Origin of the sequence: Listeria sp. SHR_NRA_18, assembly GCF_003856515.1 — a bacterium.
GTDB lineage: Bacteria > Bacillota > Bacilli > Lactobacillales > Listeriaceae > Listeria_A > Listeria_A newyorkensis.
In genome coordinates this window covers 115,343-173,013 of record NZ_QPKR01000007.1, presented here as the reverse complement: position 1 = coordinate 173,013, position 57,671 = coordinate 115,343, and the positions used below count along the sequence as shown (strand labels likewise).

50 protein-coding genes and 1 pseudogene (2 of these 51 running past the window's edge) are annotated in these 57,671 nt (G+C 42.8%); 44 read left to right on the top strand and 7 right to left on the bottom strand.

Annotated elements, in window-relative coordinates:
* A protein-coding gene (locus DUK53_RS11875; RefSeq protein WP_036090841.1) for a threonine/serine exporter family protein crosses the window boundary here: on the bottom strand, positions 1–370 show its start. It extends 383 nt beyond the left edge of the window; 370 of the gene's 753 nt are visible here — the first part of the coding sequence; its start codon is at positions 368–370; its stop codon lies beyond the left edge, outside the window.
* Positions 371–541: 171 nt separating this feature from the next.
* Here DUK53_RS11875 and DUK53_RS11870 point away from each other — a divergent pair, with 171 nt between their 5' ends.
* The 4 genes from DUK53_RS11870 to DUK53_RS11855 all read left to right on the top strand — a co-directional run bounded on the left by DUK53_RS11870 (position 542) and on the right by DUK53_RS11855 (position 2,926).
* Positions 542–751, top strand: a complete 210-nt coding sequence (locus DUK53_RS11870) for a YdbC family protein (protein WP_036060774.1) — start codon at positions 542–544, stop codon at positions 749–751.
* 15 nt (positions 752–766) lie between these two features.
* Positions 767–1,432, top strand: coding sequence for an alpha/beta hydrolase (locus tag DUK53_RS11865; RefSeq protein ID WP_036090843.1), 666 nt, complete (start codon positions 767–769; stop codon positions 1,430–1,432).
* A 22-nt stretch (positions 1,433–1,454) separates the two neighbouring features.
* Positions 1,455–2,381 carry an NADP-dependent oxidoreductase gene (locus DUK53_RS11860; protein ID WP_036133107.1) on the top strand — a complete coding sequence of 309 codons (927 nt, stop codon included), beginning with the start codon at positions 1,455–1,457 and terminating at the stop codon, positions 2,379–2,381.
* Positions 2,382–2,614: 233 nt separating this feature from the next.
* The gene (locus DUK53_RS11855; protein ID WP_036090846.1) at positions 2,615–2,926 is read left to right on the top strand and encodes a hypothetical protein; all 312 of its coding nucleotides are present in this window, start codon (positions 2,615–2,617) and stop codon (positions 2,924–2,926) included.
* 57 nt (positions 2,927–2,983) lie between these two features.
* On the opposite strand, the gene DUK53_RS11850 is transcribed toward DUK53_RS11855, so the two are convergent.
* Complete coding sequence (locus DUK53_RS11850) at positions 2,984–4,234, bottom strand: hypothetical protein (RefSeq protein WP_036133106.1); 1,251 nt, start codon at positions 4,232–4,234, stop codon at positions 2,984–2,986.
* Positions 4,235–4,408: 174 nt separating this feature from the next.
* Here DUK53_RS11850 and DUK53_RS11845 point away from each other — a divergent pair, with 174 nt between their 5' ends.
* Positions 4,409–4,594 carry a hypothetical protein gene (locus tag DUK53_RS11845; protein ID WP_124892754.1) on the top strand — a complete coding sequence of 62 codons (186 nt, stop codon included), beginning with the start codon at positions 4,409–4,411 and terminating at the stop codon, positions 4,592–4,594.
* Positions 4,595–4,767: 173 nt separating this feature from the next.
* On the opposite strand, the gene DUK53_RS11840 is transcribed toward DUK53_RS11845, so the two are convergent.
* Positions 4,768–5,958 carry a class I SAM-dependent rRNA methyltransferase gene (locus tag DUK53_RS11840; RefSeq protein WP_036133160.1) on the bottom strand — a complete coding sequence of 397 codons (1,191 nt, stop codon included), beginning with the start codon at positions 5,956–5,958 and terminating at the stop codon, positions 4,768–4,770.
* A 226-nt stretch (positions 5,959–6,184) separates the two neighbouring features.
* Between DUK53_RS11840 and DUK53_RS11835 the strand changes: the two genes are divergently transcribed.
* Positions 6,185–8,650: a right-handed parallel beta-helix repeat-containing protein gene (locus DUK53_RS11835; protein ID WP_036133102.1), complete on the top strand. Its 2,466-nt coding sequence runs from the start codon at positions 6,185–6,187 to the stop codon at positions 8,648–8,650.
* Positions 8,651–8,714: 64 nt separating this feature from the next.
* Here DUK53_RS11835 and DUK53_RS11830 read toward each other — a convergent pair whose 3' ends face one another.
* A complete protein-coding gene (locus tag DUK53_RS11830; protein ID WP_036133100.1) occupies positions 8,715–10,535 on the bottom strand; it encodes a LysM peptidoglycan-binding domain-containing protein in 1,821 nt (606 codons plus the stop codon).
* 428 nt (positions 10,536–10,963) lie between these two features.
* Here DUK53_RS11830 and secA2 point away from each other — a divergent pair, with 428 nt between their 5' ends.
* The 5 genes from secA2 to DUK53_RS11805 all read left to right on the top strand — a co-directional run bounded on the left by secA2 (position 10,964) and on the right by DUK53_RS11805 (position 21,453).
* The gene (gene secA2, locus DUK53_RS11825) at positions 10,964–13,282 is read left to right on the top strand and encodes an accessory Sec system translocase SecA2 (RefSeq protein WP_036133098.1); all 2,319 of its coding nucleotides are present in this window, start codon (positions 10,964–10,966) and stop codon (positions 13,280–13,282) included.
* A gap of 83 nt (positions 13,283–13,365) precedes the next feature.
* Positions 13,366–14,532, top strand: a complete 1,167-nt coding sequence (locus tag DUK53_RS11820; RefSeq protein WP_036133096.1) for an AI-2E family transporter — start codon at positions 13,366–13,368, stop codon at positions 14,530–14,532.
* Positions 14,533–15,226: 694 nt separating this feature from the next.
* Positions 15,227–20,479 carry an FN3 associated domain-containing protein gene (locus tag DUK53_RS11815; RefSeq protein ID WP_036133094.1) on the top strand — a complete coding sequence of 1,751 codons (5,253 nt, stop codon included), beginning with the start codon at positions 15,227–15,229 and terminating at the stop codon, positions 20,477–20,479.
* A gap of 240 nt (positions 20,480–20,719) precedes the next feature.
* On the top strand, positions 20,720–20,974 hold the full coding sequence (locus DUK53_RS11810; RefSeq protein WP_036090869.1) for a hypothetical protein: 255 nt from the start codon (positions 20,720–20,722) through the stop codon (positions 20,972–20,974).
* Positions 20,971–21,453, top strand: a complete 483-nt coding sequence (locus tag DUK53_RS11805) for a DUF2716 domain-containing protein (protein ID WP_052165041.1) — start codon at positions 20,971–20,973, stop codon at positions 21,451–21,453. Before DUK53_RS11810 ends, DUK53_RS11805 begins: the two co-directional genes overlap by 4 nt.
* Before the next feature lie 82 nt (positions 21,454–21,535).
* Here the strand turns inward: DUK53_RS11805 and DUK53_RS11800 are convergent, their stop codons facing one another.
* Positions 21,536–23,269 (bottom strand): pyruvate oxidase, encoded by a 1,734-nt coding sequence (locus DUK53_RS11800; RefSeq protein WP_036133092.1) that lies wholly within the window; start codon positions 23,267–23,269, stop codon positions 21,536–21,538.
* A gap of 136 nt (positions 23,270–23,405) precedes the next feature.
* Here DUK53_RS11800 and DUK53_RS11795 point away from each other — a divergent pair, with 136 nt between their 5' ends.
* From DUK53_RS11795 to DUK53_RS11770, 6 genes are all read left to right on the top strand, one after another.
* Positions 23,406–24,443 (top strand): hypothetical protein, encoded by a 1,038-nt coding sequence (locus tag DUK53_RS11795; protein WP_036133090.1) that lies wholly within the window; start codon positions 23,406–23,408, stop codon positions 24,441–24,443.
* A gap of 36 nt (positions 24,444–24,479) precedes the next feature.
* Complete coding sequence (locus DUK53_RS11790; RefSeq protein ID WP_036090881.1) at positions 24,480–24,806, top strand: hypothetical protein; 327 nt, start codon at positions 24,480–24,482, stop codon at positions 24,804–24,806.
* Positions 24,807–24,816: 10 nt separating this feature from the next.
* Positions 24,817–25,881: a HEAT repeat domain-containing protein gene (locus DUK53_RS11785; protein ID WP_036133088.1), complete on the top strand. Its 1,065-nt coding sequence runs from the start codon at positions 24,817–24,819 to the stop codon at positions 25,879–25,881.
* A gap of 70 nt (positions 25,882–25,951) precedes the next feature.
* A complete protein-coding gene (bcaP, locus tag DUK53_RS11780; protein ID WP_036090887.1) occupies positions 25,952–27,343 on the top strand; it encodes a branched-chain amino acid transporter BcaP in 1,392 nt (463 codons plus the stop codon).
* 147 nt (positions 27,344–27,490) lie between these two features.
* Positions 27,491–27,682 carry a hypothetical protein gene (locus DUK53_RS11775; protein ID WP_036090890.1) on the top strand — a complete coding sequence of 64 codons (192 nt, stop codon included), beginning with the start codon at positions 27,491–27,493 and terminating at the stop codon, positions 27,680–27,682.
* 15 nt (positions 27,683–27,697) lie between these two features.
* Positions 27,698–27,919, top strand: a complete 222-nt coding sequence (locus DUK53_RS11770; protein ID WP_124892752.1) for a hypothetical protein — start codon at positions 27,698–27,700, stop codon at positions 27,917–27,919.
* Positions 27,920–28,052: 133 nt separating this feature from the next.
* Here DUK53_RS11770 and DUK53_RS11765 read toward each other — a convergent pair whose 3' ends face one another.
* Entirely contained in the window at positions 28,053–28,598 is a 546-nt protein-coding gene (locus tag DUK53_RS11765) for a PadR family transcriptional regulator (protein ID WP_036090894.1), read from the bottom strand.
* Between the two features lie 150 nt (positions 28,599–28,748).
* On the opposite strand from DUK53_RS11765, the gene DUK53_RS11760 reads away from it, so the two are divergent.
* Together DUK53_RS11760 and DUK53_RS11755 are read left to right on the top strand one after the other, a co-directional pair.
* Positions 28,749–29,948, top strand: a complete 1,200-nt coding sequence (locus DUK53_RS11760) for an MFS transporter (protein WP_052165040.1) — start codon at positions 28,749–28,751, stop codon at positions 29,946–29,948.
* A gap of 13 nt (positions 29,949–29,961) precedes the next feature.
* Positions 29,962–30,381, top strand: a complete 420-nt coding sequence (locus DUK53_RS11755; RefSeq protein ID WP_052165039.1) for a universal stress protein — start codon at positions 29,962–29,964, stop codon at positions 30,379–30,381.
* A 47-nt stretch (positions 30,382–30,428) separates the two neighbouring features.
* Here DUK53_RS11755 and DUK53_RS11750 read toward each other — a convergent pair whose 3' ends face one another.
* On the bottom strand, positions 30,429–31,274 hold the full coding sequence (locus DUK53_RS11750) for an alpha/beta hydrolase (protein WP_052165038.1): 846 nt from the start codon (positions 31,272–31,274) through the stop codon (positions 30,429–30,431).
* A gap of 252 nt (positions 31,275–31,526) precedes the next feature.
* Here DUK53_RS11750 and allC point away from each other — a divergent pair, with 252 nt between their 5' ends.
* The 25 genes and pseudogenes from allC to DUK53_RS11630 form a co-directional block, all read left to right on the top strand.
* On the top strand, positions 31,527–32,756 hold the full coding sequence (allC, locus tag DUK53_RS11745) for an allantoate deiminase (protein ID WP_036133086.1): 1,230 nt from the start codon (positions 31,527–31,529) through the stop codon (positions 32,754–32,756).
* Positions 32,757–32,867: 111 nt separating this feature from the next.
* Complete coding sequence (locus tag DUK53_RS11740; RefSeq protein WP_124892750.1) at positions 32,868–34,106, top strand: MFS transporter; 1,239 nt, start codon at positions 32,868–32,870, stop codon at positions 34,104–34,106.
* A gap of 68 nt (positions 34,107–34,174) precedes the next feature.
* Positions 34,175–34,963, top strand: coding sequence for a (S)-ureidoglycine aminohydrolase (gene allE / locus DUK53_RS11735; protein ID WP_036090904.1), 789 nt, complete (start codon positions 34,175–34,177; stop codon positions 34,961–34,963).
* A 35-nt stretch (positions 34,964–34,998) separates the two neighbouring features.
* Positions 34,999–36,054 carry an ureidoglycolate dehydrogenase gene (gene allD, locus DUK53_RS11730; RefSeq protein WP_036133151.1) on the top strand — a complete coding sequence of 352 codons (1,056 nt, stop codon included), beginning with the start codon at positions 34,999–35,001 and terminating at the stop codon, positions 36,052–36,054.
* Positions 36,055–36,070: 16 nt separating this feature from the next.
* On the top strand, positions 36,071–37,120 hold the full coding sequence (gene allD / locus DUK53_RS11725) for an ureidoglycolate dehydrogenase (RefSeq protein WP_036133084.1): 1,050 nt from the start codon (positions 36,071–36,073) through the stop codon (positions 37,118–37,120).
* 15 nt (positions 37,121–37,135) lie between these two features.
* Entirely contained in the window at positions 37,136–38,908 is a 1,773-nt protein-coding gene (gene fdrA, locus DUK53_RS11720) for an acyl-CoA synthetase FdrA (RefSeq protein ID WP_036133081.1), read from the top strand.
* Positions 38,909–38,930: 22 nt separating this feature from the next.
* Complete coding sequence (locus DUK53_RS11715) at positions 38,931–40,199, top strand: YlbE family protein (protein ID WP_036133080.1); 1,269 nt, start codon at positions 38,931–38,933, stop codon at positions 40,197–40,199.
* Positions 40,200–40,216: 17 nt separating this feature from the next.
* A pseudogene (locus DUK53_RS17830) lies at positions 40,217–40,993 on the top strand (oxamate carbamoyltransferase subunit AllH family protein); the annotation flags it as partial.
* Between the two features lie 30 nt (positions 40,994–41,023).
* Positions 41,024–41,983, top strand: coding sequence for a carbamate kinase (arcC, locus tag DUK53_RS17825; RefSeq protein WP_036133149.1), 960 nt, complete (start codon positions 41,024–41,026; stop codon positions 41,981–41,983).
* Positions 41,984–42,255: 272 nt separating this feature from the next.
* Entirely contained in the window at positions 42,256–43,209 is a 954-nt protein-coding gene (locus DUK53_RS11705; RefSeq protein WP_036133078.1) for an immunoglobulin-like domain-containing protein, read from the top strand.
* A 363-nt stretch (positions 43,210–43,572) separates the two neighbouring features.
* Positions 43,573–43,917 (top strand): LPXTG cell wall anchor domain-containing protein, encoded by a 345-nt coding sequence (locus DUK53_RS11700; RefSeq protein ID WP_036133076.1) that lies wholly within the window; start codon positions 43,573–43,575, stop codon positions 43,915–43,917.
* Complete coding sequence (locus DUK53_RS11695; RefSeq protein WP_201740730.1) at positions 43,908–44,669, top strand: WxL domain-containing protein; 762 nt, start codon at positions 43,908–43,910, stop codon at positions 44,667–44,669. The genes DUK53_RS11700 and DUK53_RS11695 overlap by 10 nt, the downstream gene beginning before the upstream one ends.
* A 23-nt stretch (positions 44,670–44,692) precedes the next feature.
* Entirely contained in the window at positions 44,693–45,433 is a 741-nt protein-coding gene (locus tag DUK53_RS11690; protein ID WP_036133074.1) for a WxL domain-containing protein, read from the top strand.
* A 141-nt stretch (positions 45,434–45,574) separates the two neighbouring features.
* Positions 45,575–46,615, top strand: coding sequence for a WxLIP family cell surface protein (locus DUK53_RS11685; RefSeq protein ID WP_036133072.1), 1,041 nt, complete (start codon positions 45,575–45,577; stop codon positions 46,613–46,615).
* The gene (locus tag DUK53_RS11680) at positions 46,612–47,835 is read left to right on the top strand and encodes a hypothetical protein (RefSeq protein WP_124892747.1); all 1,224 of its coding nucleotides are present in this window, start codon (positions 46,612–46,614) and stop codon (positions 47,833–47,835) included. The genes DUK53_RS11685 and DUK53_RS11680 overlap by 4 nt, the downstream gene beginning before the upstream one ends.
* Positions 47,780–48,964 carry a hypothetical protein gene (locus tag DUK53_RS11675; protein ID WP_124892745.1) on the top strand — a complete coding sequence of 395 codons (1,185 nt, stop codon included), beginning with the start codon at positions 47,780–47,782 and terminating at the stop codon, positions 48,962–48,964. The genes DUK53_RS11680 and DUK53_RS11675 overlap by 56 nt, the downstream gene beginning before the upstream one ends.
* 22 nt (positions 48,965–48,986) lie before the next feature.
* Positions 48,987–50,087, top strand: a complete 1,101-nt coding sequence (locus tag DUK53_RS11670) for an acyltransferase family protein (protein ID WP_036133068.1) — start codon at positions 48,987–48,989, stop codon at positions 50,085–50,087.
* A gap of 551 nt (positions 50,088–50,638) precedes the next feature.
* Positions 50,639–50,878 carry a hypothetical protein gene (locus tag DUK53_RS11665; protein ID WP_036133066.1) on the top strand — a complete coding sequence of 80 codons (240 nt, stop codon included), beginning with the start codon at positions 50,639–50,641 and terminating at the stop codon, positions 50,876–50,878.
* Between the two features lie 216 nt (positions 50,879–51,094).
* Positions 51,095–51,553, top strand: a complete 459-nt coding sequence (locus tag DUK53_RS11660) for a DUF4352 domain-containing protein (protein WP_236637302.1) — start codon at positions 51,095–51,097, stop codon at positions 51,551–51,553.
* Complete coding sequence (locus DUK53_RS11655) at positions 51,550–52,701, top strand: glycosyltransferase (RefSeq protein WP_036133062.1); 1,152 nt, start codon at positions 51,550–51,552, stop codon at positions 52,699–52,701. Before DUK53_RS11660 ends, DUK53_RS11655 begins: the two co-directional genes overlap by 4 nt.
* Before the next feature lie 11 nt (positions 52,702–52,712).
* A complete protein-coding gene (locus DUK53_RS11650) occupies positions 52,713–53,381 on the top strand; it encodes a YveK family protein (protein ID WP_036133060.1) in 669 nt (222 codons plus the stop codon).
* 4 nt (positions 53,382–53,385) lie between these two features.
* Complete coding sequence (locus tag DUK53_RS11645) at positions 53,386–54,036, top strand: CpsD/CapB family tyrosine-protein kinase (protein ID WP_124892743.1); 651 nt, start codon at positions 53,386–53,388, stop codon at positions 54,034–54,036.
* Positions 54,023–55,453: an O-antigen ligase family protein gene (locus DUK53_RS11640; protein WP_036133056.1), complete on the top strand. Its 1,431-nt coding sequence runs from the start codon at positions 54,023–54,025 to the stop codon at positions 55,451–55,453. The genes DUK53_RS11645 and DUK53_RS11640 overlap by 14 nt, the downstream gene beginning before the upstream one ends.
* A complete protein-coding gene (locus DUK53_RS11635) occupies positions 55,401–56,831 on the top strand; it encodes a polysaccharide biosynthesis protein (protein WP_052165037.1) in 1,431 nt (476 codons plus the stop codon). Before DUK53_RS11640 ends, DUK53_RS11635 begins: the two co-directional genes overlap by 53 nt.
* A gap of 2 nt (positions 56,832–56,833) precedes the next feature.
* A protein-coding gene (locus DUK53_RS11630) for a nucleotide sugar dehydrogenase (protein ID WP_036133054.1) crosses the window boundary here: on the top strand, positions 56,834–57,671 show its 5' portion. Its footprint extends 497 nt past the window's final position; only the first 838 of its 1,335 coding nucleotides appear in the window; it begins with the start codon at positions 56,834–56,836; the stop codon falls past the right edge of the window.

Below are 57,671 nucleotides of genomic sequence, written 5' to 3'. Positions count from 1 at the left end.
CGGCCGCAACAATTTGCAACCAGACTGGGAAGAAAATCACTTCCTTATCAAGCGTCCGCAACTTCGTATAAAATTGACCCAATGAAATCTGCTTCATCGTGAATTCACGCGACAAATCATTGACCTTTGAAACCTTTTCCAAGTCAATCGTCCGCGTTGGAATCTGCTCCATTTTCACCGTTGTACCGCCTTGCAAAGCCATAAAAATACCAGTCGGCGTCACAAAGCTAATCCCTTTCGAATCCGAGCCAGCTTCTGCAATCCGGCTCATCGTATCTTCCACACGGTACATTTCCGCACCACTTTCCATCATAATTTTTCCCGCCAATAAACATGTGTCCAGCAAAAAATCTTGAGGAGTTTCTTCCATCGTTCTGACCTCCGTTCTATCTACTCTCTAATCCCATCCTAACGCAACCACGGCGATATTTCTAGTTAAAATAAAAAGATTTTTGGAAAATACGATTCTACGAGGGGATTTGAGGGTAAATATCTGTTAGTATGAACTATGGTAGATTACTTAATAAAGGAGTTTTTGCAGATGAGCAGTATTGAATATGAAATTGTAGAGCATATTGGTGTTTTGTCGGAGAATTCGAAAGGGTGGCGCAGAGAGGTCAATCTGATTAGCTGGAACGGTCGCGCGCCGAAATACGATATTCGTGATTGGTCACCAGGCAATGAAAAAATGGGCAAAGGCATCACGCTCACGGAGGAAGAATTTAAAAAAATCGCTGAATTAGCGAAGTAACGGGGGAATTGTTTTATGTTTGCATATGATATTTATGAACCGATTGATCGGAAGGTAGAAGATACGTTTCCGACCATCTTTACACTTCACGGTATTGGAGCAGATGAACTAGATATGCCAGGTACACTCGAGTCAATAATGGATCGCTTCGTTATTGTCAGCATTCGAGGTAGCGTGCAACAAGGTCCAGGATATTCCTACTACAAGCCGGTATTGGACGGCGAACCTAGTGAAAAGACGATTTCATATGCAGCAAACAACGTTCACGAATTTATTGAAACCATTTTGAAGCAGTACCCATCGATTGACCGAAAAAAGCTCTATCTGTTCGGCTTTGATCAAGGTGGGATCGTTGCGATGACTGAGTTTGTGAAAAATGGTGGGATGTATCACGGCGGCGTTTTTCTGAGCGCGAAATTACCAGCCTTTTTAGAAGATGGACCGAAAAACTTATTATTGAAGTCCAAACGTATTTTTATCGGGCATGGAACAAAAGATCCGATATTTCCTGTCACAGAAGGCGAGCGGTCGGCGAAATATTTTGAAAGTCTAAGCAATGATGTAACATTCCAGACTTTTGATGTGGTGCATAATGTCAGCGCAGAAGAAGCAGAGATTATATTGGATTGGTTTACGAAAGTGGAAGTGAATAATCCAGCAGCGAATAAAGAAAAAAGTTAAACAAACATGGAGGTTTTACAGGATGAAAGCATTAGGTTTTACAAAGTATGGCGATCCAGAAGTATTTGAAGAATTAGAATTACCAAAACCAAAAGCAAGTGAAAAAGGCGTGGTTATCAAAGTTTTAGCAGCGGGGGTGAACCCTTACGACGGCTTATTACGATCAGGCGCGATGCAAAAAATGCGGCCACTCGAGTTCCCGATTGTTCCAGGAAGTGATATTGTCGGCGAAATTACCGAGATCGGCTCTAAAGTGAAGAATTACGCGGTTGGAGATATCGTGATTGGCCATCCAGCAATTGGCGGTTACAGCGAATATGTTGCGACTCCGAGTTACAACGTCGTGAAGAAACCGAAAGAGATGAGCCTCGAGGAAGCAGCAGGACTAGCCTCAGTTGGAATTACGGCTTACTATGCCCTTCAAGTTGCCAAACTGAAAAAAGGCGAAAAACTGATCATTCTCGGCGCGTCAGGAGCAGTCGGTTCGATAGCTGTCCAAATCGCGAAGGAACAAGGGCATAAAGTGATTGGTGTAGCGAGCAGTAAGAACGCGGATTACGTGAGTGCATTAGGCGCTGACCACGTTTTCTCTTATGATCGCGATGATTTATCTCAAGTGTTGCATAATAAAGCGAACGTTGTGCTGGACATGAGTTTTGGCGGTAAAGGTTCCGCGGAAGGATTGCACTACGTGAAAAGAGGCGGACGCTATGTTTCGCTAACAAGTTTGCCAGAAAATGCAGACGAGAAGAAAGTGAAAGCTATCCGTATGAAGCGTTCGAAAGATATGAAGGACAAAGAAGCGTTGGGATACTTGGCCGATTTGTACCGTGCGCATAAATTACAATTAAAAACAGCGGAAGTGCTGACATTCGATCTACGCGGCGTGATTGGCGCGCATCAGTTGATTGATAAGAAGCAAGTGGCTGGGAAGTTGATTTTGAAGTAATAAATGGAGACACCTGAGAAATTGGGTGTCTCAGCGTGTCGATAAACGACCATTTTCGCTGTTAAAAGCTCTGTTCCGATGCTCATGTACCCCAGTACGCTCCGCTTCGGTACTCACTTTTTCCTAGAAACTAGTCATTTGTCGACACGCTGAGGTTTTGCGGGAAATCACGGGAAGTAGTTTTTCTACAGTCTGATGTGCCTATGTGATTTTGAAAAAAGGTGAGGATGAAAATGCATATATTAAATGGAAATCATAAGTACTCGCAGCAGGCAACGAAAGCCCTATTAATCGTATTTTTTACGACAAGTGCATTGATTCTTTTGTCGATTATAGCCATGTTCCTCTTGAAGGCTTGGTGGCCGCTGATTGTTATCGCGGTGACTGTATTAGGTTGGTATTTATTTAATACAACGCGTAAAACGGTGCCGCTGTATGATTTGACGGAGCAGACGGATATTGTGGTGGCTAATAAAGATTGGGTGGCGTTTAAAAAAAGTTATCCGAATCAAGTCGTTGCGAATGGCAAGAAAACAGAAGTGTGAGTCAGAGAAAAGGTAGTATATTCATGGAGCGACCAATCCGTGAATATACTACCTTTTTTAGCGTAGAATTTTGCCTAAATAGAGGCCACTGCAAGCTGCGTGTGACAGAGAATGCGTGGCGCCGGAACAATCACCGATGAAATAGAGGTTCGGAACATTAGACTCAAATGCCATGTTGGTTTGTATCTCCGGCCCGAAATCCTTCGTGTCGTAGCAGTATAATAAGGTATTTCCATCTATTTTAGATGGTATACTCTGCTCTAATTGGCGAAAAAAAGCGAGCGTATCTTGCAATAAGTCCTCTAAAAGGATGTCAGCCGAGAAATCAGATTCGTATGGCACGGTGCCTTGGATTTCCTTGCGCGGCTCGAATTCTGAGGATAACGAAGAAAGCGGATAACCAATGATTCTGTCTTGATTTTGGTTGATTTTAGAGAATAGCGACTCGAGATAAGCGTTCATTTCTGCTTCGGTATCAAAATAATAAGGACGGAAAAGTGTGAAGTTTAGATTCTTGCTTGGTTTGTCTTCTCGAGAGTTCTGGCCCTCTGCCGTCACGCGGCCGTGCAGATGGCGCTTAATGACCCGCCCGAATTTGTTCATACAATAGCTATAAAGATTGCCACTCCTCATTTTGACTTCCAGGTTGTTTTGGAGAATTGGATCAAATGTTTCGCTTAACATTTCGATGCGGAAACCGATGTCGACTCTCGTTTTCTGATATGTAAGGCCTAATTCCGCAAAGCTTTTGTTCAGGAGTGGATTCTTTTTGGAACCGGTGGCAACAATGACTTTTTTGGCGTGAAAAATATTGTTTTCTGAGGTTGTGATTTGGAATGTATCGCCGGTTTTCTCAATGTGGCTCACGGCGTTGTTAAAGAGGAATTCTAATTTAGTAGATAGGTATGCGAATATATTGTTATACACTTCTTTTGAAAGCGCGGTGCCTAGGTGCTTGGTTGGGCAGTCTAGGAATTGGATGAAAGAATCATTTTCGATATCCGCGTGGGATTGATAGGTTAATGCAGATTTCCCACCGAATGTATCGATTATTTCCTCGACTTCTGATAGATGCTTGATGACCAAGTTTTCTCCGATTTTGCTACTTAAATTACCACCCAAATCAGGCGAAAAATTATATTTTCCTTCCGATAAACCTAAGCCGCCAAAACCAGTTGTGGAAGGTTTGGCAAGGCGGTCTTCTATGTCAGGGCCTGCATCAATGGCGAGGATTTTTTTGTTAGTGTCTAGTTTCAGCATGGTGAAGATACTGCTGACGCCAGAGCCGATGATTATGATATCGTACATTTTTTTGACTCCTTTCTAAGTATGTTAACTTCGTTTTATAATAGGTTAACATCGATGGGAGGAAATTGCAATAGGCTTTCCTAAATCTCAACTAAAGGCGCTTTTTAGCTAGCTCTTTTTTATTTTTTCAATGCGGAATCAATTTACTATAGCAAATATTCGAGGTATGATTAAATGAAAGATAGAAAAGGAGAAAAATTACATGTGGGCTCTATTTTGCTTGATCTTAATAACAATCACTATACTAACGATTATTCCAATGACCATTATTGGCGTTCAAAAAATAAGGAAAGGGCAACTGGAAAACTATTTTGTACATCGCATGGTAAGTGGACGAATATGGCGCGATATCAAGGATAAGAACACAGTTACCGTTTTGATCTATAAAGTGCAGCGCCTTCTATTTATATCCTATTTTTTCTCCATGGTTGGGCTCGTATTTCAGGTACTGGCTTCAACAGGAGTACTCCAACTAAATCCAATAAAAACCTCCAATCAGGGCATCTCGACGCGCCGTGACTGGAGGTTTTTTCCTATTTTACTTCCAAAAACAAGACCTTCAAATAATCGCCTTCTTTAAAACTACTCCGCGTCGCAAAATCTGCGGGGAGCGTAAACTGCTCAACAATGCGGTATTCGCGTCCTTGATTCCTAAACGCTTCTTGCACGACCTGCTTGAATTTATCCATGCCATAGCCGGCGTAATTCGTTGATGCGACGATGATTCCGTTCGGATTCGTAATCGCTATACTTTCCTCCAACAGTTTTCCGTAGTCTTTCGCGACGCTGAATGTTGTTTTTTTCGTGCGGGCGAAGCTTGGTGGGTCTAGGATGACCATATCGAACGCCAATTCTTTGCGGTTCGCGTATTTGAAATATTGGAAAACGTCTTCGGCCATGATGGTGTGTGCAGCTGGATCGAGTTCGTTCACGGTGAACTGCTCGCGGGTTTTCGGGATGCTACGATTGGCGACGTCGACATTGGTTGTATGTGCGGCGCCTCCGAATGCTGCGGCTACGGAAAACGCGCCGGTGTAGGAGAATGTGTTCAAAACGGTTAGTCCGGCGGCGTATGTGTCGCAAATCGTTTTACGAACGTCGCGCTGATCGAGGAAAATGCCGGTCATCGCGCCGTCGTTTAGGTATACTGCATAATTAATGCCGTTTTCCTTGATGATAAGCGGTTCTGGGGCAGTGTCGCCTTCTAAGAAATCATCGCTTTCTAGATACTGACCTTTTGCGTCGAAGCGTCGTTTTTCGTAGATGCCACGCGTGGTAATCGCCGTTTTGATAGCGGCAAGGATCGTCGACTTCCATTGATAAATCCCGTGGCTATACCATTGCAGGACGAGAAAGCCGTCGTAATAATCGATCGTTAAACCGCCTAAACCATCGCCCTCGCCGTTAAAAATTCGAAACGCGGTTGTGGCGTCATCATTGAAAAAAACTTGGCGTTTCGCAAAAGCTTCTTCGAAAAGTGTGGCGAAAAAGGCTTGATCAAGTGCTTGTTTTTCGTCGTAGGTCAGTATCCAGCCGATGCCTTTATTCTGATTGCCGTGATAGCCTTTTGCGAGGAAGCGGCCGGATTCGTCGACTAAGCGCAGAATCACGCCTTCTTCCATGTCTGGGAAGGTCACGAGTGCTTCTTTTGTTAGTAAGGGGTAGCCTTTTATGTAGCTTTGAGCTGATTTTTTCTTTATTTTAACGGTTATTTCATTCACAATTTTCATCCTCATTTATAAAGTAGTACCTCCACTATATCACAAAACAATCGGAAACGAAATTGTGACAGAACGTTCATATCTATCTGGCTTTTAGCGGAAATATTTAACTTTTAGAATAGCGAATTATGCTATGATTTTAGTTGAAGGGGCTATTTTAAGGAGGGATGTAGACGCAGGGATCTTCAGGAGATAAGCATGATATCCAAAAATAGGGAGGATGTTTCGTGTGAAGAAGTTACTGTTTATGTTAATTGTTGTTGTTTTTTGTGCTGTTGGTCATCAGGGGATTCAGGCAGAAACGAACGAATTGGATTTAAATAAATATGTAACCGCTAACAATAAGGAACTTGCTGAACAAAATGCTTATAACTGGAATGATCTGATGCGTAAATTGGATAGTTCCGAACCTACAACGATTTATGTGCCAAAAGGAGATTTTTACTTTAGTCAAACGCTGGCGATTCCGTCAAATGTTACGATTATTGGGGCGGGGAATCACGATACGGCTTTCATTTTTACGAAAGTGGTGGTGGGAATTACGAATCGTTTTCCTGCAAATGAGATGCGGGCGAGCGGGATTCGTCTGGAGAATTTGAAAATCACGTATGCGGATGCGGCGGTGGATCAGAAGGCGTCAAGTCTTGTGAGTTTTGGGACGGCGTATGATGAGGCGAGCTATGAGGATTATCAGGTCATTGATACGCTTACAATCGAGAATTGTATCATCGACGCGAAGAAGAAGGGGAGTTCCGCGCTTTATCTTGGACGGGTTGCGAATGCGACGATTAGCGGGAACGTGATTCGAAATTCGGGTTTGCAGAACGGGATTGGATTGGAATTTTGCAAGAATGTGCGGATTTATGATAATGAGCTGACGGATCTCGGGCGTTCGGGGATTCAGATGTACCGCTTTAATGGCGGGAAAAACGAGCCGATTTTGATTGAGAATAATCGGATTATGAATTGGATGCAGCGGTATGGTTACGAGCATTTCAAGACGAAATATGAGGCGGGAATTCCGGTCGACGTGATGAATGACGCGGGAATTGATAGCTACGGTCCGAAAAACGAGAATTTGATAATCAAAAATAACGTTTTGACGGCTGGCAGGGTGAATAGTTACAATCCGAATAATACGAAGATTCTCGCGGATTATGGGGAAAATATTTATAAAGAGCACGTCATTTTTTTCACGGGAATTCGGTTGTGTGGTGTGAAGGACCTGCTTGCAAAGGGAAACGAGGTCGATTTGAAGGGGCGCGATATTTTCACGTTGGTGTATATTAATAGTCGCGAAAAGGAGAAGGACGGCGCGCCGATTGTGACGAAGCCGGACAATATTATGCTGGAGCAAAACACGTTTCGTGCGGAGGGCAATATTCGCTACCCAGTTCGTATTTTTGAGGGGGACACGGCGGGGATAGCGTTTACAAACAATCAATTCGCGGTGGACGGGAAGCTGGTCGATAACGGCTATTTCGCGTTTTTCACAGTCAGTTCGACGACGGAAAAACTGCTTCTGATCGGAAATAAAATCGAGATGTCGACGCGGCTGGATCATCTTGTTTCGGTGAGTGACAACGAATACAACGGGGAAAAGGTAAAGCTGGCAGAGCTCGGAATGGTTTTGAATACGTGGAATGGCGATGTGGCAAAAAAGGTTCGCGGGAATATTGGGTCGCTGGACGGCACGTATTTTTTGCAGGATAAACCGCTGTATACCAACACGAATTTGTATACGGGGCAGTATCGGGAACCAGTTTGGAAGGTTCGATTAGTGAAAAATGGCGTGGTTATCAAGCAAGCGGAAATGGATGAGGCGGTCAAAAGCTACACATTCCGAGGCGTGGATGGGTTGGTGAAAGAAGACGGGGCATCGTACGAACTGCTCGGCGTGGACAAGGCGTACAAAGAAGTGCTGCGGATTCCACTGATGGTCCTGCCAAACCTAGATGTTCCAGCGTATATCATCGGCACCAGTGATTATCAAGGTCGTTTTGGAGGCGCTATCACGAAGGTTCGACTTTTGAAAAATAAGCAGGTGTTGAAGCAAGCGGACACGATCGGGGCGGATTATCGGTTCAAAGATATGAAGAGTCTCATTCAGGATGACGGTAGCAGTTATGAAATTATCGGTGTGGATAAAAATTATCAAGAGGTTATTCGTATCCCGCTGGAGAGACGGTCGATTTTAATGGTGCCGGAATATACGGTTGGTGATCGGGAATTAACGGGGGATTTCCAGGATAATATCTGTTTTGTGCGGCTGTATAAAGACGGGAATATCATGAAGAATGCGGATATCACGGCGAATAAGTACGCGCTGAAAGGTTTGGAGAATATCGTGGCGAAGGATGGAAGCAACTATGAAGTGGTCGGTTTGGATGCGAGTTACAAAGAGGTAGTCCGAATCGATTTAAAAGTGAATGCGCTACAGGTGAGCTTGACGCCGAATCTTTATACGCTAGGGGCAAGAGAAAATAGCGGGGTATTCGATGGTCCGGTTGCGCGTGTGCGTTTATCGAAAAATGGTGCCATCGTGAAACAAGCGGATGTGGACGTGTTAGCCAAAACCTACGTATTAAAAGGGCTAGATACCATTGTTCAAAAGGATGGGAGTAAATATGAACTCGTCGGCGTGGATCAGTTTTTCAAGGAGATCATTAGAGTGGATTTTAGAATAGCGAACTAGTACAAAATAAAGAAGCGGAAAGGATTATCCGAGTTTGGACAATCATTCCGCTTCTTTTTATTGTTTAGAAATTAGCAACTTTGCCGTATCCTACAAGATACTTAGCCCAGTAGCCAGATGTTACGTTGTCAATTTTCACGCCATCGTTTTGTGCGTTGATCATTTGACCGCCGCCGATGTAGATACCAACGTGTGCAATGCCGCTACCATAATCAAAGAATACTAGGTCGCCGGGTTGTGCTTGGCTCGCGCTGACCTTTGTGGAAGCTGCGTATTGGGATCCAGATGTACGTGGAATCGAAATGCCTTGTTTTGCAAAGACGTATTTCGTATAACCAGAGCAATCGAAGGATGATGGTCCATTTCCGCCCCATGAATAAGGTTTTCCAAGGTGTTTCTGCGCTTCGTTCATTAATGCGCTGAAACTTGCAGTGCCAGACGATGAATTGCTGTTGGAATTGTTATTGGAGTTGCCAGTGTTGGCGTTGGAATTCGAATTGCTGTTATTATTGTTTGATGTTGATGGTTTGTTAACGTTGGAAGCTGTTCCTTTTACTTTTAATACATCGCCAACTTGTAGGTTGTCACTTGATGCGTTGTTGAGTGCTTTCAAGTTAGCTACCGTTGTGCCAAATTTTTGCGCGATTGTGAAGTACGAGTCGCCGCTTTGGACAGTGTAGTTAGATGTATTCGAAGTGTTGACAGCTGGTTTATTCGGCGTGCTTGGTTTGTTGACATTGGTTGTCGTGTTTGTATCTGGTTTCGATACTTCTGGTGTTACGACTGGTTTTTCTGTGTCGGGTTTGTTCACCGTTTCTTTCACTGGTGCGGAACCTTTCACTTTCAAAACGTCGCCGACAACGATATTATCATCAGTTAGGCTGTTGATTGCTTTTAAGTTTGCTACGCTTGTGCCAAAAAGTGTTGCAATTTTAGAAAGCGAGTCGCCAGATTGAACGGTGTATGTAGATGCGTTTGTATCTACTTGAACGACTGGAGCTTCGTTTTGTTCCAATTTCGGTGGTGCAACTGGAGCAGGTGTTTCTTCTTTAGCCTCTTCTTTCACTTCTTCTTTCGCTGGTGGTGCAGTTTCTGTAACGGTTTCCGGTGCTTCGTCTTTCACAACGGGAGCGGTTACTTCTTCTTTTTCAGGTGCAGCGGGAGCTTGTGCTTCGCTTTGATTGACTGCAAGTGTTTGACCAACGTAGATCGAAGAGGAAGATAGGTTATTCCATGCGATCAAGTCTTGAACGGATACGCCGTATTTGGTTGATAATGCCCAAAGTGTGTCGCCGCTTTTTACTTTATGTGTTGTCGCGTTCGCTGTTACTTCTTGTTCTGCAGCAGGTTGTGTTGCTTCTGCCTCAGCTTTTGGCGCGACTGGTGTTTCGGTTTTTTGTTCGTTTACTTCTTCTTTTGCAGGTGTGCTTGGTGCTTCTTCTGCTTCTACAACGGGCGCTACAGCCGTGATATCAGATAGATATTTGCCATTGACATAACCTGATTTACCGTCTTCGTATACGACTTTATTCCAGCCGTTTGCTTCGGTTGTTTCGACAGTGACTTGTGTGCCACCTTTAATGGAAGTGATAATGTTGTTGTCAGCGCTTGGTCCTTGACGAACGTTTAGCCACGTTGCGTTGACCGCTTTCTTCGTTTCCTCGGTAACTTTGTTTACCTCTAATTTTTGACCAGGATAAATTGTATCTGAAGTTAGTTTATTGGCTTTTTTAATAGAATCAACGTCTGTACCTGCTTTTTGAGCGATTCCCCATAGTGTGTCGCCTGCTTGTACGATTACCGTGCTTGCTGATGCGATAGTTGGTGCTGCGAAGGCTGTTACTGCGATTCCTGCAGTTGCCGTTGCGATTGCCGCCTTTTTCATATTTTTAAAACTCCTCTCTTACTTTTTGTTCTAGGTTTTTCTTTTTATACATACTCATGTAATACCCATTCTACGGGGAATTAAATTAAATTACAAATGGAGAAATCAGGATTTGGAGCTATTTCATGAACACGCGGTTGTTTCTGTAACATAGTTGTAAAGAAGCAAAATCAGAACGCGTGTTTCATCCGTGCATAGAACGCATGAACTTGGGAAGTAGGGAGGTGAATTAATATACAATAGCTTTATTAGACTTGCGCAACACGAAACCTATTGGTAATCAGCAACAGAAAAATTTAATCAAACTGTAACAATTGAATTCGAGTTGTTTTCACTAACCGTGACGTAATGTGAAAATTGTTCCGTGATTTCCTTGGTTTTGCAATGGTTTCTAGGTTATAATAGGAGAGGATTAGGAGGCATAAAAAATGGCACAAACATATGATGATCGAAAAATAGTAAAAGCATATCGGGATTTGGCTCGCGAGGTAGTGAAGCGGGAAGATTTATATAGATTGATGGATCAGTCGGCGTTACAGGAGCAGACACAACACTGGTTGCAAAAGTTTCAGGAACGTGAGATTACGGAGCGGGATCGGATTTATATTTTTGCACTTGTAAGGGAGGCTGCGCGGCGTGTGGTTGGCCTGGAGGCGGTGATGGTGCAGTTGATTGGTGCTTTCGTGCTCGGTGATGGGAAAATTGCGGAGATGAAGACGGGGGAAGGGAAGACGCTCGTTTCTTTGTTTGTCATGTACATAGAAATTTTGCGGGGGAATAAGGTGCATCTTGTGACGGCGAATGAATATTTGGCGAAGCGTGACCGTGAGGAAATTGGGCGCGTGTTGGAGTACCTTGGCTTGTCTGTGGGCTTGAATGTTTCGGGGCTTGATAAGGAGCAGAAACAGGCGATTTATAAGGCGGACGTTATTTATGGAACGGCGGCGGAGTTTGGATTTGATTATTTGCGGGACAATATGGTGCGTCAGACGGAGGACAAAGTGCAGACGAGCCTTGATTTCGTGCTGATAGATGAGGCGGATTCGATTTTGATTGATGAGGCTCGGACGCCGCTTTTGATTTCGGATCGCAAGGAAGAGGATTTGACGCTGTACGGTGTGGCGGATACGCTCGTTCGGACGATGTTGACGGATGATTACGAGGTCGAGGAGAAGAAGCGTTTCGTGTGGTTGCATGACGCGGGAATCGAGAAGGCACAGCGTTTCTGGGGCATTGATTCGTTATATGCGGAGGAACATCAGCCGCTCCACCGGATTACGACGCTACTTTTACGGGCGCATTTTTTGATGCATAAGGACAAGGATTATGTCGTGTTGGACGGGGAAGTCTTGATTATCGATCCGCATACGGGACGGGCTTTGCCGGGACGGCGTTTTAATGATGGTTTGCACCAAGCGATTGAGGCAAAAGAAGGCGTGGAGGTTCGTGAGGAATCGCGGACGCTGGCGACGATTACGGTGCAGAATTATTTCCGGATGTACAAGAAGCTTTCGGGCATGACGGGGACGGCGAAAACGGAGGAAGAGGAATTTCGGCATATTTATAATATGGATGTCGTGGTGATTCCGACGCATTTGCGGGTGAACCGGGTAGATAATGCGGATGAAGTTTTCTATACGCGGGAGCAAAAAGGGGAAGCGATTGTTCGTGAGGTTTCGTGGCTTTATGAACGGGGGCAACCGATTTTGATTGGGACGTCTTCGATTAAGAGCAATGAGTGGGTCAGCGAGTTGCTTTTGAAAGCGGGAATTCCGCATCAAGTGCTGAACGCGAAAAATCATGAACAAGAGGCGGAGATCATTGCGCGCGCTGGAAAACGAGGCATGGTGACGCTTGCGACGAATATGGCGGGACGCGGAACGGATATTAAGCTGGATAAAGGCGTCTACACATTGGGTGGTCTTGCGGTGATCGGGACGGAGCGTCATGAGAGTCGCCGTATCGATTTGCAGTTAATGGGACGTTCTGGCCGCCGTGGTGACCCTGGTTTTAGTAAGTTTATTTTGTCACTGGACGATGAATTGGTCGATCACTTCGATAACAAGCGTTGGGAAAGCTATATTCGCCGGATGAAGCGGAAATATAATTTTGATGATAAACCGGTGCATTCGCGAAAAGTGCATCAGTTGGTGATTGAGGCGCAGAAACGTTTAGAGGGCTCGAACTATGACATTCGGAAGGACTTGCTCGCGTATGATGAGGTCATCGATATCCAACGCAAAAAGGTATACGAAGAGCGCGACCGCCTGCTTGGCATCGATAAATTGGGCGCTTTCTCCGAGCGAATTTTGCGGGAAGTGGCGGAAGATGTTTTCTCGGAACGCGAACCAGATTTAGACGCGCGCTACGCAAAAATGGGCGAATTACTCGGCGGAACGAAATTTCCATATTCGTTTGACCAGGTCACGTTGATGTCGCAAGAAGAAGCCGTAGAAGCGCTCATTTTCTGGCATCGGAAACAACGAACGAAATTCCCAACCGGGACAATCAATCAAATCGAAAAAGAGGTTTATCTGAACTTGCTGGATCAAATGTGGGTGATGCACTTGGATCAAATGGTGCAACTCCGAGAAGGAATTCATTTGCGCGCTTACGGGCAACAAGATCCACTCGTGATGTACCAAAAAGAAGGCGCAGAGCTATTTACCAACTTCCAAGATCGCTATCATTTCTATTTTGCGCACGCTTTATTGGAGCTCGATCCAGAAGGACTTGTATTAGGATAAACGTAAATACGTGATATCTCTAGGGATTACTTGTATACTAGTTTACAAACGAGACGAAAATAAAGGGAAAGAAGGTTGGGAGAATGAAAGAGTCCATTTCGAAATTCAAACAGTTTATTACAGAAAACAAATTTGTACTCGGTCTGCTAATTTTCTTGTTAGTGGCGCTGGACATCTATGTTTTAACGAAGATATCATTTATTTTTGACCCGATTATGGTCATTATAGCTACGATTGCGGCGCCGATTATTTTGGCCGGAATTGCTTACTATCTATTTAATCCAATGATTGATTGGCTGGAGAAAAAAGGCTGGAAACGCGGTTGGTCGATCGCTTTGCTGTACGTGATTATCACCGGTGTTATCGTGTTGATTTTCAGTTTTATCGTGCCAGCCGTGAAAGATCAAATCGTGAGCTTGGTGAAAACTTTCCCGTCTTATTGGGATAAAGTCGTCGCGAAGTTCAATGAATTCTCAGAGTCACCACTTTTCGATCAAGTAAAAGACAAGGTGCAAGACAATCTGAGCGAAATCACCAAAACAATTTCTGAAAAAGGCGGAAGTGTTGTAAGTAGCGCGGTCGACAGCATTGGAAACGTCGTTGGAACCGTGACCGAAGTCGTACTCGCCATCGTAACAACGCCTCTAGTCCTGTTCTATCTATTAAAAGACGGCAATAAACTACCAGACTACCTATTGAAAATGTTGCCAGTCAACTCACGCGCACATACACGCCAAGTACTACACGAATCGAACGGCCAAATCAGTTCATACATTCGCGGACAGATTATCGTTAGTTTGTGCATCGGTATTTTGCTATTCATCGGTTACATCATTATCGGTTTGCCGTACGCACTGACACTAGCAATCATCGCGGCATGTACGAGCATTGTGCCATACTTAGGACCCGTTATTGCGATTACACCAGCGATTATTATAGCCATCGTGACATCGCCATGGCTACTTTTAAAACTGATTATCGTTTGGGTCGTCGTGCAATTATTAGAAGGTAAATTCATTTCGCCACAAGTCATGGGTAAAACGCTAAAAGTACATCCGATTACGATACTATTCGTGATTTTGGTTTCCGGAAAACTATTTGGTATACTAGGCGTCATTTTCGCAGTACCAGGCTACGCGGTGCTTAAAGTCATTGTGACACACATGTTCACTTGGTTTAAACGCGTATCCGGACTTTATGGCGAACAACCAGAAAGCGACTATTTAGAAGAAGACAAGCCGACAAAATAAAATCCAATGGAATTCTCATAAAGAACACAAGAGAATTTCATCGAACCTCTGTAATATAGAGAATGTAAACAAGGTAGCAGTCAGTTTCCCCCCTTTTTCTAACTGGTAACCTTGAAAACTCCTTTTTCGACCAGCCCTCCCCTAGGCTGGTCGTTTTTTGTTGGTACTGTAGGAACAAAGTGACTTACAGTACCAATATAAGGACGAACGAAGTGAGAAGTTAATCCATGCCCTAAATCCCTAAAACATGATCACCTACTCTAACCCCTCGACCAAACCACCATATAACCGATTGAATAAAAATACATAAAAATGTATATTAAAACCGCCATCACCATCATAAAAAACATTGTCCAAACTGTGAACACGCCCCATTAAAATCCCCAAATTACCAGACAATTAAATGACACATCAACTCAGATAACGATAAGGTATGTATAGGGACAGAATAAAATACACCAATAAGAACCTACTGAAAATAAAGACTAGAAAGGTAGGAGGAAATCACATGGGAGTAGGCGTATTCAGCGCCAATCGTCTTTTTTTAAAGACTAAATAGGTGAGAGAGAGAAAACCTTTACGCAAAATAAGTATGCAACACTAGTGCGGATAAATGTATACTATATCACAATCAAAAAGGAGGATATGACTATTTTGCATGAAAACTTATGTATAAATAGTTGTGAATTTAACCATGAAAAAGAGAGAAAAGTTTGGTTTGAAAATTTTATCGGCGGCGATGATCGTTGCTTTGATGGTGCCGAGTTCGATTGGGAACATCGCAACATCGGCGGAAACGGAAGTAGCTACAAAAACAGAACAAGCAATTGAAAAAACGTTTAGCCATAAAACAGAATATCCAATACAAAAGGGAACAGATGACGCAGAAGTTACGAGTACAGCAGTCAATCTAACGAGCACAGGGCTGGATTTACACGGTTTAGCGGGAGCAACACAAGTCACTTACTTACGATTTGCCGATGTCGTTTTACCGAGTGATGCGAAAATTTCAAAGGCGTATATTTCATTCACCACACGCGATGCATCGGCGGCAGCGAACGCGACGACTATTAGCATCACAGGGGAACTTGGCGCGCAGGCTGCATTTACAAGCACCGTAGCCTCTTTTACAAGCCGCCAATTTACAGAAACAGCAATGAAAATGACGACACCGGTCGTAGCGGTCAACACAGTTTTCAATACGAATGACGTGTCTTCGATTGTGAACGAAATGCGCGCGAATACAGCAGACATCAAAGACTACGTGTTCAAAGTAACTGGGAGCGGATTAGGATCATTTGTGATGCGTTCTTACGAGTCAAACGCAGCGATGGCGCCAAAACTCGTGCTTGAATATACGTCTGCATCTGGCGAATACAAAGCCAATATCGCGAGCACATTGGATGACGCAGAAGAATACGGCATAAATAAAACGATGGATCTGAACTCGGCGATGGAAATAGGCGGGTATTATTCAGCCACGTTAACACCGGCCTACAAAGATACCTCCGCTTTCCGTTTTGCGAATGTAGCGTTGCCGGAAAATGCAAAAATTGACGACGCTTATCTAGAATTCACGACTTACGGCACCACTGCAAATCGTGTTTCCAATATGTCCATTGTGTCAGAACTCGGCAATCCCACGGCTTACACGAGCGTAGCAGGAAACATAAGCAGCCGTAACTACACGAGTTCGACTGTGAAATATGAACAAGCTTCCTTCACGACAACTGGCCAATCCATCCGAACGCCAAACCTCAAAAGCATCATCGACGAAACGCGCTTAATGGGCTGGCAAAATGGCAATGCTCTCGCGTTTAAAGTCGACGGTGATAACTTTATTGGTAGCGTTTATCAAGGTGGTTCAGCCGTAGCATACCAACCGAAATTAGTCATCAAATACACGTATAGTGAAAATGACGCGGTTGGGGAAAATGTCGAAAAAGACCCAGCACAGCTCAAAAATATTTTTATCAACGAAGTAGCAAGCATGGGCACGGACGCTCAGAAAGATGGCTGGATTGAGGTTTTTAACAACAATGATGTGCCAGTCTTTTTTGAAAAAGATGTTTTTATATCCGATGAAGCGAGTGCTTTAGGGAAATCAGAGTTGAAAAACCTCTATATCCCTGCAAAAGGTTACCGAATTGTGAAAGCGGACGGGACGGCAAACTTCACATTAGGCGATCACGAAACCACGCTTTATTTAGCAACAAAATATGACGATAGCTTCCACAAAATAGATACGTTCGACGTGAAAAAGATGGCGTTTGGCGAAACAATGGGACGCTTCAATGACGGGGAATCTAATATTGTTTCTTATAAACCAGGAACGTATGAAAGCACGAATAACGACGCGAAACCAATTGTGGCGATTGCGCTAAACCAAAAACCAGGGATGTATAAAACTGGCTTTGATTTAACGATGAAATCCGATAGCGTCAACACGATTAAATATACACTCGATGGCACGACGCCAAGCGAAACGAATGGTATTTTATACACAGGCCCAATTACGATTGACAAAACGATGACCGTTAAAGCTTACGCGTACAATGCGAAACAAAATAGCGGCGTCCAAACTTATGTCTACTCGATTCGAGAGGATGCGGAAAACATACCGCTAGCTAAAAAAGAATTTAGCGTCAAAACTGGCACGGATGACGCCGAGGTTAGCGCGACAGCCGTCAATTTAACAAGCACGGGTCTAGATTTGCACGGTCTCGTTGGCGCGGTACCGCAAGCCACTTTTGTGCGTTTTACCGATGTGGCATTTCCAGCGGATGCCGTGATTAGCAAAGCATATATCACATTCACCACACGCGATGCATCTAGCACGCCAACGAATTTGACGATTTCAGGAGAAGTTGGAAACGGTAGCGCGTTCAGTTCTGCAGTCATAACCTTCACGAATCGCCAACTAACAAATAGCACAGTGAAAACAACGACTCCTGCCAAAGTAGCGGTGAATGAACTCGTAAACACCGAAGATTTAGCACCAGTAATCGACGAAATGCGTGCAGGAAATCCGGACGTGACGAATCTCGTTTTCAAAATCGACGGGGATAAAACGGGCTCTTATCTTGCTCGTGCGTACGAATCAAACGCTGCAATGGCGCCAAAATTGGTCGTCGAATATTACTCGGGATATGGTGATTTTACTGGAAAAGTCGCGGCGGCTTCCGATGACGCAGAAGAATACGGCACGGCAAAAGCCATCGATTTAGGCTCTGTTCTAGAAATTGGCGGCTACTACTCCACCAATCTGATTCCGGCGTACAAAAACACCGCAGCTCTGCGATTTACCAACGTCGCGATCCCAGAAACTGCCGAGATTGAAGATGCTTACATGGAGTTCACGACCTACAACACCAACGCCGCAAAAGTGAGTTCCAACATGGAAATCCGCGCCGAACTTGGCAATCCTGAAACATACAAAGCGGTAGCAGGCAACATCACCGCGCGTAACTACACCAATTTGGCAGTGAAATATAGTCAGCCAGCTTTCACGGCGAGCAATCAAATCGTTCGTACGGCTAACTTGAAAAATATCATCGACGAAAATCGTTTAGCAGGCTGGAAAAATGGCCAAGCGATGGCATTCCGTATCGACGGCGATAATTATATCGGAAGTGTGTACCAAAACGGCTATCCCCAAGCGGCGAAACTGATTGTGAAATATAAAAACAACGGCAAAGGTCCAGGCATCGACGGCGCACTCACGACACCTGACAAAATTCAAAACGTCTACATCAACGAGCTATCATCAGAGGGTACCGCGAGCTCCAAAGCAGCATGGATCGAGCTTTACAACGACAACGATGTACCGGTTATTTTGGATAAAGGAATGTACTTGACCGACAAAGCGAAGACACTCGACAAATTCGAGTTTTCCAACTTCCTTATCCCTGCAAAAGGCTACCGGATTCTGTATTCTGATAAGGCGACCGAGCTTGGAAATAACCACCTGAATTTTGAAATCGGTGGGAGTGGGGATGTTATTTTATCCGCAAAAGTTGGCGCCACAATGAAAACGGTGGATTCGATTAAGTATACGAAGCAAGCGTACAATCAAACATTCGGACGCAAGCCGGATGCCAGTAAGAATTTGACTGTATTCAGCTCTGAAACATTCGCGAAAACGAACAACGATGGGCAAGAAAATTATGCCGTGCAATTCAGCAAGGAACGCGGCGTTTACGATACCGGTTTTGAATTGAGTCTGTCTTCTAAAGCGGGAGCAACCATCAAATATACGCTGGATGGCATCACGGATCCGAGCGCGACAAAAGGAACGGTCTACACAGGACCAATCACGATTAGCAAAACAGCCGTTGTTAAAGTGTACGCCTATGACGCGGATGGCAATACAGGCGTGATTTCAAGCACCTACGTTCTGCGCGACAACTACAAAAATGAAGTGACATCTGGGTATCAATGGCAGTTTAAAAACACGATAACGAGCGATGAATATGCCGAAGCAATAGATGATTTCCCGATTGTTTCCGAGACAGGTAACACGGCGAATCTGAACGCGACGACTTACGTACCAGGAACTTTCGAGTATTTAGACACGCATATGAATAAAGGTGGAACCAACTACGTCAGCTATGCAGGCGGGAAAAAATTCGGACAAGTCAGTTCTGGGCAATACAATTCGGGAGTAGCAGTGAAGTTCCACCGTGACTATAACGCGAAAAAAGCAAAATACAACTTCTTTGACGCAACGCCGGGCGAAGCCTTCCCAGTCGTAGGCAAATTCAGCAAGTTAGAATTAAAAGAAGGCCAAGACGGCCCGCAAAATGATATCTACAATCTTGGCTACAATCGTTACGACGAAAAAGTAACGAACACGTTGGCGCAACAAATGAACAAGATTTCACTACACGCAAGATACGTGCATTATTTCTACAACGGAAAATACATGGGCGTGAAAACGATGCGTGAAGATTTTGGTCAAAATATGTTTGAAGAATATTTCGGTGGCAGCGATGATGATTATACTAAAATTCGTTTCCAAGATGGCTATTTTGTACCGGGAATTGTCGAAGCTGGCGATGGTGACACGAACATTTTGACGAAAGTAAAAGCCGTTGCCGCAGCGAAAAATTTCCAAGAATTTAAGCATTATGTCGATGTGGAAGATATGATTAAAATGCAGATTCTATTCATGTTCGTGGATACAGAGCGTGAAGTGGATGCGGTTGTTTCGAATGATATTTTGAATGGAAATGGCGTGAAAATGAAGTTCAATATTAATGACACGGACGGTGCTTTTTACAATAATGGTGGTACTGGAACGAGTTATTCGGCGCTAGCTGGTGGCGGTGGAACGTATCGCTTCAAGTGGCTCGATGTGACGTCAAGACGCGGTGCTGGTGATTTATTCGGGAATTTCTCTGGAGATAGCCAAACAGCAACGGCCGGAAATTTGGAATTCAAAACGCTCGTTAAAGATCAAGTTTTAGCACAAATTGGTCCAGCGAGTGGTGAGTTCGTGGGTGCAGCAGGAGCTCCGTTGTCCGTGGCGAATGTGAAGCAGCTTATCGCGGATAACCAGAAAGAAATCGACGCGGCCTACAAACTCGATGCAGCATACATGGGCGCGAGAAACACGATGTATAAAGACTGGTTGAATGTTCAAGTTAAAGTGCAGAACCAAACCGCAGATCGTGTGAAATATTCGCTCGAAATGTGGGCGAAATACGGCATGGCGCATACGTTGCAATCCGTGAAAATCGTGGCAAACGATGCGGGTGTAGTATTAGAAAACCCTAATGCTGGAACCGATGTTTACTATACAACAGACGGCAGCGATCCAATGGGCGCAAATGGCGTTGTTTCAAGTACAGCAACGAAATACGAAGCAGGAACAACACTTGACGCAAACGCAAAACTGACTATACGTGCCTTTACGACAAATAATTGGGGACCACTAACAAAATAAGAGTGGAAAAGCCCAGCGTGGCGACAAACGCTCATTTTCGTCGTTAAAAGCTCCGTTCCAGTGCTCACGTACCCTAGTATGTTCCACGCTGGTACTCGCTTTTGCCTAGAAACTAAGCATCTGTCGCCACGCTGAGGTTTGGTAGGAACGCATAGGGCATAGTTTTCAATAGCCTTGGAAAAGTCTTTTATCTCATGTATACTGTGAGGTAAAAGGCTTTTTATGTTGGGAGAGTTAAAAATGAGTGCTGGAAAAATTATAGTTGGCGTCGTGGGTCTGATTTACGCGGTGATTTTGGTTAATATTATTTATTATATGGTGCAAACGAAGGCTGGGCTGGCATTTCCGGTTTGGATTCAAATCGTGCTCGGTGTTTGTTTCTTATTTGTTTCGGTATCTAATTGGAAGGCGAAACATTATATTTTTGGGAGTCTTTTTGCCAGCGCTGTGATTTTGATTGCAGCAAGTGTGATTGTGACTAGCGTGTTCGGATGATGGAATGGTATGAAATAGAGCATTGGCGCGCGGTGAATGAGAAGTTTCATGCGCGATATAATTTTCAGCCGTCGTGTTCGATTTTTGCGAAAGCGATTGAACCGCGGGATTCGAATGTGGTTTTTAAGGAATATAAGATTGTGGTTAAGCGTACATATACGGAAAATGATGATTTGGAACAAGCGTATTTTGACGGGGAAAAATGGACGAAAGAGCTGTTTTTACGGTTTTTCGGGGAGGAGATGTATGCGCTGGATTGGTATCATGACTATTATCGTTTTCTTGTGAATACTGAATATCCGCGTGGGGAATTTGGCGAGTGGTACGTTCCGTATTTGCCGGACGGTGACTATTATTTCTTTCTAAATATGGACATGAGTTTGGCGTGGCTCGGCCATCCGTGGCGGAATACAGTGACGGTCGTTGGTGCGGAGTTGGTGGCGTATATTGAGGAAAATGGTTGGCCGTTTTTAGAATGAAATTAGGATATTGGGACAGACCTCTAAACATGACAAAATCGCCTACCCAATTAATATGGGTAGACGAAGATTATGCCTCTTTCTAGAAGAACCGACGAATGATGGTTTTTAGTGGTGGCATCTTGCTGAAACGGTGATCTTCTAGGACGGAGCGGATTTCGAATTTTGTGTAGCCGAGTGCTTCGTCCATCACGATTTTTCCGGGAAGTGGTGCGGCGTTGCTATCTACTACCACGTCGATAATTATTGGACGTTTGGCGGTACGGGCGGCTTCGAAGGCGATTTCGAGGTCTTCGAATTTTTCTACTCGGAACCCAAGTCCACCGCAACTTTCGGCAAAATCGGCGTAGTTGATGTCGGGCAGGTCAATCGCATAATTCAGCTCGCCGGCGGATTGTTGCTCGTATTTGATAAAGGAAAGCTCCTTGTTGTTCAGCACGACGATAATCATTGGAAGTTTGTAATGCACGGCTGTGACAAAATCTTGCATCACCATCGAAAAACCACCGTCTCCTGCAAGCGCGATGACTTGGCGATTGGGGAAGGCATATTTTGCGGCGATAGCTCCTGGTAGTGCGCAACCCATCGTTCCAAGCCAAGCGGAGATGAGAAAATCGTTCTGGTGATCGAGTTGTAAATAACGCGTACTCCAAACTGTTGACGTGCCGACATCGATAGAGAAGATCGCGTCTTTTTCAGCGATTTTTTGAATCTGAGCCATCACGGCTTCTGGTGCGATTGGAGTGCCGGTTTTCGCTTGATCTTCGCGGAGCCATTTCCACCAGTTGGCCATGTTTTCCTGAGAGGCTTCGAGAAATTCGCGCTTCGCTATGTAATCTGTCGTTTCGACTAGAGCGGTAAGTGCTTCTTTGGCGTCGCCGACAATGCTGACCGTTGCTGGAAAACGATGGCCAATTTTGGATGGATCGATATCGATTTGAATGCATGTGACGTCATGTTGCGGCAAATAGTCTGTATACGGATAATCATTGCCAATCATGAGCAGTAAATCCGCTTCCTGCATCGCTTCATAAGCTGGTTTTGTGCCGATTTTGCCAAGGTTACCGAGGAAATTCGGATGCGTGTCTGGCATGACTCCTTTGGCTGGCAGGGAGATGATGACGGGCGTTTTTGTGTGCTCGGAAAATTGGACGAGCGTTTCTTTGGCGTGTTTGGTGCCAACGCCTGCTAGGATGATCGGATTTTTCGCGGAGTTGATAAGCTCTGCTGCCCGAGCGATGGTTTCTGTCGCGATTTCCGGTTTGATTTGCTCGTAAACTTCCCGTTTTGGCTTGACGGTATTTTTGATTTCTGTCAGTGGAATGTTGTTTGGAATCGTTAAAACGGCGACTCCTTTTTTCTCGTAAGCGGTGCGAATGGCTTCGTCCACGATGTCTGGCAAGGTTTCCGCGCTTTCGATTTGTTTGTTGAAAACGGCGACATCCGCGAATAAAGTTGGCAGGTCGACTTCTTGGAAATATTTCGTGTTGGCGACGCTGGTTGGGACTTGGCCGGCTAGAACGAGCATCGGCACGTTATCCATTTTGGCATCGTACATACCGTTTAGCATGTGAATTGCGCCAGGGCCACCGATTGACAGGGCCACTCCGATTTTTCCGGTAAGTTTGCTGTAAGAGGAAGCGGCGAGTGTGGCGACTTCTTCATGGCGAACGTGGATGAACTGAATGGCTTCCTGCTCGGCACGGAGCGCATCGACAATCGTATCGATCGAGTCACCCGGAATCCCGTAGACATGATTGATATCCCAGTTTTTTAGCGTGTTCACGAGAGCTGTACTTGCTTTGATTTTTGACATGTGTTCGTCCTCCTTCATAGTAATTGAGCGTATAGTGTTGTCTACCCTACTTGCGCGGAGGAAAACTTTTTTACTATTGAAGATATTTGGAAAAATGGGTATGATGGAGGTTAGAATATTTTTAAAGGAGAGGCATATGGGGAAAATAGAGGGAATTGAGAAATTAGCAGATGAATTCGAGTTTGACGTGATTCCGAATGCGAAATCGGTATATGAGGTTACGTTTGATTGGGAGTATAGCGAAGATGGGCCAGAAGATTTATTGGCGATTTGTGGGAATGATGTGGCGACGATTATTATGGATTCCGATAAACATTTGGAGGCTGCGCTAAAAGAACGTGGGACGCCATACCATTATATTGAACATCAAATTTTTGTGCCGTTTCCGAGTTTGCGTGATGCGAGCTTTTTGATAGAAGGCTTTTATTTGAATAAAGGTGTGGAGCACATGTCGGTGTTTCTGATGAAGGAGTGCCAGCCTAAATTGGATAAGGTTCAGCGGAAAAAGAAGACGGAGTGGCATCATGAATATCACCTGCAAGATGACGCGGTTTCTTTATTTTTGATGGATGATCTGCGTGTGGCGCTTGTTTGTGCGCAGGATGATGCTAACGCTAAGGACTTTATTGAGGTTCTGAAAAAACGGATGGCGGGGGAGAGCGCGCCTTTAATTGAAACAATTGAGGAAGCTACGGCGCTAGAAATTCCGGATGAACTACTTGCGGATTTGAAGTTGCCACCAGCATCGGGGTTTAATCACGTGACTGGGCAGTTATTGTCTGACGCGTCGATTATGAAGGTGTCGCGAGCGCGTGATGAGATTGATGCCATTTATGACGACGAATTGGTGCAGGTCATTACGACAGAAGACTTGGATGATTTTTTCAAAAAGGAGAAGATTCCGTTTCAAAAGCAGAACGGTTGGCTTGTTTCTGATGCGATTCCAGAGGCGAAGCGGAAAGTGGTGTTATCGAAGTGCCATAATGAGGCGTTAACAGATGAGACCTATTTATTTTATGGTAGCGTGCCGAATGTGCGTTATGAGAAGAAACAGAATCAGGGGTTTTGGAGTAAGTTGTTGACATCGTATTATTATCCGGTTTTTGAATTGAACGAAGGAGGCAAATGTGTGGTGCTGGTTCTGGATGGACAAGTCGCGATTTGTTTTGAATAAATAATTATTAATAGAGAGAATAGGAGAACAGGGAATATGGATATTATTTTATTAGCGATCATTGCTTTTTTTACATTGATTTTTGGATATTATGGGAGTATGGTAGGTTACTTTTGTGTGACTGGACGGCCTGCGAAAATAGACGATCTGATTTTTTTGAAGAAAACGAAAGCGTATTTGCGTGAAGAAAAAGTAGAACCGACGAAACTGTTTAAAATGAAGTTTGCGGTTATTGTGCAGTTTGTTGCGTTTACGTTGTTGGCAATCGTTTATTTTACGACGGATGGCTGGGGTTTTGCGTTGATGACTGTTTTTGCGGGGATTTATTTCGGGACGAATGCTTTTATTGCTAAGTTGATTTAGGAGGATGACGATGAAACACTGGTATGGCTGGGATGAAATGAACAACGAGATTGAGGATTTTGAGCTTTGGCGTTTGAAAACGATGAAGAAATTTATGTATGAGGTTCTGGAGCTTCCGCCATATTATGAGCAAAAGCCGTGTTTGACGACGCAGTTTTTGTATTGGACGAAGGAGCGCAAGGCTTATGATGTGGAGATACGTTTTATTGGTGTAAGCAGTATGAAAATGGATATGTTTGGTGATTGGCACGTTGAGGATATTCAAATTCAGCCGGATCCTATTGAGGATATTCAGTTTTATGTGGATGATTATGAGGATCATTCGATTTCGTTTTATTGTGAGGCGATTGAATATTTAGGCGTGAAGGAAAATACGGAGGAGAAATGGAAACGTGCGTTGCGGGAATGGAATCTGCTTACTGGAATGTTGGAACCTGCGCATGCGAAATTGGATGAAACGCTTGAAATTTTGGTGGATTTTATCGATCGTCCAGCTGTCGCGAATATTTTGCTTCAAGGTGTGACGCATGAAAATCCAGATGTTAAGGATAGCGCGTATGAGTATTTGTGGCATTTAGATGATCCGCGGGCGTTTGACATTGCGTGTGCTGGTCTGAAAAAGGGGGATACGTTGCGGCGGATTAATTGTTTGGAGTATTTGGGACGTTGGGGTGACGCGACGATTATTCCGCAAATGCTGGATGTGTTAGAAAGCGATGAAGACCCGCTAGTCCGTTGCTATGCCGCGGAAGTGATTGGTTATCAGGAGGATGAGAAAATGATTCCTATTTTGCAGGGATTATTGCAGGTGGAACAAGAGGATGTCGCGCGAATCGGGATACTCTATGCTTTAGCGCTTTCGGGGACCCAAGTGTTGGAACAGATTTTTGATAGCTTGAAAAATGAGGACTATATTGTCAGGATTCGTGCGGCGCTTTATTTGACGGGAATCGCGTGGAATAATCCGGCGGTATTTGATTCTATCGTGGCAATTTTGCAGGAATATCGGGAATTGGAAGAAACGGTTGCCGCTCGTGAGGCGTTCAATCGTGCGTTGGAGGAATTAGTTGGGTAATTTTATTCCGACTAAGGTTGAAGTAGTCCGAAAATTATGCTAAAATCGTGTATAGGAACGGAGGAGTTTGATGGAAAACAATAATTCATTTTTCAGAAAAAAGAAATTTCATTTAGAAACGAGTGGCGAACACCACTTAAACAAGACGCTCGGTGCATTTGATTTAACGATGCTAGGCGTTGGGGCAGTAGTTGGGGCAGGTATTTTTATTTTACCGGGACAAATTGCGTCAGTTACAGCAGGGCCAGGAATCATTATTTCATTTATTATTGCAGGATTAGCTTGTTGTTTGGCGGCACTTTGTTATTCGGAGTTTGCTTCTAAATTGCCGATTGCGGGTAGTGCGTATACATATAGTTACCATGTGTTCGGCGAAGGGATCGCATGGATACTAGGATGGTCGCTACTACTAGAGTACGGACTTGCTGTTGCTGCTGTTGCAAGTGGTTGGGCGGCTTATGTGAAAAGCTTGCTGGCCGGGTTTAGCCTTCATGTGCCAACAGCGATATCAGGTTCTTACAATCCAGATAACGGGACTTATTTCGATTTATTAGCATTTATCATCATTATTGTGATAGGTATTTTACTGAGTCTTGGCATTAAGGAATCCACGCGCGTCAACAATATCATGGTACTCATCAAGGTTGCCGTTGTTGTCCTATTTATTGTCGTTGGTGTTTTCTATGTAAAACCAGACAATTGGACACCGTTCTTGCCGTTTGGATTTAGCGGTGTGATCACGGGAGCATCGATGGTATTCTTCGCTTATATCGGTTTTGATGCGGTTTCGACGGCATCGGAGGAAGTGAAGAATCCGCAACGCAACATGCCAATCGGGATTATTGCTTCCCTCGCGATTTGTACGTTATTGTACATTTTGCTATCCGGCGTGTTGACAGGGATCGTTCCTTACGCTGATCTAGAAGGCATTAGCGCGCCTGTAGCTTTTGCACTTCAAGCAATCGGGCAAAATTGGTTCGCAGGTCTCTTGTCACTTGGCGCAATTGTTGGGATGACAACTGTTATCCTCGTTATGTCATATGGCGGAACACGTTTGTTGTTCGCGATGGGGCGTGACGGACTGTTGCCAGAAAGCTTCTCTAAGTTAGGAAAACGCAATACACCAGTTCGTAATACACTTATTTTTGCGATTGCAATGGGGCTTGTGTCTGGTGTGGTACCATTAGCGCAACTGGCCGAACTAATCAATATTGGAACATTGTTCGCGTTCTCGATGGTTTCACTCGGAATTTTCTTCTTACGTAAAAATAAAGACCTACCGACAACTGGTTTCAAAACACCGTTATATCCAGTTGTACCAGCGTTATCATTCCTATTATGTGTGTACTTGATCTTAAATCTTTCCGCGATTACATGGATTTCATTTGCGATCTGGTTCGTGGTTGGATTGGCTGTGTACTTCGTTTATGGAAAACGGCATTCTAATTTGAACGCAAAATAAAAACAATCAAAAACCCTTGAAAAAAGGGTTTTTTGATTGTAGAAATATAGCGTTCAGGATCAAAATCCGTACGTTTAGGACGAATTTGGTTTTTCGGGTCATTTTTATGATACGCTAAGTGTAAAAAAGATGAGGGAGTTTCATAGCATGAGGAAAATGATTGCGGCGGGCCTGATTTTGGTAGCGTTGATTTTGATTGGGGTTGCGTGTTACAGTTATTCGAAAAAAGAAGAATTTATTGATCGGAGACATCCTATGCGAAAGGATTTTTATCGGACATTGTACGATGAGAGATGGCTTGAGCGGTTTCCGATACAGCGATTACATAGGGGAGAGTAGTATAGGATGGTTATTTTGAAATTAATTTTTTATCTTGTTTGTGCCATTACATTGGCTGGATTGGCGGATTATGTTTTTCATTGGGAACGTTGGCGTAAGTGGATTCGGTATCTAGTTGCTGCCGTTTTATTTGTGATTGGCTTGGAGTTATTTCAAGCAGCAGGCGGGATTATTTTTAATGAGTTGGGTGTGCCAATGCCATCTTGGTTAAGATGGTTAACAGAAGAAAGCGATTGAGGTTCGGGCAAAACTCAATATAAAGAAAAATCGCCTCACCCTTTTTGGGGGTAAGACGGAAAATTTTGCTTGACACAAATCGAGCGCTTGTCGCCGATTTATATGGGTTATGCACCAGACTCAATGACTTTTTTCATATCTTATCAAACGAACTATGATACAAATCTTCGGCCCAGTCACACCATGCGAGTTCCTGCGCACAAACATCATCGCGGCGCTTCACAATCAAATACCGGCCGAATGAATTGCGCCATTCTTCTTTTCGTGTTGGGTCATTTTGCAGTGCTTCCAGTTCCTCGAGCTTCGGTTTATTAATCGTGGCTCTTTTTTTGTAGTGTCTGCGGCGGTCGTTGAAAAGTTGGGCAACGGTGTTTTTGTCCATTAGCGCGATGACGTAAATTTTTGCGAGGAATTCATCGCGGCTAATCGGCTCGGCGGTTTCTTCTAGCACCCATTCGCTGACGGCTTGAACGCCTTTTTTTGTTAGCGAGTAGATTTTCTTCGTCGTATCAGGATCAGCCTCGAATTGGACGTAGCCTTCTGTTTCCATTTTGCCGAGAACGGTGTAGATTTGGCTGTGATGTGCTTGCCAAAATAATTCCATATATTGCTTTAATTCGTAGCCTGTGCACGATTTGCGCGCGAGCATGCATAGCAGGACGTAACTCAATGTATTCAATTCGAACCCCTCCAACGCAACGTTTATGTGTTCAGTATACCACATCCGATTCTAAAATTTAATATAAAAATAAACATGTCAATATTGACATTATAGTCGAATGAGGAGTATACTTTAAAACAGGTTAATAAACAAACAGGAGTGGTAAACGTGGTAGAAGGAAAAGTAGCAATAAAAAAAGAGGATGGCGTTTTGAAAAGTTTGCTGCACCAGCCTAAATCGGCGTTGGCAGTAGCTTTTTCATGTGTGGTCGCCTTTATGGGAATCGGACTTGTCGATCCTATCTTAAAATCAATTTCGGAGCAGTTGCATGCGACGCCGGCACAAACATCATTATTATTTACGAGTTATATGTTGGTAACGGGCATTGTGATGCTGTTTACTGGATTTATATCGAGCCGAATCGGGGCTAAAAAGACATTGCTTATCGGGCTCGTCATTATTATTATTTTCGCAGGGCTGGGCGGATTATCGCAATCTGTTGGGCAATTAGTTGGGCTCCGCGCTGGTTGGGGACTTGGAAATGCGCTCTTTATTTCGACGGCGCTGGCAACGATTATTGCGGTTAGTTCAGGCGCGACGGAAAAAGCGATTATCATGTATGAAGCAGCGATGGGGCTCGGTATGTCGGTCGGTCCGCTGGTTGGTGGTTTGCTTGGGAGCATCACGTGGCGCGCACCATTTTTCGGGGTTGCAGCTTTAATGGCAATCGGATTTGTGGCGATTATCATGTTGCTCGATCCGATACCAAAGCCAAAAGTGAAATCGAAATTCTGGGATTCACTCCGAGCTTTGCGTCACAAGGGCTTGCTGGTCACCGGCTTAACGGCGTTATTTTATAATTTCGGATTCTTTACGTTACTTGCTTATTCGCCATTTTTGATGGTTGGATATAGCGCGATTCAAGTGGGATTAGTATTCTTCGGTTGGGGCCTAATGCTCGCGATTTCCTCGGTTTTCGTGGCGCCGCGATTGGAAGAAATGTGGGGGACAAAATTGGTGATGATGGGCGCACTGGGACTTTTTGCGGTTGTTTTAGTCGTGATGGGAATTGGCGCGAATGATAGCACGGTCATTTCCGTCTGCATCGTGATCGCTGGCTTTTTCCAAGGGATTAACAACACGCTGATTACGTCGGCGGTGATGGTCGTTTCGCCAGTGGAGCGTGCGACGGCGTCTTCGGCCTACAGCTTTATCCGGTTTACGGGCGGTGCGATTGCGCCATGGCTCGCAGGGAGTTTGGCGGTTTGGTTCAATCCGCACGTGACGTTTTATGTGGCAGGATTTGCCGTACTCATCGGGATTATTATTTTGCTAGCAGGTCGAAAAGCATTGAGTGCACTTGATTAATGGAGGGATTAGAATGAAATTAGCGGTATTAATTGCAGACGATCAACTATCTAAAAAAATCGTGACAAAAACCGTGGCGTTGTGCCAAGAATTTGCAGAGGCGCCGGAAATCACGCTGATTCATGTCGTGAATGACAAAGCGATTGCGGAGGACGTGGAAGTTGGCGTAGACATTTCGGAGAATTTAGAGGAAGACGCACAGAAGATGCTGGCGGAAAAAGGCGCGATGTTCAGCGAGGCAGGACTGATGTATAAAACGGCTATCTTGAGCGGTTTTCCAGCAAAAGAAGTGACGAAATACGCGGGGGAAGCGGGATTGGATATGCTGGTTATGGGGCATCACGATTTGTCGCTCGTTCAGAAAATGACGATTGGCAGTGTCGCGAAGAAAGTCGTCCAGCACGCGGAATGTCCGGTATTATTAATCAAATAAAAGCTAGTAGGAAGCTCACGTTCGTTGTGATTTTCCTACTAGCTTTTTTATTTGTATTCTTCTAAAAAACGTAAGGCTTGTTTGTAGGCTGGTAAACCGTCGTCGATGTTGGAATCGAAATCGTGCTCCAAATTTTGCACGGTGAAAAGTTCATTTTGGAAGGTAGTCTGAGCTATTTTTTCAGCTTCGATGTAGGGCACGTCTTTGTCAGTCGTACTATGCGCGATGAATACGGGCGGCAAAAAGCTGAAATCGCGCATGTCTTCGAGTGAAAAGGCGTCGATATCGGCGTCTTGATGCGGTCCAAAAACTTCATCGAGCCACTGCCCCTTTTGGCGACAGTATATGTACAAGGCGTAACGCTTTTCGATGTAACCTTCTGTGAGCTCCGTTTTGCCAGTTAAAGCGGTTTTTAAATCGGCTGGAATCGTTGGGAGCTTCGCGTAATGTGGACTCGGATTTTGATACCAGGAACCGTCAATCGAAGCGTAGCCGTAGAAAGATAGCACGGCGTCGGCGGTTGGAAGCGTGGCGTCGGCTGCGGCTTGGAGTGCGAGATAAGCGCCGGCGGAACGCCCGAACAAGATGAACGCGTTGGCAACACCGAACTCTGCGCGGGCGTTGGCTTCAAACCAGGAAATCGCGTCTTGCACATCCTCATAAATCACAGGAAGCTTGGTTTCTGGCGCCAATCGATAATCGACCGCGAAAAAATGATACCCAGCTTCGAGAAAAAGATTGCGGTACGTTTCCGGCAAATCGTTGCGAAGTCCCCAAATGAGACCGCCACCGTGAAAATAAATAATCGTTTTAGCGGCATCAGGACGCGGACTTGGATAGAAATCCCCTTTTAGCGCCAAGCCATTTTTTTCAGCAAAAATAATTGTTTGCAATTGGGTCATCTCCTTTGTTATTCTTCAAAGACAGCATACACTAGATTTCCCGTGAGCTCAACGATTTATGATTGGGCGCGTTAAATCTATATAATCACTATTAACAATTTTGGCATCTTAATTAGTCATAATGAACAAAAGACGAATAGGATTTTTATCGCTTTTAAACGATGCAATCAAAACTTGAAACGCTTACACTTTAAAGAGTAGAGAACAAGTAGGACAAATCAGAAGAAGGGTGGACTTTGAACGATGGACAGAATTTTTCAAGACGTAGCGGATAATGTAACTTGGCTTTCGGGGATTGGCGCGGATCCTACTGGCGGAACGACTCGCTTGCTTTACTCGGATTACTGGGTGGAGGCGCAACAGGGCGTGAAGAAGAAAATGGATGATGCTGGTTTTACGACGTATTTTGATGAAATCGGTAATCTTTTTGGTCGTGTGGAAGGGTCTACATATAAGGATGAGACGATTATGTCGGGTTCTCATATTGATACGGTGGTCAACGGCGGAAAACTAGACGGTCAATTTGGCGTTTTGGCTGCGTACCTTGCGATTAAATATTTGAAGGAAAAACACGGTCAGCCGCTTCGGAACCTAGAAGTTATTTCGATGGCAGAAGAGGAAGGAAGCCGTTTTCCGTATGTTTTCTGGGGAAGTAAGAACTTCTTTGGACTTGCGAATAAAGAGGAAATGGCGGACGTTGCGGATTTTGAAGGTGTAAAATTTGTGGATGCGATGCGCGGAGCTGGGTTCGATTTCCGCGATGAAACGAAGCCGCTGCGTGACGATATTAAGGCGTTCGTCGAGATTCATATCGAGCAGGGGAAAGTGCTGGAAAACGAGGGTAAAGTAGTTGGTGTGGTGAATAGTATCGCTGGGCAACGTCGCTATACTATCGTGCTAAACGGCGAGTCAAACCACGCGGGAACAACGCCGATGGGCTACCGCAAAGATACCGTTTATGCGTTCAGTAAAATCGTGTCGCAATCGATTGACAAAGCCAAAAAACTTGGCGACCCACTCGTGCTTACGTTCGGAAAAGTAGAGCCGAAGCCAAATACGGTGAATGTCGTTCCTGGTGAGACACTGTTCACGATGGATTGCCGTCACACGGATGAGGCTGAACTGCATAGCTTCACGCAAGAAATTGAGCAAGATATGAAAACAATTTGCGCAGAAATGGGCATCGATATCTTGATTGATCTATGGATGGACGAAGCACCAGTGCCGATGGATCCACATATCGTGTCCGTGCTAGAAGGCGTTTGTAAAAAAGAAGGACTCAATTATCGCGTGATGCATAGCGGCGCAGGTCATGATTCTCAAATTTTTGCACCGCGTGTACCGACGGCGATGTTCTTCGTGCCTAGTATTGGTGGGATTAGCCACAACCCGGCGGAAGATACGAAAACAGAAGACTTGGTTGAAGGCGTGAAAGCACTAACAGAAGCATTATACGAATTAGCATATAAATAAATAGCTCATACATCATGTAAATCGGCGGCAAGCGCTCGATTTGTTGGAAGCAAAATGTAGATGTTATACGAAATGAGAAATGATTAAGATTTCATAGGGAGTGAATCAAAAATGGAAAACGAAACGGCAACAATGAAAAAGGGGCTCCAGTATTGGCAGCAAATTATTATTATTTTATGTTTAGGTTGGGTAGTTATCTGGATTTACCGCAGTGTCTTAACACCGATTTTTCCGGAAATTCAACAAACGATTGGGCAACATTCTGATGCACAAATGGGCTTGATTGCGAGTTTCTATTTCTTCGCGTATACAGGAATGCAGATTCCAGCGGGGATTTTAGTCGATAAATTTGGTAAGAAAGTCGTGCTTATCCCTGGTTTCTCACTGTTCGCCATCGCAGCACTTGTGATTGGTACGGCGCAAAACTTGGAAATGATTTATCTCGGTAGTTTGCTTGCCGGTCTTGGCTGTGGATCTTATTACGGTGCGGCTTACTCGCTGTCCTCTGAGAATATTCCAGCAGAAAAACGTGGCCTATCAACGGCTATCATCAACAGTGGTTCCGCGCTCGGTATGGGTATTGGCTTGATTGCTTCTAGTTTACTTGTAAAATCGGTCGGTATGAACTGGCAAATCATGCTTTTCATTATCGCTGGTTTGATTGTTGTGATGATCTTTGTTTTTGCGAGTGTGATTAAAAGTTCGCCAAAAGTGGATCGTTCCGCGGTGGCCAAAGAAAAAGCAGCACCAAAAGAGAAAGCGCCAATCAAAAACTTGTTTACAGGTCGGATGATTGCGTCGTACATTCTTTATTTTGCAACGTGTTACGGGTACTACATGGTCGTGACGTGGTTACCATCATTCTTACAACAAGAACGTGGATTCCAAGGCGTGGCGATTGGATTTTCCGCTGCACTTGTAGCTTTTTCCGCGATTCCAGGGGCATTATTTTTCAGTAGAATGTCGGATATCTTCAGAACGAAAAAAGTGCGTTTCATCGTTGGTTTGACGGTTGCAGCCGCGGCGATGTTGATGCTTACAGTACTGGCGCCAACTTCGGGCATCTTGCTAGTCGGCCTGATTTTATACGGATTGCTAGGAAAACTTGCAGTAGAGCCAATCCTGATCTCTTACGTGGCAGATAGCGCACCGAAAAAAGGATACGGAACATCGTTTGGCGTATTCAACTTCTTCGGAATGAGTTCATCGGTTATCGCGCCATTCTTGACAGGGGTTATCTCCGACTCGACAGGATCGAAAGTAATGGGCTTCTATATTTCCGCGATTATTCTGGTTATCGGAGCAGTCGTGTTCTTGATTGCGAATATTAAATCGAAGAAAATAGCATAATTTGAATAGGGAATCAGTGTTTTCGAGCGCTGATTCCAATTATAATTTGGAAAAGAGAGGTTTTTAGAATGGGTTACAGAAATAAGAATACGGGTTATGTGAGCGATATTCTCGCTTCGAGATCGGTAATCAAGCGTGGCAATTACGCGATTATTCCGCCGAATGGATTGGTGAATAACTCGATTCCAGGTTTTGAGAACTGTGAATTGTCGATTTTAGCAACGCCGAAATTGGGCGCTTCTTTCGTGGATTATATTATCACGTTGCTAGATGGCGGCCAAAATAAGGCTGGTTTCGGGGCACCTGGCGTGGAGACTTTCTTCTATTGTTTGGACGGGAAAATCACGGTTTGGGCGGATGACGCGAAGCATACACTTGAGGCTGGTGGCTATATTTATTGCCCAGCAGGTGTGATTTTGAAATTCGAAAATGACAACGGTGGCGCGAATAGTGAGGCGTTCCTTTATAAGAAGAAATATGAGGCGGTAGCAGGTTACGAGGCGCATGTTATTGTGAATAATGTGGCGAATCTGGAGAAAATTGCGTACGAAGGTATGGAAGATGTGATTTTGCAAAACTTATTGCCGGCGGATCTTGGTTTTGATATGAATTTCCACATTTTAAGCTTTGAGCCGGGCGCGTGTCACGGATATATTGAAACGCATTATCAAGAGCACGGCGCGTATATGTTATCTGGAGAAGGCGTTTACAATTTGGACAACGAATGGGTTCCAGTCAAAAAAGGTGATTATTTATTCATGGGTGCGTATGTGCCACAAGCGACGTATGCGGTCGGACGCGGTGAAGCATTCAGTTATTTGTATTCGAAAGACTGTAATCGCGATCCACAATTATGAGAAGGTAGGGAATTGGTGTGAAAGAGCCACAAATGATTCGAGTAAGGAAACATGATTTACATGATTTAATTCAAAAGAAATTGGAAGCAGCGGGGCTTTCTGAGGAACATGCGGATGGCGTCGCGGAATCTTTAGCATTCGCTGACGCGCGCGGAATTCACTCACATGGTGCGGTTCGCGTGGATTATTATGCGGAACGAATTGCCAAAGGTGGCACGACGATCGAGCCTAACTTCCGATTCAATAAAACGGGACCGAGTTCAGGCGTTTTTGAAGCGGATAATGGCGTCGGGCATGTGGCGGCACGCAAGGCGATGGATGAGGCGATTGGCTTGGCTCAGGAAACGGGCGTCGGGATTGTCGGTGTGCATGAAATGGGGCACAGTGGCGCGCTGGCTTACTTTGTGAAGCAAGCGGCGGATCAAGATATGGTCGCGATTTCTGTTTGTCAGTCGGACCCGATGGTGGTGCCGTTTGGTGGCGCTGAGCCTTATTTTGGAACGAATCCGATCGCGTTTGCAGCGCCGCGCATGGACGGTGAGCCAGTTATTTTTGATATGGCGACGACGGTTCAGGCATGGGGCAAAATTTTGGACGCGCGCTCAAAAGGGGTGGATATTCCGCCAACGTGGGCTGTGGATGCGAACGGCGAACCAACGACGGACCCGCATCAAGTGAACGCATTGCTTCCGGTTGCTGGACCAAAAGGATACGGTTTGATGATGATGGTCGATATTTTATCGGGAATTTTGCTAGGATTGCCATTCGGAAAACGGGTGTCTTCGATGTACACGGATTTGACGAAAGGTCGCAACTTAGGGCAGTTACATATCGTGATTAACCCAGCTTTCTTCACGTCTTTGAAGGAGTTTAAGCAAAATATCGCGCAAATGGTCGATGAACTGCATGCGACGAAAGCGGCACCGGGTTTCAGTCAAGTGTTGTATCCAGGCGAGTTAGCGGAGATTGTGGAGACGGATTATGCGGATGCGGGAATTCCGATTGTGAAAGATGTGTATGATTATTTGATTAGTGACACGGTTCATTACGATCAGTACGATCACGCGGGGTTATTCGCGGAACAAGACTAGAAAGGTGGCAGGCAGAATGCGAGTTTCAAAGGAAGATTTGCACCAGCTGATTCAAACAAAAATAGAGCGGGCTGGTTTGACGGAAGAACACGCCGATATTGTCGCTGATGTGTTGGCGTTTGCGGATGCGCGCGGGATTCATTCACATGGCGCGGTTCGTGTCGAGTATTATTCGGAGCGGATTGCTAAAGGTGGAATTACAAATCGACCAGAGTTCCGATTTGAGCAGACGGGACCAACGAGTGGTATTTTCCACGGGGATAATGGTTCTGGGCATGTGGCGGCGAAACGGGCGATGGAAGAGGCGATCCGGATTGCTGGTAAAAATGGTGTCGCGGTTGTGGGCGTGAAAAACATGTCGCACAGCGGTGCCTTGGCTTATTTTGTGGAACAAGCGGCGAGTTGTGATTTTGTAGCACTTTCTGTTTGCCAGTCGGACCCAATGGTGGTGCCGTTTGGTGGCGCGGAGGATTATTTCGGGACGAACCCGATTGCGTTTGCAGCGCCGACCGATGACGGGAGAATGTTGACGTTTGACATGGCGACGACGGTTCAGGCTTGGGGCAAGGTGCTTCATGCGAGGTCACGCGGGGAATCGATTCCACCGACTTGGGCGGTAGACGCGGACGGGGCACCAACGACGGATCCTGTGAAGGTCAACGCGTTGTTGCCAATCGCTGGGCCAAAAGGGTACGGCTTAATGATGATGGTAGACGTTTTGTCGGGAATTTTGCTAGGATTGCCGTTCGGGAAACATGTGAGTTCGATGTACGCGGATTTGTCGAAGGGGCGCGATTTGGGGCAATTGCATATCGTGATTAATCCGGCGTTTTTCACGGATATCGAGGCGTTTAAGGCGAACATGTCGGAGGTTTTGGATGAGGTGACGGCTGTTGCTCCTGCGCCGGGCGTGGATCGGGTGTATTATCCTGGTGAGCGTGGACGGTTGCGTGAGGCGGCTTACGAGAAAGATGGCATCGAGATTGTGGATGATATTTATGAGTATTTGATCTCGGATGCGATTCATTTTGATAATTATGATGGAAAAAATAAATTTGCGGAATAAGGAGAGGTGAGCACGATGTTACACACGATTATTAAAGAAAATGCGTATCAAGATTCGGTTGTTTTGATGCTGCTTACGAATAAAGTTTCGACGATTGAAGGGGTAAATCGCGTATCGATTATGATGGGAACGCCTGCGAATAAAGATATTTTCGGGACATCGGGCTTGCGTACGGAGGAATTGGAAGCGGCATCGGCGAACGATATGGCGATTGTTGTGGACACGGAAGATGCTTCTAAAATTGATGAAATTTTGGCGGAAGTGGATGCGTTTTTAGCGAGTCAAGCGACGAAGGAAAGCAGTAACACGACGGAAACGGCGCGGACTTGGGATAAGGCGATGAAACTCGATCCGGATGCAAACATGGCGCTCATTTCGATTCCTGGTACATATGCTGCGGCGGAAGCAGATCGGGCATTGGATGAAGGACTGCACGCGTTTATTTTTAGTGATAATATGCCGATCGAGGAAGAGCTGCGATTGAAGCAGAAAGCGCATGACAAAGGGCTTCTTGTGATGGGTCCGGATTGCGGAACTGGGATTGTGAACGGGATTCCGATGGCGTTTACGAACGTTGTAAAACCTGGGAATATCGGCATTGTTGGGGCATCTGGAACGGGAATTCAGGAAGTTTCGACGATTATTGACCGTCTTGGCGGCGGCGTGACGAACGCGATTGGAACGGGTGGTCGCGATTTATCCGAAACAGTCGGCGGAATCACGATGCTAGACGCGATTGCAGCGCTTGAAAAACAAGCGGATACAGACGTGATTGTGGTCATTTCTAAGCCACCTGCAAAAGCGATTCGGGATAAAGTTTTGGCATTATTACGTACGATTTCGAAGCCTGCTGTGACGATTTTCTTAGGTGAAAAACCGACGTATCATGAGGCGAATTTATATCACGCTTACACGCTTGAAGAAACGGCACGCATTGCGGTGGCGCTTGCAAAAGGTGAGGCGGTAACGGCAGTGGAGACGGAAATCGTGACGCCTGACATCCGCTTAACTCCGGAGCAAAAACACATCAAAGGTTACTATTCTGGCGGGACTTTAGCGTCTGAGGCGGCAATGCTTATCGCGGATGCCTTACAGTTAAAAGAAGGCCTAATCAAGCAAGACGGCTATATTTTGAAAACAGAGGGTCACGAGGTTATCGATCTTGGCGATGACATTTATACGCAAGGAAAACCGCATCCAATGATCGACCCTGAAAAACGGATTGCGTTCATTGAAGACGCGGCGAACGACCCGGAAACAGCGGTTATTTTGCTCGATGTGGTGCTTGGTTACGGCTCGCATGAAGACATGGCGGGGCAATTGGCGCCAGCGATTAAAGACGTGATTGCAAAAGCGAAAGCGGCAGGACGCGAATTGGCTGTGATTGGAACGGTTTGTGGGACGCTTCAAGATCCGCAAGACTACAATGAACAGCGCCAAACATTAGAGGCTGCAGGCGTTATCGTGAAAGATAGCAATAACGAAGCGGTTAGAACGGGACTTGCGATTGTTGGTCATACGGTGGAAGAGGCTGATAAAGCGATTCAAGACGTTGCAACAGGAGTCGAAGCGCCAATTTTGGAAGCATCAGATGCCATGTTAGACTTGCTCGCAAAACAACCATGTGTCATCAACGTTGGACTAAAAAGTTTTGCGGAGGCGATTACCGAAACTGGCGGACGTGTCGTGCAACTTGACTGGCGCCCAGTGGCTGGTGGAAATACTGAACTACAAAAAGTACTACAATTCTTGAATAGTTACCGCGCTGAGACGGCGGACGTGAAATAAATTTTTGAAGGAGGAAAAAACAATGACAAACTACCAGACAATCGATGAAGCAAACCGCGCAGTGGCGGACAAAATTGTTGCGTCAGCCCCATTTTTATTGGACGTCGTGCCTGCTAAATCTGTAATCGCTGAGTTAAATGAAGGGAAGGTCCTACTTCACGCGGGGCCTCCGATTAAATGGGAAAACATGACGAGCCCGATGCAAGGTTCGTGTGTTGGAGCCGCATTATTTGAAGAGTGGGCGGACAATGAAGACGATGCGCGTGCGATGCTTGACCGCGGAGATGTGACGTTTATTCCGTGCCATCACGTGGACGCAGTTGGACCAATGGGCGGTATTACCTCGGCGAATATGCCAGTTGTTGTCGTGGAAAACCGCACAGACGGCAACCGCGCTTACTGTACGATGAACGAGGGCATTGGCGCGGTGCTGCGTTTTGGTGCTTATTCCGCAGAAGTTGTGAATCGCTTGCGCTGGATGCGTGACGTGCTTGGCCCAGTGCTTAGCAAAGCACTGCAAACGCTCGATGAAGGCATGAATCTAAACGTTATCGTTGCAAAAGCAATCGCGATGGGAGACGAGTTCCACCAACGCAATATCGCGGCTTCCCTCGTATTTTTGAAAGAAGTGAGCCCAATCATTGTGAGCCTGGATATCGATGAAAAAGAACGCCAAGAAGTCATCAAGTTCCTCGCAGATACTGATCAATTTTTCCTAAATATCATGATGGCTTCCGCAAAAGCAGTGATGGATGGCGCGCGGATGATTCAAGAAGGCACGATTGTAACTGCGATGTGTCGTAACGGCGAAAACTTCGGAATTCGCATCAGCGGTATGGGAGACGAATGGTTCACAGCACCCGTCAACACTCCGCAAGGCCTTTATTTCACAGGTTATTCCGGCGAAGATGCGAACCCAGATATCGGGGACAGCGCGATTACAGAAACGTTTGGCGTTGGCGGTATGGCAATGATTGCAGCACCAGCCGTGACTCGTTTTGTCGGTACAGGCGGATTTGGCGACGCACTGAAAACAAGTAATGAAATGCTTGAAATCGTGATCGACCAAAACCCAAATTTCACCGTTCCAACATGGGATTTTCAAGGAATTTGCCTCGGTATTGACGCTCGTAAAGTAGTCGAAACCGGCATTACACCAGTCATCAACACTGGAATCGCCCATAAAAAAGCAGGTATCGGCCAAATCGGCGCTGGAACCGTCAACCCACCAGTTGCCTGTTTTGAAAAAGCAATCACAGCCTACGCAGAAAAGTTAGGCTTAACCGTATAAAAAGGAGGTGGAAAAGGATGTCAATGATTCAAGCACAGCGCATGGCTCAAAACGTCGCGAATTTGCTAGTTGAGCGTCAAACATGGCGCGTCCACAGTGTTTTCACAAACGGTTTCAACTTGGAAAACGAAGCCGAACGTATTTTTATCGGCACAACCAAAAATGGCCAGCTACCATTTGCCGTTCAAATAACAACGTGTGACGTAACCAAGCTTATCGCTATGATTCAAGCTAATCAAACCTTCCAATACGAAGGCGGCATCCTGATTCACCAACAATCCGAGCTTCAAATCACGCTCACTGGTGCCACCCAATACACCAGCAAACGTGAAAAAACAGCAATTCAGCCGAATCCCAGTTTTTTAACACACACATTGCAAAGCGAGAAGCAAACAGGACTAGGTTTTTCCATCCGAGAATGGCTAACCCAACCCGAAACCGCGAATCTCGCAAAAGCAATAAGCAGCACAGACTCGGCGTTTATCGAACAGACCTTGCGCTATTTTATAGGTCGCGGCAGTGGTTTGACGCCATCCGGAGACGACATCTTGCTCGGCATTTTGCTCGTTGGACAGGAAAGCACGATTTTTAAAGAAGCATTGGCGACATTAATCCAGACCGAGCTATTGACCACAGACATCAGCCAAACCTATCTGAAATACGCGTTACAAGAGCAATTCAGCGACACATTACTCGCACTTTATGAAGCATTTCAAACAGGCGCAGAAACTGGGGAAATCATCGAACGCATTTATCAAAACGGACATACGTCGGGAATAGACACGATAGCAGGTGTCGCACTCGCAATAAAGGAGGAATTTTCAATGGGAAAACGCGTAGTTATCGCGCTTGGCGGCAATGCAATCTTGCAACCGAATCAAGAAGCAACATTTGAAAACCAATTAAAAAACGTGGAAGACAGCTGTGCAAAAATCGCAGAAATCACAGAAGCAGGGCACAAAGTCATCGTGACACACGGAAACGGCCCGCAAGTCGGCAATATTTTACGTCAAAACGAAGAAGCCAAAGCATACGTTCCAGCGCTTCCAATCGACGCGTGCAGCGCAGAATCACAAGGTTTTATCGGCTACATGATGGAACAATCACTAAAAAATGAACTCGCACGCAAAAAACTACCAACAAACGTCATCACGCTTTTAACACAAACCGAAGTTAGCGCGAGCGATCCCGCATTCCAAAGCCCAACAAAGCCAATCGGTGTTTTCTATACACGCGAAGAAGCCGTTGAACTCTCCGCTGAAAAAGGCTGGGAAATGGCAGAAGACGCAGGCCGAGGATACCGCCGCGTTGTCCCATCCCCACAACCACAAAAAATCCATGGCGTCGAAGCGATTAAGCAACTTGTAGCCACGGATACCGTCGTTATTTCGACAGGCGGAGGCGGAATTCCCGTCGTTCAAAACGAGGAAGGCGACCTAAAAGGCGTCGAAGCAGTCATCGACAAAGACCGTTCCGCATTACGCCTATCCGAACAAGTCGAAGCCGACGTTTTCATGATACTAACCGACGTGACAAACGTTTACTTACATTTCGGCGAACCAAATCAACAAAAACTAGAAGGCGTTCCAGTCAAAGAAGCGAAAGAGTACATGAAAGAAGGCCATTTCGCAGACGGCAGCATGGGACCCAAAATGGAAGCCGCGATTGCATTTGCCGAATCTGGAAAAGAAGCCATCATTTGCTCACTAGACGCAGCAGTCGAAGCATTAGCTGGCCGCGCAGGAACACGAATCCTTCCTGAAAAAAGCACAGTAAATGCTTAAAATAGAACAATAGAATAGCTAGATATAAAAGAAACGTGTCATGAGAATGGCACGTTTTTTAATGCATCAAAAGAGGATGCGAGGAAAATCTATAATCATTTTATCACAAAGCAGCATGTTGGGATGATTGCGGTTGATTATGATAAATGAGAACAATAAATGTCACATAGTTGAAAATGTTGTTCTTTGATACGACTCATATTATGCTATGATAATTACGTACTGCGCAGTGCATAGATGTGTCACATAGTTTTTAGGAGGAATAGACAAACATGAAAATGAAAAAACAATTAGCAAGTGTATTGGTAGTTGCAGTACCACTTTTAATAGGGAATAGTTATGATGTAAATGCAGCAATTCAAGATAATTCCAATGAACTGGGTGCAAATTACGTATCTGAAAAAAATACGGATGCACTTTTTGTAAATCTGTTTTCATTTGGTAAAGATAGTACGATTACAGGATATGTTTCATCAGGTATTACCGATATTGGGATTGAAATTAATGGGAAAGATATTGGCGGACTTGGGATTGCACCAGGTAGTCAGACTTTTACATTACCAGATTTTCTAGTTTCTCAAATTACTTCTTTAGAAGATAACGTTACGCTTGTAGGGAGAGCAGCACCTTCTGGTGAAGTCATTGCTAGACAACAAGTTGTTATGATTGACGGAACGAACGAAAACACGGGAACACTGAGCCCTACTCCATTTTTGATAGACAGAATGAGTACATTAACGGGAAGTTTTACTGGGGACATTTCGACAGTTGCTTTACGTATTAATGGTGATATTCATGAGCAAGTAGGTGTACGAGGAAATGGAACTTTTTCATATCCTATCGTTATCTCAAACCTAGAGGATCGCGTAGAGGTACTTGGATACAATGGGAATGGAGATCTAGTGACAAGTGCTAGAGTCTTGCTAGAAGAACGTGAATCGTATGATAGAATTGTGTCTGCAAATGCAGAACGGTTGCATGAACAAGCAATCTGGGTGACAGGTACTTTCTCTACTATTGCTGAGTTCAATAAATCAATTAAAATGATGGTTCCTGAAATTAATGGTATCAGAGATTATTCGCAGTTGGTATTTGTAGATAGTCCTAATCAGAATGGCGCTTTTGATATCAGAATTACTGGTGTGAGCCAAGGTGATTCGATTAAATTGATTGGATTAACTGCCAACTCAGTGACTGCAGATGTGTTTGAATTAACTGGCATTTAAGCTATAAGAGGATAAAAACTGTATTAATGGCTACTACAATTTTAGTAGCTATTGTGCAGTTTTTCTTTTTGATAAGAAATAGAAAAAGGTTGAACCTCTCTTTTTTCCTCTTTTAGGAAAAAAAGTATCTGTTGCTGCGAGAGCCTCGTATTGCTCGTTCAGCGCAGACTGGTAGGTACTACATCCGCTGCATTTCGCGATTTATATACTTAATCCTAGTGATTTTATTGCAAGTTTTTCTTTATCAGTCCTGATTTTGAAGGTGAGTGATTGGTATACGTATGTGATAATACTTGGAGAGGTCAGAAAGTGATGTATTCAATTGTTCTTAGACCTGATGAAAAAAATAGGAGGGGGAGCAAGATGAAGCTACTTTTATTTATTGCTAGTTGCTCTATTGTTATTTTTTCTACATTAAATGTCCATGCAACAGAAACAAAAGAATATAAAAGTAGCGGACAGGTAGGTTTTTTTGGAGAATATATATATCCAGAGGAAGAGTTAGTACCCGGTGTTGATAGGGATATAGAACAGAAGGCAGGAAAGAAAATAGAAAAGATTATTGTTGCGGAGAACTCCGTTACATTGCCTGAAACAGGAGATACACTTTCTCTTCATGATCAATGGATTGGTTTTGTATTGGTAGGCTTAGCTTTTCTACTTCTCAAAAGAAACAAAAATAATGGAGGTTCAGTTAAATGCAATTGAAAAATGTACTAATTTCAACGGTAGCGATGAGCGTGATAATATTATCTCCTCTATCAGTACTTGCCGCTGAGTATGAATCAAATGGTCAAATCGAGTTTATTCCAAATACGGACTCAGTAAGCCCGGTAGACCCAACAAATCCAGAAAATCCAATTAGCCCAGTTGATCCGCTTAGTCCAGATGGAAAACCGAATGTAGGAACAACAGGACCGCTTAGTATTGATTATGCTTCAAGTCTTGATTTTGGGACAAATAAAATTTCGAATAAAGATATGATGTATTATGCAAAAGCTCAGGAAATATATGGGGATGAAGATGTGCACCTTCCAAACTATGTACAAGTTTCCGATAATCTAGGTACAAACGGTGGCTGGGCCTTGACGGTCAAGCAAGAGGGGCAATTTAAAAACAACAATACACAGAATAAAGAATTAATTGGTTCGCAGATTCAGTTACAAAATGGTGAAGCAATTAGTAATGCAGAAAACATGCAAGCGCCGAATGTTTCTCAAAATATTATTTTAAACCCAGATGGCGCAGCAGCTCTAGTTATGGAAGCCGAAAAAACAGCAGGTGCAGGAACGTGGCTTAGTCGTTGGGGTGGCGTTGAGGAGACTGTTAATGATGTTGGCGAAACCGTATATAAAACAAAAACAATTTCTCTCAATATACCAGGTAAAACACCAAAAGATGCTGTAAAATATAGCACTACATTAACATGGAATTTATCGGATATTCCAGATAACAAATAATAGGAAAAGCGAGGAAAATAAAAATGAATTTTAAATTAAAAACAATGATGGCAGCTAGTTTAGTTGCAGGTCTTACTTTAGCAGGAACAACAAATATAGCGGAGGCAGCGATTTCTGGTAGCACATCTTCTAATGCCGTTATTAATTTTGAACCAAGCACAGACCCGACAAGTCCGATTGACCCAACAGATCCGACAAATCCAGTAAGCCCGATTGATCCAACGAATCCAGGTGGGCAGCCAAATCCAGGTACGAATGGCCCATTAAGTATTGATTTTGCATCGAGTTTAGATTTTGGTACACAGAAAATAACATCTTCTGATAAAGTTTATACAGCGGCTGCACAAGCGTTTAATGACCGTGATTTAGGACCGAATTACGTCCAAGTAACAGATAATAGAGGAAGCGAAACAGGATGGGCACTAAAAGTACAACAAGATGGCCAATTTATAACAGAAGATGGGCAAGAATTAACGGGAGCAGAAATTACTTTTAACAATGGTGTTGTGAGTACAGGATCTGTCTCTGCTAAACCCACGCATAAAGCTAGTTTCACTCTAATTCCAGATGGAGATGCGGAAAGAATTATGGAGGCTGCTGAAGGACAAGGCGCAGGAACCTATATTTTAGCTTTTGGAAATGATGCTAGCGCTGCAGGCAGTATTGAACTATCCGTACCAGGTAGCACAACTAAATATGCAAAAGACTATTCTACAAAATTAACATGGACATTAGAAGATACGCCAAGCTCTATTGAGCCGTAAGCAGGATATTGAAATAGATTTAAAACGAGGTTATGTGAGTTCTTCAGGTTTTACTAAGTGAAGAACTCGCATCATTGTAAAAATAACAAAAAAGAAGTGCGGTTGTTAAAAAGAAGGGCACTCTTTCTGAAGGGACAAAAAATGAAAAAAAACAGTTTATTTCTTAGTTTGTTGATGTTAGTGATGATTAGTTTATCTCCGGCTACTAGTTTTGCATCTGAGTTTAATTTTGCTGTGACAACCGAAATCCCGGGTAATCAAATCGATAAATCCAAAACGTATTTTAACCTATTAGTCAATCCAGGTGAAAAGCAGACATTGAGTATCAAATTAAGAAATGACACTGATAAAGACGTGGTAATTGAGCCCCAGATTCATTCAGCAACAACGAATATGAACGGCGTTGTAGAATATGGAAAGACAGACTCAAATCCAGATAAATCACTTAAGTACAACTTGGCTGACATACTTACAACAACTAAGGAAGTTACAATTCCTGCTAAAAGCGAGAAGAAACTAGAAATGAAACTAAGTGCTCCTACTGACGAATTCGAAGGCTTGATTGCTGGTGGCATTACACTCATTGAAAAGCAATCAGAGGCAGATAAAAAAAGCTCGAAATCAGAAGGTTTAAGCATTGAAAATAAATATGCCTATGTGGTAGGTGTTACTTTACAGCAGAACAAAACCGAAGTAAATCAAGACTTAAAATTAAATGGTGTTAAAGCTGGTCAAGTAAATGCTCGTAATGCCATTTTGGCAGAACTTCAAAACCCAACACCGACATATTTGAATCAATTTGAAATTATAGAAGCAAAAGTGACTAAAAAAGGCGAAACCAAAACTTTATTTGAGACGGATAAGCAACACATGCAAGTGGCTCCGAATACAAATTTTAAATTTCCAATCCCGCTTGATGGGGCCTCTCTTGAGTCAGGAAAATACACGCTGCATCTAAAAGCAAAATCATCCAAAGAGGCATGGGAATTTAGTGAAGACTTCGAGATAAAAGCTAATGAAGCAAAAGCCTTTAATGAGAAAGACGTATCGATTCCCGAGAAAGAAATGAATTACTTGTTGGTTATCATTATTGGTATTGTACTATTAGTACTAGCGTTATTTATTATTATTTTACTAAAAAGAAAGAAAGACGACAAAAATAAAGGTAGTGGTAGCGAATGACAAAGAAAAAAATATTAATTATGTGTATGCTTGGATTCCTCACATTTACAAGTATGGATGTATTCGCAAGTAATACTTTTAAGGCGGAAGAGACAGAGTATCCAATACAGATGATAGTAGAGAAACCAACAGTTGCGATGAATGAAGAGATGATTATATCTTTAAAAATTAGGCAGAGAATGAACATAGGGAAACTTCAATTAAGTATTCCTGAAAATATGGTATTAGATTTGGATAAAACCAAGAAAAACAATGAAAAATCGTTGTTGGCAGTAACATACGATGAAGAAAAGAAACAAATGATACTAACAGCGGGGGACTCTGGCGAAATAGTAGAACAAGAGTATGAACTCATTTTAATCGCAAAGGATAAAGGATTATCAACTTTACAAATAAAGAATTTAAATAATCTAGCAGTTTCCAATGAGCTGCTTATTACACTTATTAGCGCTGAATCACAGAGTTCGGTATTAGAAACTAGTCGGAGTGAACCAGTGACAGCAACTACTGATCGAAGCTTTCTAGAGCATTCCAAACATGGACTGTTGAATGAAGATGGGCAGTATGTTTCGGGTCAGCCTTTGTCTTTTGCTGAAGCGACAGTTATATTAGCTCCTGTAGAAGGGACATCGGGACCAACAACTATGGCTTTCGACCAAATAGATAGTAGTGGATACAAGAATTCTTCAGGACAATTAGAATTAAATAAGGATTATAGAATTGATAATTACGCAGTATTCAGAGGGCAACCGGTGGATATCATGCTAAATTTTTCGAAGCCTGATGATGCTGCGATAACACCCACTGTAAGCTTAAGTTTAGCGATAAATGCGTTCTTTCCAAATTTGCCACCTACTCTTAATTTAGTACTTGACAAGAGGATAATTGGTGAGAGTGTTGACTTTTCAATAACAGCGGTGAAGCCAGGAACCGAAGAGAAAATTAATGCTCCTATTTTCTTGGGTGCTAATTTAGGAACGAATGCTAACAAAGGGGAGATAGAGTATTCGGAATCCCAAATAAATGGGCTATTCGCGGAAGAAAAAAACGCTAGCTCATTATTTTTTGGAAATGGGGCTGCTGGTATGACTGAATTTCGATTAGGTACTGGAACGAGCGGTTATACAGGAATCCATATGTTAATTAATGCTCAAAATGGTTTAAATGGACGATTTAGAACGTTACGAGCATCTAGATGGGGGGGGGGGGATAATCACTAACGATGCTTTTAGTATTGTACAACTACCATTTTCGGATCCAGAATTCTACGGATTGACAGAGGATGACGAAGATACTGCGCGTTATATGTTTGAGATGGAGCTCCCAAAACAGTTTTCAAAAGAAAAGTACCCAGAAGATCTTGTTATAGATATTGATTTAAATTCCATTAGTAAAAAGGTGGATACTTCGGAAATTAAAATAATAGATAAGAATAGCAAGGACGATATTACTTCCTATTTTGAGCTTTTAATGGATGAATCTGGATTGAAGGCTAGAATAGATCGCTCTAATCTGAGTGAAATTTCAAGTTTTAATGTGATACAATTTCAAATTGAAGGCCTAGTGGATTTAACTCACCCTGATTTAATGAGTTATTTCAATGCTAAAACGGGATATTTAACAATTCCTGCTACAGCAAATGTCAACTTTTCAGAAGAAATATTTTCGGCCGAGGCAGAAGTGAAGTTACGAAAACCGTTTGCAGATGGAGTGAAACAAACTGTTGCTATAGATAGCAGTACAGAAGATTTAAATCCTGAGGCAGTTATTAGGAATATTTGGAGTCCGATTGAAAATGATAGTATTCAGGTGGTTGGATTTAAAGACAAAATGGTATTTAGCGAACTTGGTGAAACTGAAATAATAGTGATTATTCGTAGCGGTACGACAGGACTTGAATCGGAAATATGTGTGCCAGTTGTTGTAGTCACTGGAGAGCTAAAGTTTAGCTCTAGACCCAATCAAATTTCATTCGGTACAATCCCTATTCAATCAGAAGAAAAAGAATATTTTGCAACTGATTTTGATGAAGATTTAACTGTTGGAGATACCCGCTATAAAAAAGATTGGAAGGTAACGGTTCAATTAATAGGGGGGCTTTCTTTAGAAGGATCCAATGCGATACTCAATGATGTTATGTATTATACGAATACAGATGGAGAAAAAATAGCACTCTCCGTAAACCCTACTTCAATTGCAGGTGTGACTCAGAATACAGAGCAAAGCACAGTTATTTCAGATTCTTGGAAGTCTGGACAATATGGAATATCTGTAAAGCCTCGACAAGGACAGATGAAATCAGGAAAATATTCTGTTTTATTAGTATGGGTGCTTGAGGACACGCCATGATAAATTAGAGGGGGCAATAAGATTGTCAAATAGACTGTTTTTTTTAGATGCACTAAGAGGTATTGCCGCGCTCACAGTTATTATCACTCACTTTGCAGAAACATATGCTGGTGAATCGTTGATAAAAGGTATATTTCAGCCATTTGGTAGAAGTGCTGTAATTCTTTTCTTTCTGATAAGTGGTATCTCTTTAAGTATGAGTTTTCAAAAGAAAATATCATTTTCTTGGCAGGAATACATGTCATATTCAGTAAGGCGTATTTTTAGGATATATATTCCATTTATTGTAGCCATTTTGATAGGTGAGGGTATCTATCTGATTTTACAACCTCAAGGTATAGCTGAATTATCAAAATGGTTTAATCTTACTGGAACAGATACTAGCAATTTTTCGATTTTAATTGAAAATATCTTTATGACAGGGAATTATGTGAATCGAATTAATCCAGTTATTTGGTCCTTGATTATTGAGTTAAGGATATCTGCTATTTTTCCACTGCTATATTTAATAGCAAAGAAATATGGAGCTCATGGAGCATGCCTATTGATGTTTGGATCGCTTGTCACAGGAGTAGCTATTTTATATAGCCTCACCCCAAAATTTTTGCTAGGTCAGACCGTTTTTTACATTGCTTTTTTCGTTCTTGGAATAGTGATTAGTATGTATTGGTCCAATAGTAAAGACATGAGTAAACGGGTATATTATTTAATTGGTATACCATCTCTATTGCTATATTTTCATGTTGTCATCTTTAACTTGCTTGGAATACCGACATTTAAAATCATTTCGGATGTAGTTATCGGCTTAGGAAGTGCGGGTATATTGCTCTTTTTTTACGAGTCAAAAATGGCGCAGAAGCATTTAACGAACCGTATGTACCAAGTGATTGGAAAAATTTCGTTTAGTATTTATCTTGTACATTGTATTGTATTTATCCCTATGGTTTACATGATGCAGCAAATGAAGAGGGAGGTTTGGATAATTCAAGGGATAAGTATACCGATCATTTTTATATGCGCCTATATATTTTACGGTATCGTGGAGTATCCATCGAAAATACTGGGACAGTCATTAAGTCGTAAAATTGAAAGCCGTAAACGTACAGGGGTTAGGCTGTATTAGAGCATGTGAAGGTGGGTCCCTGATTTAATTAGGGACTATTATAATGGTGAGAGAATCTCATAGTATCCCGCACAGATTCTTGTGATGTTGAAATAGCTGGATACATATATATGAGCATTGTAATCAAAGGGTTTGTAAGTCTAGCGAGTATTTTAATTTCGTTAAGACTACAAGCTTTTTTATAGTTTGTACATAAGAAAAAAGTCGTATGGCGTGGCTGTAAAGAGGAAGATACATAGCAAAATGATTGTTAGGATATTCCACTGATTTATATAAAAATAATTAATTTCTTGTACTCATTAGGTGCTATATATCAAAATCAGCAAGCAAATGAGTCATTTTTTACATGATGCTCCCGAAAAATGAAGTTGTTTAATGTCCGTTTTTGGTATAAATTTTCTGTAAGCTCTGATTTTAAAATGCATGGTTAATTAGCACGGGATATTGTTATAAATATTTTTTCAAGAAGATAAAAACATGGAGAGATGCTTGTAACAAAGCTACATAGATGGAGGAAGAGCTTGGATAAACAGGAGTGAGGGGTGAGATTAATGATACATTTAAGAAGGAAGATATGGAGAAAGTATAGAACGACAGATCCGGTAGAAATTGCAGAATCATTAGGGTTAGAAATCCTATACGTGAAACCGGAGCAGCTAAGTAAACTGGGGGATAGGATCACGAATTCCACTGTTGTAGTCGATAGTTCGCTAAATGGACGTGAGGCAACCCAACTTATCGCGAAAAAAATCAGAGAGTATCTAATTCAAAATCCAAATGCATTAGATTGAGAACGCAAAGTATAGTTTTTAACAAAAAATGGACTCGATGAGAAAAAAATGGTTTTGAGAAAACTGTTGTCAAGCGATATACTTGTAATTGTTCCACAGCAACCGAAAATATTGATTATTTTTCAGTTAGCGAGAAGATAATGAAATCTACTGGGATGTAGATAAATTGTTTTACCAAAATAGGAATAAATAGAATTTGGAGGATGTCATTTGAAAATGAAAAAGTTAGTAGTAGTATTTTTTGCGAGTATTATTGGTATTGTTGCTTTAGGAGGATGTTCAAATAATAGTGTGATAGATGATTCTGAATGGAACACTGCGAAGAAAACTGGGAAATTTGAAATACAAATAACCTCTGCTGAACTGGTCGACAATAATTTAAATACAGACATTGGGCATGAAACACTTAGGCTGGCTCTAAAAGCTAAGAATATTAGTAAAGAAGCTGCACCGATTGGATCTGGTGACTTCTATCTTAAAGATAAAGATGGAAAAAAATATACATTTACAGGTAGCGAGAGCAGTTTGGGGGATGTCGTTAAGGCAGGTAAAACAATAGAAGGGTACGGATATTATTCCATTCCCAAAGAGAGCAAAAAGATGATGGTTGTTTATAAACCTTTCCAGTCAACAGATCAGCTTAAGTGGGAAATTACTATTCCAGGTAAAAAATGAAAAAAGAGCAATTATTAAAGAAAGTTATGATGTTTAGTTCCGTCCATACTTTTAAGGATGCTCGAATTTTATTTAAAGAAGCTTACACATTGTGTGAGGAATATGCAGTAGATTTTTATGCTATCGGCAATGTGGATGAGGCTAAAGAATACGAGAAGAAAGGTCTAAAAATTCATCTCTTAGCCAAAAAATCTCGATTAAAACGTTTTTTAACAATGCTTGAAATAAAAAAAGCTATTAAAACTAGTGGTGCTAAATATTTCCATTTTCATGATCCGGAGTTGCTTACGTTAGTTCCATTTATTCGTAAGATGAAGCCAGATGGCATTATTATATATGATATGCACGAGAATTTCCCAGAGGCAGTTAAATCGAAGAGCTGGCTGCCAAAGCCAATTAGAAAGCCTTTAGCTAAATCTATTCAAAAAATCGAGAAGTATTTAATGAAGAATCTAGATGGTATCATTTTTGCAGAAGAATCGTATGAGAAATATTACGAACATATTAGCGTAGAAAAAATAGATATTTATAACTATCCAACGCATATGGCGAAGAATATAGATGAGAACAGCACTAAGCCACTTACGATGATTTATATTGGGAGAATGGCTAAGGTACGAGGTGTTTTTGAAATGTTGGAGCTAGTAAAAATGTTTCAGGAAGAAGGAACAAAAATAAAGCTACAGCTCATTGGTTTGGCAGAAAACGATTTATTACAGGAAATGCAAGCTTTTATTCAAGCCAACAGACTAGAAAATACAGTTGAATACTCATCGTATATTGAATATTCGAAAATACAAGAATATTATTCGAAAGCGGACATTGGCCTTTGTTTGCTCCATCCAGTTCCTAACTATTTGGAGTCACTAGCAACAAAAATATTTGAATACATGGCTATGAGTTTGCCAATGGTTGTGTCTGATTTCCCGGCCTGGAAGAAAGTAATCACTGAAAACGAATGCGGTTTAGCAGTTAATCCGTTAAACATGGTTGAAGCTAAGAACGCCATCCAACGATTAGTAGACGATGATTGTTGGCGTAAGGAACTAGGTGCGAACGGTCGGAAAAATTATGTCCAGAAATATAACTGGGATATAGAAGGCGAAAAGTTACTCCGATTTTATCGCAAGTTACGAAATGAAATATGAGAGGTGCTAGCTTGAATAAAGATTTGCATATTAGCAGCATAGTGCAGCAATTACTGAAAAAATGGTATATCGTTTTGGGAATAGCAAGCTTGTTCATACTTCTTGTCTATGTCACACAAAATTATTTAGTTGAACGACAGTATGAAGCAAAAACTGAGCTACTAATTCTTCCAAATAAAAATAATGCAGAAGCAAATAATGATGCCAATGTTAGGTTAAATATTCAACTTATGAATACCTACATGAATGTGATGAAAAGTTCAAATACTATTTCTAAGGTTAAACAAGAGCTAGGACTGGATGAATCTGTCGAGGCATTGCAAAAAAGGCTTGTTGTTGCAAGTGATGAAAACTCCTTATCTGTTAATTTGAAAATCACAAGTAATACACCAGAATCTGCAGCACAAATCGCCAATCAACTAACAAAGACAACACAAAATGAGTTGAAAACTTATTTTCCAGATAATAAAGTTGTGATTTTAAATCCTGCAGGAGAAGGAAAGCTTATTTCTAACCGACTGTACTATTTATTGGCTGGATTTATCGGTGCTTGGGTAGGGATTATGTTGATTTTAATTGAAGTAGTAACGGCACGCGTCATAAGAAGTGAGGCTGACTTGAAGCAATTTAAATTCCCTGTTTTAGGTGCAGTAGCCTATTCTGAAGATGAAAGGAAGTAATATCATGGCAGAAGAAGCTTTGTATAAAATTAACGCGTTGAATGCCAATAATTTTCGCGATTTACGAACAAATATTGAATATCAGTTACAGCATAAAAAAGATAAATTCGTTGTTGTTACTTCCTCTAATCAAGGTGAAGGAAAAAGTTATTGTGCATTAAATGTAGCGCTAGCTTTTTCAGAAGCTAAGAAAAAAGTATTACTTGTTGATCTAGATTTGCATAGACCAAGGCTCTCAAAAAATTTGAGTTATAGCTACATGGGGATTGTGAGTATATATGAAGAGGCCCATGATTATAAGGACTGCCTGACAACTATCGCCGAGAATGTGGACTTTTTACCGAGTGGTTATGTTCCTTTAAATCCATCAGAAATTATTTCCTCAGATATAGTTGGCGACACGTTACATCGAGCAGCTAAAGATTACGATATTATCATTATTGACAGCCCACCAATCCGTTTGTCCCCAGATACAAAGTTTATTATTTCAGAATTCAAAAATGTTCTTTTTATTGTGAGAGCGAATAAAACACGGAATCATGAAGTGGAGGAGGCATTTGATAAAATGAAACTTATTAATCCATCCATTCTAGGTACTGTGTTGAATATGAAAAAGTTCTCTAAGAAAGAAAGAATGCTGTATGAATACAAATAAATATATTTTCTCGTTTACATCCTTTCAAAAAATATTAGTAGCGATACTACTGCTTTCCATTGGAGTATTAGGAGCTATTCAACCAGTATTTTACGCGGCTATAATACCTATAATACTCTCTTTTATTATCATGAAATTAAATCTCCGTGACTTACTGGTTAGTATCTGGTGGACGATTGTTATTGCTCTGTTTTTTGGAGCATATCTATCAGTTCCAGGAATGGAAAGCATCTACTTGTTCCGCTTTTTACTACCAATGCACTTGGTGGTTCTACTACTGAATCAAGATTTTAAAATTAGCCAGCTTAGTCGATATCGTCCTTATTTTATCTTTTTAATCTTATTTTTATTGACCAGCTTCATCTCCTTATTTTGGGCAGATTCGATATCACTAGGTTTTCGTTATTGCTACTTCGTTTTTGAAATATGCTACTTGTTTTTCCTCTGCTTCTACCATTTAGATTCAAAAAAGCCAATGAAATACCTTACTCAAATAATAACTGTCATCTTTATGGGAAGCCTTGTACTTGGCTTGTTTGAAATTCTGACAGGATGGCATATGCGCTTATCGGCTTCTAATGTTTATATCACGACGACAAGCAAGTATCAGCCTACTGGAATTCTTTACAACACCAACGATTTTGCGCTTTTTCTGGCGATACTGTATCCCGTCGTTTCCCAGTACTGGCTTCATATGAAAAAATTACGAACGGGCATCGTCTTATACACAGTGGCAACATTATTAACTGCATATGTTATTATCTCCACATACTCTCGGATTGGGATGTTGGCATTTGGTATCAGTGCAATAGCTATTTTCTTTTACCATTTTAGGAAGAAAGGTATCGCGATGGTATTTATGATGTTTCCGGCGGGATTCTTACTCCTGGTATTTACTGATTTTGGGGAGAGAATAATTGCCATTGTGCACTCAGCATTTACAGATAAATCAACATCGACCTCAGCACGCGAAAATTTATACAGTCTTTTATTTCGAATCGCTAAGGAGAGTAATTTTCTTGGTATCGGGGCAGGAAATGTTCCTAAAAAATTGAATGCACTACTCCTTGGCTACACTGATGAGGGCGTCGATGCTTACACAACGGGACATAATTTCTGGTTGGAGACACTAGGAAATATTGGTTTTATTGGCCTTTTGAGCTGCGGGATGATTTTTGCATGGTTTATCTATCAACTGTTGGAATCAGGTTATTTAAAATTTTCACCAACAGCATTACTCATATGGATGACATTTATCGGAGCATCTATTGCGCTAAGCACGATTTTGGAAAAAAGGTTTTTATGGTTTATATTGGCCATGGGAATTTGTATGTTGCAAGAAAGATTGAAGGAGGACAGACATAGTGAATCGAACAGACAAAATAAGAAAACGAACACTAATTATCGGAGCGGGTGAGGCTGGGAAGCTTCTTATTCAATATTTACAAATGAATGTAAGCTGCAATTTTGAGGTGATAGGTATTCTTGATGATCACGTGAATGAGAAGGCTGTACTTGGAATTCCGTTTGTAGGAACGTTACAGTCTATCGGGCCGGTGGTTCAGGAAAAACAGATAGAACATATCATCTTAGCAATTCCATCACTGAAACCTAGAGAAAAGATTGCTGTTTTAAATAGGTGCTCTGAAACAGGAATTCAAACAGAAATTATGCCAGATATTGAAGCGATTATTCGTGGAGAAGGTTCCATGGCCGCCATTCAAAACATTGATTATGCAGATTTACTTGATCGAGATGAGGCGCAGCAAGATTATCATAAGCTGACACCGAGGTTTGCAGGCAAAACGGTGTTAATTACTGGTGCGGGTGGATCAATTGGTTCAGAGGTAGTAAGACAGGTCGCGAAATGTATGCCTAAAACAATCATCCTTCTTGGGCATGGTGAGAACAGTATCTATAATATCCATCGGGAAATGGCTGAAAAAATAGATAGTACGCTTATTCCAATTATAGCCGATGTGCAAGACAAAGAACGACTCAGCGAAGTTTTTTCTAAGTACCAACCGGAAATTATTTATCATGCGGCCGCTCATAAACATGTTCCTATGATGGAGTTAAATGTGCGAGAAGCTGTTAAAAATAATATTATAGGAACTAAAAATTTAGTGGATGTTAGTCATGAAAATGGTGTGGAATTATTTATCATGATTTCAACAGACAAGTCGGTGGAGCCTACATCTGTGATGGGAGCTACGAAAAAACTAGCCGAATGGATTGTTCAAATGAAGAATGAGGAAGAAGGCAGTGGTATATATTCTATTGTACGGTTCGGCAATGTTTTAGGAAGCCGAGGCAGTGCGATACCTTTATTCTGGGAACAAATTAAATCCGGTAAAACTGTGACAATCACACATCCTGATATGGAGCGATATTTCATGACAATTTCTGAGGCGAGCCAGCTTGTGATTGAAGCAGGTACTGTTGCTAAAGGCGGTGAAGTATTCATTTTGAAAATGGGTACACCGCAGAAAATCATTGAAATCGTTAATAAATTAATTATTTTAGCTGGTAAGAAGAAAGAGCAGATTGAAATGAAATTCATTGGGCTAAGAGATGGTGAGAAAATAAAAGAAGAGCTTTTTGAGATGGAAGAAATTGCGGAATCAGAAGATGGTTTTGCAAAATTTTATTGTGGGAAATCGCGTGCACCAAGGAAGATGAAGAATATCGAGAAGTGGATTCATTTATTCGAATCAATGAATGAAGATGAACTGAGACAAGCTTTATTAAAATTTGCAAATGAACGCGTCGTTCTAGAAAAGGAGTATGTATAGAAATGATAGATATAACATCTAAAACAAAAGAATTATTGATGCACAAAATAAAAACAAAGCAAGCAAAAGTAGGCGTTATTGGGTTGGGCTACGTAGGACTACCACTCGCAATGGAGCTAGCTGCATCAGGTTATGAAGTGACAGGAATTGATATCGATCTACAAAAAATAACAAGCTTAAATGATGGAAAATCACATATTTTAGATGTGCCATCAGAACTTGTTAGCGATGCTGTTCGGAATGGTCGTTTTGAAGCAACTAACGATTTCTCTGCACTAAAAGATTTAGATGCGGTCAGTGTCTGTGTACCAACGCCGCTTAATGAAAATCAAGAACCAGATATTAGTTTCATGACATTTACAGCAGAAAAACTCGTGAAGTATATGCAAAATCCAATTTTGATTTTGCTCGAAAGTACAACGTATCCTGGAACAACAAGAGAACTATTTGCAGATCGTTTTGAAACAGCAGGGAAGCGTGTGAAAGAGGACTACTTCTTATGTTTCTCTCCTGAAAGAGTTGACCCCGGTAATGCCAAATTTCAAACGAAAAGTATTCCTAAAGTTATCGGTGGATTAACAGCGGAATGTTCTGAATTGGCAGAACAGTTATATGGATCAGTATTAGATCAGCTAGTTTTAGTGAGTTCTCCCGAAACAGCAGAAATGAGTAAATTGCTTGAAAATACATTTCGTAGCATTAATATTGCATTTGTGAATGAAATGGCGATGATGTGTGAGCGAATGGGACTGGATATTTGGGAAACAATTGATGCAGCTGCTACCAAGCCATTTGGATTTATGCCATTTTATCCAGGTCCAGGGGTAGGTGGACATTGTA

What these genes read in the sequence shown, in the direction of transcription:
- DUK53_RS11870 (WP_036060774.1), top strand. Translation starts at nt 542, where the DNA reads ATGAGCAGTATTGAATATGAAATTGTAGAGCATATTGGTGTTTTGTCG.
- DUK53_RS11865 (WP_036090843.1), top strand. Translation starts at nt 767, where the DNA reads ATGTTTGCATATGATATTTATGAACCGATTGATCGGAAGGTAGAAGAT.
- DUK53_RS11860 (WP_036133107.1), top strand. Translation starts at nt 1,455, where the DNA reads ATGAAAGCATTAGGTTTTACAAAGTATGGCGATCCAGAAGTATTTGAA.
- DUK53_RS11855 (WP_036090846.1), top strand. Translation starts at nt 2,615, where the DNA reads ATGCATATATTAAATGGAAATCATAAGTACTCGCAGCAGGCAACGAAA.
- DUK53_RS11850 (WP_036133106.1), bottom strand. Translation starts at nt 4,234, where the DNA reads ATGTACGATATCATAATCATCGGCTCTGGCGTCAGCAGTATCTTCACC.
- DUK53_RS11845 (WP_124892754.1), top strand. Translation starts at nt 4,409, where the DNA reads ATGAAAGATAGAAAAGGAGAAAAATTACATGTGGGCTCTATTTTGCTT.
- DUK53_RS11830 (WP_036133100.1), bottom strand. Translation starts at nt 10,535, where the DNA reads ATGAAAAAGGCGGCAATCGCAACGGCAACTGCAGGAATCGCAGTAACA.
- secA2 (WP_036133098.1), top strand. Translation starts at nt 10,964, where the DNA reads ATGGCACAAACATATGATGATCGAAAAATAGTAAAAGCATATCGGGAT.
- DUK53_RS11820 (WP_036133096.1), top strand. Translation starts at nt 13,366, where the DNA reads ATGAAAGAGTCCATTTCGAAATTCAAACAGTTTATTACAGAAAACAAA.
- DUK53_RS11815 (WP_036133094.1), top strand. Translation starts at nt 15,227, where the DNA reads ATGAAAAAGAGAGAAAAGTTTGGTTTGAAAATTTTATCGGCGGCGATG.
- DUK53_RS11810 (WP_036090869.1), top strand. Translation starts at nt 20,720, where the DNA reads ATGAGTGCTGGAAAAATTATAGTTGGCGTCGTGGGTCTGATTTACGCG.
- DUK53_RS11805 (WP_052165041.1), top strand. Translation starts at nt 20,971, where the DNA reads ATGATGGAATGGTATGAAATAGAGCATTGGCGCGCGGTGAATGAGAAG.
- DUK53_RS11800 (WP_036133092.1), bottom strand. Translation starts at nt 23,269, where the DNA reads ATGTCAAAAATCAAAGCAAGTACAGCTCTCGTGAACACGCTAAAAAAC.
- DUK53_RS11795 (WP_036133090.1), top strand. Translation starts at nt 23,406, where the DNA reads ATGGGGAAAATAGAGGGAATTGAGAAATTAGCAGATGAATTCGAGTTT.
- DUK53_RS11790 (WP_036090881.1), top strand. Translation starts at nt 24,480, where the DNA reads ATGGATATTATTTTATTAGCGATCATTGCTTTTTTTACATTGATTTTT.
- DUK53_RS11785 (WP_036133088.1), top strand. Translation starts at nt 24,817, where the DNA reads ATGAAACACTGGTATGGCTGGGATGAAATGAACAACGAGATTGAGGAT.
- bcaP (WP_036090887.1), top strand. Translation starts at nt 25,952, where the DNA reads ATGGAAAACAATAATTCATTTTTCAGAAAAAAGAAATTTCATTTAGAA.
- DUK53_RS11775 (WP_036090890.1), top strand. Translation starts at nt 27,491, where the DNA reads ATGAGGAAAATGATTGCGGCGGGCCTGATTTTGGTAGCGTTGATTTTG.
- DUK53_RS11755 (WP_052165039.1), top strand. Translation starts at nt 29,962, where the DNA reads ATGAAATTAGCGGTATTAATTGCAGACGATCAACTATCTAAAAAAATC.
- allC (WP_036133086.1), top strand. Translation starts at nt 31,527, where the DNA reads ATGGACAGAATTTTTCAAGACGTAGCGGATAATGTAACTTGGCTTTCG.
- DUK53_RS11740 (WP_124892750.1), top strand. Translation starts at nt 32,868, where the DNA reads ATGGAAAACGAAACGGCAACAATGAAAAAGGGGCTCCAGTATTGGCAG.
- allE (WP_036090904.1), top strand. Translation starts at nt 34,175, where the DNA reads ATGGGTTACAGAAATAAGAATACGGGTTATGTGAGCGATATTCTCGCT.
- allD (WP_036133084.1), top strand. Translation starts at nt 36,071, where the DNA reads ATGCGAGTTTCAAAGGAAGATTTGCACCAGCTGATTCAAACAAAAATA.
- fdrA (WP_036133081.1), top strand. Translation starts at nt 37,136, where the DNA reads ATGTTACACACGATTATTAAAGAAAATGCGTATCAAGATTCGGTTGTT.
- DUK53_RS11715 (WP_036133080.1), top strand. Translation starts at nt 38,931, where the DNA reads ATGACAAACTACCAGACAATCGATGAAGCAAACCGCGCAGTGGCGGAC.
- arcC (WP_036133149.1), top strand. Translation starts at nt 41,024, where the DNA reads ATGGGAAAACGCGTAGTTATCGCGCTTGGCGGCAATGCAATCTTGCAA.
- DUK53_RS11705 (WP_036133078.1), top strand. Translation starts at nt 42,256, where the DNA reads ATGAAAATGAAAAAACAATTAGCAAGTGTATTGGTAGTTGCAGTACCA.
- DUK53_RS11700 (WP_036133076.1), top strand. Translation starts at nt 43,573, where the DNA reads ATGAAGCTACTTTTATTTATTGCTAGTTGCTCTATTGTTATTTTTTCT.
- DUK53_RS11695 (WP_201740730.1), top strand. Translation starts at nt 43,908, where the DNA reads ATGCAATTGAAAAATGTACTAATTTCAACGGTAGCGATGAGCGTGATA.
- DUK53_RS11690 (WP_036133074.1), top strand. Translation starts at nt 44,693, where the DNA reads ATGAATTTTAAATTAAAAACAATGATGGCAGCTAGTTTAGTTGCAGGT.
- DUK53_RS11685 (WP_036133072.1), top strand. Translation starts at nt 45,575, where the DNA reads ATGAAAAAAAACAGTTTATTTCTTAGTTTGTTGATGTTAGTGATGATT.
- DUK53_RS11680 (WP_124892747.1), top strand. Translation starts at nt 46,612, where the DNA reads ATGACAAAGAAAAAAATATTAATTATGTGTATGCTTGGATTCCTCACA.
- DUK53_RS11675 (WP_124892745.1), top strand. Translation starts at nt 47,780, where the DNA reads ATGGACGATTTAGAACGTTACGAGCATCTAGATGGGGGGGGGGGGATA.
- DUK53_RS11665 (WP_036133066.1), top strand. Translation starts at nt 50,639, where the DNA reads ATGATACATTTAAGAAGGAAGATATGGAGAAAGTATAGAACGACAGAT.
- DUK53_RS11660 (WP_236637302.1), top strand. Translation starts at nt 51,095, where the DNA reads ATGAAAAAGTTAGTAGTAGTATTTTTTGCGAGTATTATTGGTATTGTT.
- DUK53_RS11655 (WP_036133062.1), top strand. Translation starts at nt 51,550, where the DNA reads ATGAAAAAAGAGCAATTATTAAAGAAAGTTATGATGTTTAGTTCCGTC.
- DUK53_RS11645 (WP_124892743.1), top strand. Translation starts at nt 53,386, where the DNA reads ATGGCAGAAGAAGCTTTGTATAAAATTAACGCGTTGAATGCCAATAAT.
- DUK53_RS11640 (WP_036133056.1), top strand. Translation starts at nt 54,023, where the DNA reads ATGAATACAAATAAATATATTTTCTCGTTTACATCCTTTCAAAAAATA.